This window comes from Mesorhizobium sp. P2_E6 (assembly GCF_056403835.1).
This window is the reverse complement of sequence record NZ_JBFUEQ010000005.1, coordinates 169091-224677: the sequence shown is the minus strand read 5'-3', so window position 1 is coordinate 224677 and position 55587 is coordinate 169091. Positions and strand designations below refer to the sequence as shown.

Genomic DNA, 55587 nt, shown 5'->3' with positions numbered 1-55587 from the left:
CATGGATGGCCGCGAAGCGGTGAAGATCCTGCGCAAGGGCGGCTACAAGGCGCCCATCATAATGCTGACCGGCCACGACACCGATTCCGATACGATCCTTGGTCTCGAGGCCGGCGCCAACGACTATGTGACGAAGCCGTTCCGCTTCGCCGTGCTGCTGGCGCGCATCCGTGCGCAATTGCGCCAGCATGAGCAGAGCGAAGACGCCACCTTCTCGGTCGGGCCCTACACCTTCAAGCCCAGCCAAAAACTGCTGATCGACCCCCGCGGCGGCAAGGTGCGGCTGACGGAGAAGGAGGCCTCGATCATCAAATATCTCTATCGCGCCGACCAGAAGGTAGTGACACGCGACGTGCTGCTCGAGGAGGTGTGGGGCTACAATTCCGGCGTCACCACGCACACGCTGGAAACCCACGTCTACCGGCTGCGCCAGAAGATCGAGCGCGATCCTTCCAATGCGGAAATTCTTGTGACAGAAAGCGGTGGCTACAAGCTGGTTCCTTAAACATTTCATTATCCAATCAGCGGCCGGGCGGGACCGCATTCGGGTACGATCCAGTTGGAGGGGGTTGTGGATCGTATCGCAGGGGAGGGAATGGACTGACCGTTCGGGGACACAGCTAGATGGCGTTGGATGACGACATTCGCATCCTGTCCGCCGTGAGGCTCTTCGAGGGCTTCACGCAGGAACAGTTGCGTCTGCTCGCCTTCGGCGCCGAGAACACAATATTGCTTGCCAATCACAAGCTTTACCGCGAGGACGACGAGGCCGATTCCGCCTATGTCGTGGTCAGCGGGCGCATCCTGCTCTATCGAGAGCAGAACGGCGAACGCATCCCGATACGTTCGGTCGGCCCCGGCGCGATCCTGAGCGAACTCGCATTGATCGCCGACAGCAACCGGCTGACCAGCGCGTCGGCCGAAATCGATTCGGAAGTGATACGGCTCAGCCGCAAGATGTTCCGCCGTATCCTGGAAGAATATCCGGAAATCGCAGTGAATCTCCACCAGCGTATCTCCGAGGAATTTCAGACACTGATCCGCCGTATCGAGGAACTGGCGCCCCGCTTCTCTGACTAGCGGCAGCGATGAGCTGGTCATCCCGCTGCCAGGACCTTAGGGGTAAGGTCTGGCCGCGACGTAGCTCTAATCGAGATCGAAGCGCGCTATGACCGGCACATGGTCCGACGGCCGCTCCCAGCCGCGCGCCAGGCGCAGGATCTCGTAGCCGGCAAAATCAGCCACCAGGTTTGGTGACGACCAGACGTGATCGAGCCGCCGGCCACGGTCAGAGGCCTGCCAGTCCTGCGCGCGATAGCTCCACCAGGTGTAGAGCTTCTGCTCCTGCGGAATATTGAGCCGCATCAGGTCGACCCAGTTGCCGGCCAGCCGCATCGCCTCGAAGCTTTCCGTTTCGACCGGCGTGTGGCTGACCACGTTGAGCAACTGCTTGTGCGACCAGACGTCGTGTTCGAGCGGGGCGATGTTGAGGTCGCCGACAAGGACCGAGCCGGACACCTCGTCATGCTCGGCACGGATGGCATTCATCTCGGCGACGAAATCGAGCTTGTGCTTGAACTTCCTGTTGATGACAGGATCCGGTTCGTCGCCGCCCGCCGGAACGTAGAAATTGTGCAGCAGGATGGCCTTGCCGCCGGCCCGCACTGTCACCGACAGGTGCCGGCTGTCCTCGATCTCGCAGAAGCGGCGCCTTTCGACCACCTCGATCGGCCGCCGCGCCACCGTGGCGACGCCGTGGTAGCCCTTCTGGCCGTGGAAGGCGATGTGCTCGTAGCCGAGCTTGCGGAACGCCTTGTCGGGAAACAATTCGTCCGGAACCTTGGTCTCCTGCAGGCAGAGCACATCCGGCGCATGCTCGACAAGCAGGCGTTCGACGATCGGCATGCGCAGGCGAACGGAGTTGATGTTCCAGGTGGCAATGGAAAAGGGCATTCGGCAATCCAGGACAGCGTATGGCCAGCCAGAACCGACAGGCTATGGCAGGCAAGACGCCTTTTGACGGAGTCAGTCCGGGAAACTGCCAGCCGCAAGCCGCAAAGACAAGCCGGCCCCCGCCCAGCGAGGCGCGACCCAGGGCTTTCCACAGCTATTGACGCGATTGGTCCTGGGGCGGTTCATCGTTTCACGGAAACGCAGAACCGCTCTATCTCCTTGTTTTGACGCGATTCCCCCAGGGAAAGCACTACGCGCTTTTCCCGGGAAGACCGTTTCACACTTTCCTGGAATGCTCTACCGCGCCTTGGTGTTGACTTCGCGATTCGCGCTGTAGTCGATGGCGAAGGTGTCGGCGGCGAAGCTGACGCCTTCCTTGACGTTGAAGATCATCACCGTCGTGTCCTTGCCCTGTGCGTCGGTGATCGTCCACTGACGCAGCTCGTAGGATTTGGCATCGAACATCATCGTGATCTTCGAATTGCCGAACACCGATTTGTCGGCGAGCTGGATGGTGGTGAGGTCGTCTTCCTGCTTGACGCTTTTGACGCGGTCGCCAGAGAGATCGATCTTGTCGTCGAGCAGCAGCTTCAGCGGCGTCTTCGACAGCGGATAGAGATCGGAGGTGTTGAGCCTCTTATTGAGGATGACCACCGACTTGCCGTCTGAAATCACCCGGAAATTTGACGTGCCGTCATAGTTGAAGCGGATCTTGCCCGGCCGTTCGAGGAAGAACTTGCCGCCGGTCTGCTCGCCCTTGGGGCCGAACTGCACGAATTCGCCGCTCATCGATTTGACCGAGGAAAAATGGTCGGCGATCTTCTGTGCGGCCGGCGGCACGGCCGCTTGCGCCGAAGCCAGCAACTGGAAGCCGGGCATCACGTTGAAGGCCGCCGCCCCTGCAAACCCCAGGCCCAGCCCGAGCAACTGGCGCCGGGTGGGAGCAAAACTGCGGAGCGCTGAAGGATCGTTTTTCATATCGGTCACTCTCATCTGATTCCTGAGTTGCTCTAGTGCTTGGACCCCCAGTTGGGCTGAAGTTTGGCGGGTCAGTCGCGCCTCATTCGCTTCAACGCCCTGAACGGTTCAAGGTTGCGAGACAGGAGATGTCATAAGGATCGCGGTCAGAACTTGTCCTCTTCGGTCGGCACCAGGATCTCACGCTTGCCGGCATGGTTGGCCGGGCCGACGATCCCTTCCTTCTCCATTTTCTCGATGATCGAGGCGGCGCGATTGTAGCCGATGCCCAGCCGGCGCTGGATGTAGCTGGTGGAAGCCTTGCCGTCGCGCAGCACCACGGAAACAGCCTGATCGTAAGGATCATCGGAATCCTCGAAATTGCTGTTGCCGCCGCCACCGCCGGAACCGCCCTTGCCCGACGGCTCGTCGTCGTCCTCGCCATCGTCCTCGGTGATGGCATCGAGGTATTCCGGCACACCCTGCAGCTTCAGATGCGCGACGATCTTCTCGACCTCTTCATCAGCGACGAACGGGCCGTGCACGCGCTGGATACGGCCGCCGCCGGCCATGTAGAGCATGTCGCCCATGCCGAGCAGCTGCTCGGCACCCTGCTCGCCCAGGATGGTGCGGCTGTCGATCTTCGATGTCACCTGGAAGGAGATGCGGGTCGGGAAATTGGCCTTGATGGTGCCGGTGATGACGTCGACCGAGGGACGCTGTGTCGCCATGATCACATGGATGCCGGCGGCACGCGCCATCTGCGCCAGGCGTTGCACCGCACCTTCGATGTCCTTGCCGGCGACCATCATCAGGTCGGCCATCTCGTCGATGATGACGACGATATAGGGCATCGGCTCGAGGTCGAGATTCTCGGTCTCGTAGATCGCCTCGCCGGTCTGGCGGTCGAAACCGGTCTGCACGGTGCGCGAGATCTTTTCACCCTTCTTGTCGGCTTGCTGCACGCGGGCGTTGAACCCGTCGATGTTGCGCACGCCGACCTTCGACATCTTGCGGTAACGGTCCTCCATCTCGCGCACGGTCCATTTCAGCGCCACCACCGCCTTCTTCGGATCGGTGACCACCGGCGTGAGCAGATGCGGAATGCCGTCATAGACCGACAGTTCCAGCATTTTCGGATCGATCATGATCAACCGGCAATCCTGGGGCGTCAGCCGATAGAGCAGCGACAGGATCATGGTGTTGATGGCGACCGACTTGCCCGAGCCGGTGGTGCCGGCGACCAGCACGTGGGGCATCTTGGCGATGTCGACGATGACCGCCTCGCCATTGATGGTCTTGCCCAGCGCCAGCGCCAGTTTGGCCTTCGTCGTTTCGAAGTCGCGGCTGGCCAGAATCTCGCGAAGATAAACGGTTTCGCGCTTGGCGTTCGGCAGTTCGATGCCGATGGCGTTGCGGCCGGGCACCACAGCGACGCGGCAGGCGATGGCGCTCATCGAGCGGGCGATGTCGTCGGACAGGCCGATGACGCGCGAGGATTTGATGCCGGGCGCCGGTTCGAGTTCATAGAGCGTGACGACGGGACCGGGGCGAACGGCGATGATCTCGCCCTTGACGCCGAAATCCTCCAGCACGCCCTCGAGCAGGCGGGCATTCTGTTCCAGCGCGTCCTTGGACAGGCTGGCATCGCGCACCACGTTCTTCGGTTCGGACAGGAAATGCAGCGACGGCATCTCGAATTTTTCCGAGCCGATCAGCGATGTCTGCGCCTCGCGCTGGACGCGGGCGCCCGGAGCCGGACGCGGCGCCGGCGCCTCGACGCGGGTGGCGGCGTCGGAGCGGAACTGCTGCACCCTGGCGGTCGGCGCCGAACGGCGTTGCACGACGGGCTCATCGTCGAATTCGGCATCTTCGCCATTGTCGAAGCGATCGCCGAAGACATCGTCATCATCCGGATCGACCGAAATGCTGCGGTCATTGACCATGGCGGCGAAGAATTCGGGCTCGACGCGGGCGCGACCGTCCGGGCTCATCCGCGATTCGGCGAACTCGGCCGACTCGACCCGTTCGGCGGCGCGCCGCCAGCCGCTCGCGCGCGGCTCCATCTCCGGCTCGTACTCCTCCCGCTCCTGCCTGCGGCGCACGGCGCGGCGGTGCATCCAGGCGCGCAGCGACAGCCACCAGTGGGTGATGGCACCAAGCGCCAGAATGCCTTCGTCGCCCTCATCCTCGTCATTGTCGAACAAAAGGTCGTCCTCACGCGGATCGACGGCAGGCTCGTCCTCCATCACGGCGAAGCCGTTCTTGCGTCCGATCAGCGCCGAACCGTGGGCAAAGAGCCACAGCGCGGGTGCGGCCAGCAAGATGGCGATGATGCTGGCGAACAGCCCGGTCGGATAGCCGCCGATCACAATCCCGGGGATCTTAAGCACCATGTCGCCGAACACGCCGCCGAGGCCGGTGGGCAGCGGCCAGGTCTTGGGCGGCACCACGCAGCCGGCCATTGCCGCGGCGAGCAGGGCGAAGCCAAACCATGAAAGCCCGCGCCTGGGCAGCCTGTCGACGCCGCGCGCGGAAAACAGCAGAAAGCCCCAGATCACGGTCGGAACCAGCGCCGCGACGGCGGCAAGGCCGAAGAACTGCATGGCCAGGTCGGAGAACACGGCGCCGGCATAGCCCATGGCGTTGGTGACGGTGTTGTTCGTCGCGTGCGAGAAGCTCGGATCGGCGACATTCCAGGTGGCAAGGCTGGCGACGCCGAATGCGGCCAGCACGAACAGTCCGGCGCCGACCAGCCGCCCGACCTGGCGCCGCGCGAACGCCTGGATGCCGTGCCCCGTATCGGCCAGCGCGAGCGGTGCTGAAGCCCCTGAACGCATGCTCATCCCCGTCTGTCATTGCTTCGTGCGGGTGCGTGGCGCACTCCGGCAGATTCGGGTCTCAGACTATCGGCGGGAAGGTTAAGGGCGCATTAACTATAAGAGGTTGAGATGATCAAACCTCGTTACCGACGGTTGAGCCGCTTGCTGCCCGAGGAAAGCGACCTGAGAAAGGGCCGTGACGTTGCCGCAGGGCCACCAATTTGGGTAGAGGCATGCAATCTGTCATCCTTCGCGTGGCGGTTCTGGGCTGGGCAGGGCTCAGTCTCCTGCTCGCTTTGCACTGGTTTGTCGAACTCGGCATGGTGGGCTTTCCGGATGGCTACGTGACACCCTTTGCCAGGGCGACCAGCCCGCTGCTGCACACCCTCGCCACCGCCTGTCTGATGCAAGGCCTGTATTTTTTGTACAGGGGTCTTTTCGGCAAAGGATTTGGATTGCTGGGGCTCGGCCTGCAGATTTTCATCGCGGCCGTCCTGACGGTGGCGCCTGTGCTGATTGTCAGGAATTGCCCTCATTCCCAGACATGCAGCAGGGCCTATGAGACGCTGACAAACACCATGATGGACGACGGCGCCGGCGGATAGGGCTGCCGCCGGAACGGTTTGTCGGGAGATCCTGCTCAAGCCCTGTCCACGCGCGGCCTCGCAACAGGCACAGGGCACGCCATTGTTTGGTCGGCAAAAAAGATCGAACCTCGGCTCGATCAAGACGCCTGTCGGCATGGTACCAAAAAAGAGGCCCGGAACGTGTCCGGGCCTCAATGCGTGACCTCCTTTCGGAAGCGTCACGACGGGATCTTTCAAGGCAATTCCAGGAAAATGTGCGGTGGTTTTCCGTTCGGAATTGCGTAGGCAGGTAAGGGGGCCGGCGGGAGGAGGGTTCCACCGGCCCCTTGGCTAAGCTGGCCTTACGGCACCACTTCGCCATGCTGGGAGATGTCGAGGCCCTCGACCTCTTCCTGGGTCGTCGGACGCAGGCCGACCAGCGCCTTGACGATGTAGAGGATCACGAAGGTGGCGATAGCCGTCCACACGATGGTGACGGCGACGCCGTAGATCTGCTTGCCGAGCGAAGCACCCGACGACAGGCTGTTGATCGCCGGATCGGCGAGCACGCCGGTGAGCAGGGCGCCGATGATGCCGCCAACGCCGTGCACGCCGAACGCATCGAGCGAGTCGTCATAGCCGAACATGTGCTTGACCTTGACCGCCGAGAGGTAGCAGACGACGCCGGCAACGATGCCGACGATGAAGGCGCCGGTCGGGTTGACGAAGCCGGAAGCCGGCGTCACCGCGACCAGGCCGGCGACGGCACCCGAGATGATGCCGAGCACGGACGGCTTCTTGGCGACGATCCATTCGGCGAACATCCAGGCCAGCGCCGCTGCTGCGGTGGCAACCTGGGTGTTGAGCATGGCGGCACCGGCGAGGCCGTCGGCAGCCAGTTCCGAACCGGCGTTGAAGCCGAACCAGCCGACCCACAGCAGGGAAGCACCGATCACCGAGTAGACCAGGTTGTGCGGCGCCATGTTGGTGGTGCCGTAGCCTTCGCGCTTGCCGAGAACCAGCGCGCAGACCAGACCGGCGACACCGGCGTTGATGTGGACGACCGTACCGCCGGCGAAGTCGAGCACGCCAGCCGTGCCGAGGAAGCCGCCACCCCAGACCCAATGCGCGATCGGCACGTAGACGACCAGCAGCCAGAGCGCCATGAAGATCAGCAGCGCCGAGAATTTGAAGCGTTCGGCGAAGGCGCCGGCAATCAGTGCCGGGGTGATGATGGCGAAGGTCATCTGGAACATCGAGAAGACGAATTCAGGAATGTTCGCGACGCCCGGCAGCCACAGCGAGGCTGTGGTGATGCCGTGATGGAAGAATTTCGAGGTGCCGCCGAGATAGGCATTCATGCCGCCACCGTCGGAGAAGGCCAGCGAATAGCCGAACATGAACCACAGCACCGTCACCAGGCAGGTGATGGCAAAGCTCTGCATGATCGTGGCGAGCACGTTCTTCTTGCGCACCATGCCGCCGTAAAACAGCGCCAGGCCCGGAATGGTCATCATCAGCACCAGCGCCGTCGAGGTCAGCATCCAGGCGGTGTTGCCGGTGTCGAGCACCGGGGTGGGGGCAGCAGCCGGTGCAGCCGCGGCCGCGGCGGGAGCCGCTTCCTGAGCGAAGGCGGCGACCGTGCCCAATGCTGCGAGAGCGAGCGACCCTAAAAGGGCGGCGCGTCCCGTCGTCTTCAAGGTGGAAGGAATATTCATTGAACTCTCCATTGGAATACGTGTTCGCCGCTCAGAGCGCGTCGGTGTCTGTTTCGCCGGTGCGGATGCGCACCGCCTGATCGATGCCGAAAACGAAGATCTTGCCGTCGCCGATCTGGCCGGTCTTGGCGGCCGCGGTGATAGCCTCGACGGCCTTGTCGACCACGTCGGCACTGACCGCGACTTCGATCTTGATCTTCGGCAGGAAACTGACCGCGTATTCCGCTCCGCGATAGATTTCCGTATGTCCCTTCTGACGCCCGTAGCCTTTGACTTCGGTGACGGTCAGGCCCTGGATGCCGACGGCGGTAAGCGCTTCACGCACCTCGTCGAGCTTGAACGGCTTGATGATTGCCATCACGATTTTCATAAGGTTTCACCCTTTGCTGTTGCGGTCCCCCGCGTTTGCACGACTTCACCGAACCCAAAGAGCCGGAGAGTGCCCGACAGGATTCAAGCTCCGTGCCAATTGCCGAAGCAGGGTGTTAACCCATTGTAAACAAAAGAATTGAGGTCGCCAAAGCGACGAGGTGCCCGCAACGGCGGCAAAACGTCTGCTTAAAAATTAGGCAATTTTCTCAAAATGCCTACTCTGCAGGCGATCGCTTGAGCCGGATCAGCCCTTCCTGCGCAACCGAGGCGATCAGCGTGCCATCGCGGGCAAACAGCGAGCCGCGCGTAAAGCCGCGCGACCCCTGTGTCGACGGGCTGTCTTGCGTGTAGAGCATCCAGTCGTCGAGCGCATGGCTGCGATGGAACCACATGGCGTGATCGAGGCTCGCCGCCTGGATATCGCGATCGAAAATGGCGCGGCCATGCGCGAAGGTCGATGTGTCGAGCAGCGTCATGTCGGAGAGATAGGCCAGCACCGCTGCCTGGATGGCGCGATCCGCCGGCACCGGACCAGTGGTGCGGATCCAGATGTTCTGCTTCGGCTCCAGCTTTTCGCGACTGGTGTAGTGCTTCAGCATGACCGGCTTCATTTCGATCGGCCGGTCGCGCTCCCAGTAGCGCTTGATGCCTTCGGGCACCGCCTCGCCGAACTTGCCGAGCAATTCGCGCTGCGACAGCAATGTATCTGGCGCCGGGACGTCCTGCGGCATCGGCACCTGGTGTTCGAGGCCGACCTCGTCCTGCTGGAACGAGGCTTCCAGCGAAAAGATCGCCTGGCCATGCTGGATCGCCACCACGCGGCGCGTGGTGAAGGAGCCGCCGTCGCGGATCCGGTCGACCTCGTAGACGATCGGCACCTTGGTGTCGCCGGGCCGCATGAAATAGCCGTGCAGCGAATGCACGTGGCGATCGGGGTCGACTGTCCGCTGTGCCGCCACCAGCGCCTGGGCGATGGTCTGCCCGCCGAACACGCGCTGCCAGTCGAGCAAGGGGCTGCGACCACGATACAGATTGTGTTCCAGCTTCTCGAGGTCGAGAATGCCGAGAAGCTCGTCCATGGCAGCCGTCATATTTTCGCACCCTTGCCGCAGAAGTGTTATGGCGGTTTCCGACAGGACGGACAGGCAGTCAAGGGCGCAAGCCCGGTCGGCGTGGAAGGAGCGAAGAAGATGGAACGCAAGACCGACGCAAAAAACAGATCCGGGCTCGATGTTCTGGTCGCCGGTGCCGGCTATGTCGGCTTGGCGAGCGCCGTCTCGCTGAAGCAGGCGCGTCCGGGCCTTGCCGTCGCTCTGGTCGATGCCGCGCCCGCCGGCGCCTGGCAAAGGGATGGCCGCGCATCGGCCATCGCCGCCGCCGCCTGCCGCATGCTCGACCAGCTCGGCGTGTGGGCCGAGATCGCGCCGCAGGCCCAGGCGATCACCGAGATGATCATCACCGATTCGCGCACCTCCGACCCGGTGCGCCCGGTTTTCCTGACCTTCGACGGCGAGGTCGCACCGGGCGAACCCTTTGCCCATATGGTCGCCAACCGGGCGCTGAACGGCGCCTTGCGGGCCAGCGCCGAGAAACTCGGCATCGACATCATCGAAGGCGTCGCCGTGCAGGGTTTTGAGACCAACGGCGCCGGCATCACCGTGCATCTTGCCGACGGTGCGACGCTGAAGACCCGGCTGCTGGTTGCCGCCGACGGCGTCAACTCGAAGCTGCGCGACATGGCCGGCATCAAGACGGTGAAGTGGGAATATGGCCAGTCCGGCATCGTCTGTACGGTGGCGCATGAACGCCCGCACAATGGCCGCGCGGAAGAACATTTCCTGCCGGCCGGCCCGTTTGCCACGCTGCCGCTCAAGCCCGGCGAGGACGGCACCAACCGTTCGTCGATCGTCTGGGTCGAGCGCACGCCCGATGCCGAGAAGCTGGTTGCCGGTGACGATCTCGTCTTCGAGCACGAACTCGAACAGCGTTTCAGCCTGAAGCTTGGCGAGATCCGGGTCGCGGACAAGCCGCGCGCCTGGCCGCTCGGCCTGACCATCGCGCGCGCTTTCGTCGCGCCGCGCATAGCGCTGGCCGGCGACGCCGCCCACGGCATCCACCCGATCGCCGGCCAGGGCCTCAATCTCGGCTTCAAGGATGTCGCCGCTCTGGCCGAAGTGATCGTCGAGGCCGACCGCCTCGGCCAGGACATCGGTGCGCTCGACGTGCTCGAACGCTACCAGCAGTGGCGGCGCTTCGACACCGTGCAGATGGGCATCACCACGGACGTGCTGAACCGGCTGTTTTCCAACGACATCGGCCCGCTGCGCGCCGTCCGTGACATCGGGCTCGGCCTGGTCGAGCGCATGCCGCGACTGAAGGATTTTTTTATCCGCCAGGCATCGGGATTGTCCGCCGGGACGCCGCGCCTGCTGAAGGGCGAGGCGATCTGACACCGACTTGCCAGGGTGTGTTGAGATTCAGGTCAGGTGGCCTCAGCCGAACATCAGTTGACTTCGAAGCCCAGCTTCTGCCGCAGCCGCAATATGCGCTGGTCGGCGATCTCAAGGCGTTTCTCGCCACCTTGCGCGGCGCGGTTGACCATCTGCAGCAGATCGTTTCGCTCGGCCACATCAAGCCGTTCGCGCAGGAACGGCGCCAGCTTGTCGATGACGATCGTCGTGTCGTCGATCTGTGACGCGGCCCATTTGGCGTAGATCACCGCCTCGTCGGTCTTCTTCTTGTCGGCGATCTCGGAAATCACCGCGCGAATGACCGCCTCGCGCTGCGGCAGCACAGGCCCATCTTCGGAAACGATGGCGGTGATCAACGTCGCGGCCGCCACCACTGGATCGTCGATCGCCGTCAGCGGCGACAGGGCCGCCTGCTTGCGCAGCTTCTTGCGGCGCACGGAGCCCTGGACCCGACCGATGACATCGGCAACGTCACGCGCCGCCTCGTTCATCGCCTTCATCCGGTACCACCAGAACGCCGCCGCGCCCAACACGCCAAGGATAGCAATCAGGAAAGGCATGAAGAATCCCCCAAAATCCAGGTGACGATAGGAGAACTCTTGCCTTGCATCAACGCGCAAAAGTTGCGATCGACCGAGACGTTCGGTTGACCGAACGCCCTGGTTTCGAAGTGACCGCAACGCATGGCACGGATCTATGATCCGGGTATGTCGTAGATGGCGCGGACCTCGATGGTGCCGAGTTCGGCCAGCGGAATACCGGCGGCAATGTCCAGTGCCTCTTCGAGATCCCTTGCCTCGACCATGACGAAGCCGAGCAACTGCTCCTTGGTCTCGGTGAAGGGCCCGTCGGTGACTAGCCGCTTGCCCTGGCGCCGGCGCACGGTTTTGGCTGACGTCACCGATTGCAGCGCCTCGGCCACGATCAGCAGGCCTTTGTCCTCGAGCGATCGGTCATAGGCCAGCGAATCGGCGTTGAGCTTGTCCGACCCCGCCGGGGTCAGCGCGTGAAGATCCTTTTCCTCACCATAGACCAGGCAAACATATTTCATTTCGAGCTCCCTTGCTGTGTCGAGGCGACGAGCGTGTCGGCCCGGCCCTTGCCCGCCGCAGCGTGGTCGAGAATGCACACCGCAACCCCGATGATGGCAACCGCCGCCAGAAACCGGCCGAACGCCGGCGCGGGCTGGTGCATCCAGTCGGCTTCCTGTCCACCGCCTCCGCGGCCGGCCTTTTTCTTCCAATGCGCACAAAACAGCATATCCATGTGATCCTCCATCCGGCTATCAACTTGCGTGGCCGCCCGCAGGACGGGCGAGGCGGATCAAAGTCGACATTTCTGCACGCGCATTTTTTCAAAAAGAATCGAAGCGACCGCCGTCGACACCCGTGCAGTGGTCCAAAGAGCGCAGTGGCCTTCGCGTCTGCGCGCGCTATAGTTGACCGGACGCCGGCCCCAATCCCGATCACAAGCCCGGCAACCAGCCACGACAACCCACCACGACAACCAAGGAGGAATTCATGGACCGCACCGCAAACGCCGTCTGGAAAGGCAATCTGAAAGAGGGCAACGGCACGCTCGATACGCAGAGCGGGGCCCTGAAGGGCACGCCCTATTCGTTCAAGGCGCGCTTCGAGGACGAGAGCGGCAAATCCGGCACCAATCCGGAAGAGCTGATCGCCGCGGCGCATGCCGGCTGCTACGCTATGCAATTCTCGCACTTCCTGGCTGAAAACGGCACGCCCGCCACCGAGCTCGACGCCAAGGCCGTGGTGACGCTGGTTCCCGGCACCGGCATCACCGGCAGCGCCCTCACTGTGGTCGGCAAGGTGCCGGGCATCGAGGCGGCGAAATTCAAGGAATTGGCCGAGAAGGCCAAGGCCGAATGCCCGGTCTCCAAGGCACTCGGCGCCATAAAAGTGTCGCTCGACGCCAGGCTTGGGTAAACAATATCGCAGAGCCTGCTGACGTTTGCGCCGCCCCTCACCTGCCTGCTGGCATCCTCTCCCCGTATAGGGACGGGGAGAGGGGCGCTCACATCGACGGTTTCGCCAATCACCAGCGCTGCAAAAAGAACGCCGGCGTCGCGGCCGTCCTCTTTCTCCCCGTCCCTATACGGGGAGAAATGCCCGGCAGGGCAATGAGGGGCGGCGCCCAACGTCGACAATGATCATCTGAAACGGACTCTCGGGTCAGCGGCCGCCGGTCAGCGCCTCGATGAGGGTGCGCAGCCTCGCAACTTCTTCCTCGAGGGTACTGATGCGCTCTTCGAGGCCGGGGACCGATGAGGCGACCGGCGGGGCCTGATGCATGGCGACGGGCGTGATCTGCACCGCGCCACTCAGCAGATGCATAAAACGCTCCTCGCGCTGGCCGGGGCCGCGCTCGATCAGCACCACCAGCGGCGGCCGGCGGCCGATCAGCAGGTCGAGGTCGGTGCGCAGCGCCTCGATCGACGAAAACCGCGCCATGCGCTCGGCTCGCGCCAGCAATTCGTGCGCCGTCTGCGCGCCGCGCAACAGCATCAGGCCGATCAGCGCGATCTGCGCCGAGGTGAGCGAAAAGCGCTGCGCCACCTGGTGCTCGTAGCGCTCGACGCGCGAGGCGAAGACCTGCCGGACCAGGCCCTTCTGCTCCAACTGGCTCAGCGCCCGCCTGACCTCGACAAGTTCGACCGCCATCACCGGCTCGCGCGCCGTCTTCTGGTTGGCCGCGGCATGCGCGCCGTTGAGCGTCAGCGGATAGACATCCGGCGTCAGCTCCTTCTTCTCGATCAGGCAGCCGAGCACGCGCGCCTCGACAGGGGAGAGAATGGGAAGGTCGGTATCTGTCATGGCGTCGCTATCCTTCTGAGGCCGGCRGGACAGCACCCCCCTCTGTCCTGCCGGACATCTCCCCCGCAAGGGGGGAGATCGGCAGCTTTAGCGCGGTCAGACCATTCTCGCAAAGTTGGAAATTAGCGAAAGCCGGGATGACGGCCAATCTCCCCCCTTGCGGGGGAGATGTCCGGCAGGACAGAGGGGGGTGGGAAGGATCGCAACGGCTGAGGTGATTTCCCCACTAAAACTACACCCTTCTCTCCACCATCATCTTCTTGATCTCGGCGATCGCCTTGGCCGGGTTGAGGCCCTTGGGACAGGTCTGCGCGCAGTTCATGATGGTGTGGCAGCGATAGAGCCGGAACGGGTCTTCGAGGTTGTCGAGCCGCTCGCCCTTGGCCTCGTCGCGGGAATCGATCAGCCAGCGATAGGCCTGCAGCAGCGTTGCCGGGCCGAGATAGCGGTCGCCGTTCCACCAGTAGCTCGGGCACGAGGTCGAGCAGCAGGCGCACAGGATGCACTCGTAGAGGCCATCCAGCTTCTCGCGCTCCTCATGGCTCTGCAGCCATTCCTTGGCCGGCTCCGGCGACACCGTCTTCAGCCACGGCTGGATCGAGGCGTGCTGGGCATAGAAATTGGTGAGGTCGGGCACCAGGTCCTTGACCACCTGCATATGCGGCAGCGGGTAGACCTTGACGGCGCCGGAAATATCGTCGCAGCCCTTCGTGCAGGCGAGCGTGTTGGAGCCGTCGATGTTCATGGCGCAGGAGCCGCAGATGCCCTCGCGGCAGGAGCGGCGCAAGGTCAGCGTCGGGTCGATCTTGTTCTTGATCCATAGCAGCGCGTCGAGCACCATCGGCCCGCAATCGTCCATGTCGACGAAATAGCTGTCGATGCGCGGGTTCTCGTCATCGTCCGGCGACCAGCGGTAGATGCGGTATTCCCTGAGATTGGTCGCGCCTTCCGGCTTCGGCCAGGTCTTGCCCTGCTGGACCTTCGAGTTCTTGGGGAGCGTAAGTTCGACCATTGGCGTGCCTCTGAACGTGACCTTTTAATCGGCTTCTGGGTGCCAAATCAAGGCGCTATCTGGCATCGAACACTTGCCGCCGGTGTGCACCCTGGCATTAATGCGGCTCAGCCTCGGACGCCGCGGCCGTCCGTGCCGGTTTCAGCTGCCAGAATGATCTGACGAGCACATCCTCGGCATGGATCGCGTCATCGAACTGGCCCTGTCCAAGTGCCTGGACCAGCGTCGGTCGATCCCCAAGCAGCGAAACGCCAAGGGCAGCCTGGTCATTTGGGAGCGGCACGCCTAGCGCCTCCAGAATGGAGGGAAATACGTCAATCGTGCCCGAAAGCCTGGTATACGCCTTGGAGGGAATGCCATCGCCCGACAGGGAGAAAAAATTGCGCCGTTCAAACGTGTTCAGCCGATCCGTCACCGTGCTCGGCGCGCTGAGGTGGTCACTTTGCAACGCCAGAACGGTGTTCCTCATCAGACCTTCGGCCTCGGCTTTGTGGATGAAGTCTGCGACCAGCATGTTGGTGCATTTCACGGCATGGAGAATATTGGGGGCTTGTGGGGAAAGTCCTGTCTTGCCGATACATTTGTCAGTCAGGTAGCCATCCGGCGCATGCCCACCACTGACGGCGATCGTCAGCGAGACCGGTTTGCCGTCTCGGTTCGCGCGCCGCAAAACGTCGAAGCTCATGTCCAGAACCTGGGCGTCATCGGCGCCAAAAGAGCTGCCACGCCCACCGACGGCGGCCACCACTTCGGATCCCCCAAACAGCGATGAATAGCCATGGGTGGAATAGAATTCTCCCTGACCGGTGAAGCCGAGCGGCCAACCGGAAATGAAGTTCTGCTGATAGCCTCGCGCCTTCAGAACATCGCCCAGGCAGGTCAGGCCTGGCAGGAATTGCGAATTCTCCTCCATGTACTGGCGCGTTGTGAAATACGTTATTAGCAGCGGCGTTCCACAGTTGGCGGCGACCATCCCGGAGATGGAGTTGTTGGTGTAGGCAAGTTGCACCATGTTGGTCGCCGAAACGCCACGCCTGTCGAATTCGCGCAGCGGGCCCATGACGTCGCCGAACTCCGCCTCGTTCATGTAGGTGCGCTCGGCACTCTCGATGAAAATATGAATGAGGTTCCTTGGCGCGACGGTCTCCGACGCTGTTCCGGCCGGTTTTGTCAAAGAGGTGATATCGACGAACCGCTTGGACAGGAAATCATGCAGCGGGTTGAGATGGATCGCAGCCGCGATCGGGCGCGTCAGCATCGGGTTTGCCGCCAGGAAGAACGCCATCAAGGCAACGTCCAATCTTCGTGTCAGCGTGCCGCGCGCCTTCAGTGCGCCAAGGCCGAAAAGAACGACCAAAATGACCAGTATCGTGCTTCCCGTATTCACCAGACATTCGAGAACGACACCGGGCGTGAGAACTCCGGCGTCGACATGCATGAACATCGCGCCCCAATCGAAATAGCCGAAAACACTTTCGACGTAGACATAGAAAAGGAAGAGAAAACAAGGAATAAGCGACAAGTAGGCGCTGAACCACCTGCTTGTTGGCTGATCCGTCCTGACCCCTTGGAGGCGATCCAGCAAGAGAAGCGAGCACAGAGCGCCCAGGCCAAGGACCGCCAGCAGCCTTTTCTCCTGAAGATAAACCAGCGACACGAGCCAGGTGAGCGACCCCACTGTCGCGACGCTGACCAATGATCCAATTGGCCAGCAACGAATAGCATGAAATCCGCGCATACTTCGCACTCGATCGACGATTTCGGAAGTGGATATCGAGAATCACTTAAAGCTATACTAAGGCAATGCTGATGAGCGCAAATATCAAACGGCCAATTACTTTCGAGATCGCTAATATACGTCGCTCAAAAGTGACCTCGGTTTTGGGCGAACGGCGTGCATGAGCGGTTCGACGTTTCCGTGAAACGGTGAACCGCTCTAAGCGCATTGTTGTGTGATAGATGGACGGCCTCGTATTTCAGGCGAGCGCCGAAATTCTCGATCAGACGGGCCAGCCGGTCGATCTGTGCAAAGTCGACAGCGCCAGCCATATCGCAGAGGTCATCGAAAAGCGCGATAGAGACCGTGCGCCATCCGGCTTCGGTCAGGTTTTGCCTTGCTGGATCTTCGAATTCTTGGGGAGCGTCAGTTCAACCGTTACCTGCGGTCTTTTCGGATGACGAGCTTCAGCCCGGACCAGATTTCATTGACGGCGGCGACTTTCACATCGACCAGGTCGCGCTTCAGCGCCTCGGCGCGAACGACGCTCTCGGTGACGTCGGTCGGCACCTTCGATGCCTTCTTCGGCCAGGACACCCAGACCATGCCGTCGCGCTTGATCGCCGCTTCGACATCGCCGAGGCGATCCTCGATCTCGGCGCGCTGCCGGGTGAAGGCATGGACGGCATCGTATTTTTGGGTCGTTCCCGAAATGTCAGACCAATCGGCCAGCCGGTCGACATTGGCAAAGGCAACAGCATCGGCCAGCTCATCGAGTTCCGATGGCAGCGCGATGAAGGCGGCGGTCATCCCGTCCTTCAGGCCGAGCTTGGCCGGAAGGGGCGTAGCGGAATATCCCGAGGCCGCCAGCGCCATGGTCAATACACCCTGGCCTTCGGCGCGATCTTGGCGAGGCTGATGCCGCCGTCCTTTTCCGCCAGCAGCGGCTCGGTATGCACCGGCCGGTAGGACAGCGTCACCTTGCCGCCTTCGCTGAGCCGGGCCAGCGTATGCTTGCGCCAGGCCGTGTCGTCGCGTGCCGAAAAGTCTTCCCGCGCATGCGCCCCGCGGCTCTCCTTGCGCGCCTCGGCGCTGTAGACCGTGGTGATGGCGTTGGCCATCAGGTTTTCCAGTTCCAGCGTTTCGACCAGGTCGGAGTTCCAGATCATCGAGCGGTCGAACACTTTGATGTCCTTGAGCTCGGTCCAGATTTCCGAAATACGCTTGCAGCCATTCTCCAGCGATTCCTGCGTGCGGAACACCGCCGCGTCTTCCTGCATTGCCCGCTGCATTTTTTCGCGCAAGCTTGCCGTCGGCGTCGAGCCGTTGGCGTGGCGCAGGCGGTCGAAGCGGCCCATGATCTTTTCGACAGAGGCTTCGTTGGGCGCCGGGATCGCCGACTTGCGGTCGATGACCTGGCCGGCCCGGATCGCGGCCGCGCGGCCGAACACCACCAGGTCGATCAGCGAGTTCGAACCCAGCCGGTTGGCGCCATGCACCGAGGCGCAGCCCGCCTCGCCGACCGCCATCAGCCCGGGCGACACCTTGTCCGGGCTCCTCGGCGTCGGGTTGAGCACCTCGCCCCAGTAATTGGTCGGCACGCCGCCCATATTGTAGTGCACCGTCGGCAGGACCGGGATCGGCTCCTTGGTCAGGTCGACGCCGGCAAAGATCTTTGCCGATTCCGAAATGCCCGGCAGCCGCTCGTGCAGCACGGCCGGATCGAGATGGTCGAGGTGCAGGAAGATGTGGTCCTTCTTCGGGCCGACGCCGCGTCCTTCGCGGATCTCCAGCGTCATGCAGCGCGAGACGACGTCGCGCGAGGCAAGGTCCTTGGCCGACGGCGCGTAACGCTCCATGAAGCGCTCGCCCTCGGAGTTGACGAGATAGCCGCCCTCGCCGCGCGCGCCTTCGGTGATCAGGCAGCCGGCGCCATAGATGCCGGTCGGGTGGAACTGCACGAACTCCATGTCCTGCAGCGGAAAGCCGGCGCGTGCGGCCATGCCGCCGCCGTCGCCGGTGCAGGTATGCGCCGAAGTCGCCGAGAAATAGGAGCGGCCATAGCCGCCGGTCGCCAGCACCACCATCTTGGCCGAGAAGCGGTGGATGGTGCCGTCGTCGAGGTTCCATGCGACGACGCCGGTGCAGGTGCCGTCCGGCTCCATGATCAGGTCGAGCGCGAAATACTCGATGAAGAACTGCGCGTTGTTCTTCAGCGACTGGCCGTAGAGCGTGTGCAGGATGGCGTGGCCGGTGCGGTCTGCGGCCGCGCAGGTACGCTGCACCGGCGGGCCTTCGCCGTAATTCATCATGTGGCCACCGAACGGCCGCTGGTAGATCTTGCCTTCTTCGGTGCGCGAGAACGGCACGCCGTAATGTTCGAGCTCGTAGACCGCCGCCGGCGCTTCGCGCACCAGATATTCCATGGCGTCGACATCGCCCAGCCAGTCCGAACCCTTGACGGTGTCGTACATATGCCACTGCCAGGAATCGGGCCCCATGTTGGACAGCGAAGCGGCGATGCCGCCTTGCGCCGCCACCGTGTGCGAGCGGGTCGGGAAAACCTTGGTGATGCAGGCGGTGCGCAGGCCCTGTTCGGCCATGCCGAGCGTGGCGCGCAGGCCGGCGCCACCGGCGCCGACGACCACCACGTCGAATTTGTGATCGACATAGGTGTAAGCGGAACCGGTGTTGGCTCCTTTTGCGTCCTTGGCCAACTCAGCCTCCGAATGCCAGCTTGAGCAGGGCGAAGATCGAGGCGACGCCGACCGCTATGGTGAAAAACGTATTGAGCGCGATAAGCGCCAGCTTCATGCCTTCGCCATGCACGTAGTCCTCGATGATCACCTGCATGCCGAGCCGCATGTGGATGAGGCCGGAGATGAGCACCAGGGCCAGCACCAGCGCCACGAACGGATTGGCGAGCGATGCCCGCACCTCAACGTAGCCGCCGCCGTTGAGCGCGGTCAGGAAACCGACGAAGAACAGCGTCAGCGGGATGTTGGCGATGGCAGTGAGGCGCTGGCGCCAGAAATGCCCGGTGCCCTCGCGGGCGGAACCCAGGCCGCGGACTTTCGCCAGCGGCGTGCGCATGTCGGTCTTGCCAGTGCTCATGATCAGGCTCCCCGCGCCATATAGCCGGCGATCCAGATCAGCAGCGTGAGCAGGACCGAGCCGGCCAGCGTCGCCCAGGCGATCTTCGAGGCCGTGTGCTTCTCGAGGCCGGCGCCGGTGTCCCAGACCAGATGGCGCACACCACCCAGCATGTGGTGCATCAGCGCCCAGGTGTAGCCGAACAGGATCAGCCGGCCGAGCCAGGTGCCGAAGGCCCAATTGACCCAGTCGAATGTCGGCTGCGAGCTTGCCGCCGCCATCAGCCATATGGCGACCAGCAGCGTGCCGAAATAGAGCGCGCCGCCGGTGATGCGATGGATGATCGACATCGTCATGGTGATCGGCGGCCGGTACACGGTCAGGTGCGGCGAAAGCGGTCTTGCGCGGGTGGCTGGTGATTTGCTCATGGCTCCCCCAGTTCGGCGTCCCTGGAGCCTCAGGTGGAAATGCGGCATTGCCGCTTCCGGATGCGACTTCGGACAGCCGGTTTCTAATGCTCTTTTTGCACCGCGTCAAAGCCAGAAAACCGTTTCGAAAACGTAATTTAGTCTGACTAAAAGGCAGGCGCAGGCTTCAATCGATTAGCGGTGATTGGGCCGAAGCCGGCTCGCTATCGCTGCAGTGCAACATACAGGTCCGACATGGCCCCCAAGTCAGCGCTTACAGGTCACCGGCGTCGACCCAGCCTTCATGACCAGCGCTTCGCGGCCATCGATCACAATCGCGTCATGCGCCTGCTGGTAACGGCTGTTCTGGTTGGCCGGCGAGGCCTGCAGATCTTCGCTGGTACCGTCGGACCCGAGAACATGCACCGAGGTGCCGAGATTCTCGATGGTCATCCTGCCGCCATCGGCGCAACTGTAGGTCGCGGTGCGCGGCTGCGGCGAGGTCATGTCGGTGCCGGCACCGCCCGCCGAGGCGGCAGGCGCCAGCGAGAACGACGTAGCGGCCCTGTTGCCGGCTCTCGGAGGATCATTCTGCGGCACGCAGGCCATGGCGACCAGAAGCGGCGACAGGACAAGCGTCACCCGAAACGTCCGGCCTGGCGCCATATGCTGTCCCTCCCGCGCGGCAAACTGGCCACGATGCGTTGCCAAGATCAAGGTCATCCTATGCCGAACTGGACGCCGGCCGCGATGGTGCGGCCAAGCATGGCCGAAAGATGGCCACCGGATTTTCCACCCAGTCGGATATTAACCATGTTTACCGAGACATCGCTGCGAAACGCGCCGGCCTCTTAACAAAGGTTAAGAAAAGGTTAATTTCTGATTCGAGGAGGCTTTCCTCTAAACAAGGAGGACGCCATGCGTTCGAACTCGGAAAGAATGCGCCTTGCGGCGCTCATCGTGGCGGCTTCCGTCGTTGGCCTGGCGGCGCCAGCGCTCGCCGGCGCACGCCACCACGACCGCGTCTACGCCGATTCGCTCGGCAATCTCGTCATCGACAGCGCCGCCGGCTACAAGCGCATCCTGGTCGGCGAAGGCAAATTGGCCAAGCAGCTGTCCGACTACACCAGCGCCGGCCAGCCCAAGGTGATCTACGAGAATGAATCGGACGAAATCACCGGCTCCGGCGATTGTTACCGGCCGCCGGTGTTCGTGAAAGGGCGCAGCTATATGTACGGGCTTGCTGATGGCGAGATGCCCGAGCTCAGCCCCTGCCAGTGATCCGGATCTAACCAGCGCCGGCTGTAATCTCTCTTCCGCCGGCCGGCCCGGCGGAGACACGCACACAATCGCGCCCGGCATTCTTCGCCTGGTAAAGTGCCTGGTCGGCGCGCCGCATCAGACCGGCAAAATCCTCGCTCGGATGAAGCTCGGCGACGCCGAAGCTTGCCGTGCAGCGATTGTCCACCGGCAGTCCATCGATGGGCAGCGCGCTGAAAGCGCTGCGCGCGCCCTCGGCGAACAGCCGGGCGGCGGCAAGGTTGGTTCCCGGCAGGATGATGGCGAACTCCTCGCCGCCGATGCGGCCGGCGACATGGTGGCCGGCGGCGGCCTCGCGCAGGAAACCGGCAAAGGTCTCGATCACCCGGTCGCCGGACGCATGGCCGAAGCTGTCGTTGACGGTCTTGAAATGATCGAGGTCGGCGATGACCAGCGCGACCGGCACGCTTTGACGCACGGCGCCCAGCACTGCCTGCTCAGCGTGGCGGGCGAAGCCGCCGCGGTTGAGCAGGCGCGAAAGCGTGTCCGTCTCCGACCTCGACGTCACCTCGGCGAGCACGTCGCGAACCAGGATGGCCAGAATCAGCAGCGCCAGCGCCGAGCCAAAGACGGTGCCGAGCGACTGAGACACCAGCGCGTAGTTGCTTTGCAGATAGGCCTGCGGGTTGGCGCCCCAGCCGCCGAGCACATGCGCGATGAGCGGCTTTGAGGCAAACTGTAACCCGCTGGCCGCCAGCACCGCCATCAGGATGTGGTCGAGACGGGCGTGCCTTTGCCGCGACGACCACACGATCACGAGACCGATGAACTGCATGACCGCATAGGGAAGCTGGTAGGCCATCATGCGGGCCAGCGACTGGCGCGGCAGGTCCTGCACGAAATACACCGCGACAGAGGTGGCGACGAGGAAGAACAGCATCTGCTTCCACGGCGGCGACACGCCGTATTTGTGCGCCAGGCCGCCATTGAAGGCGATGGTGGCGCCCAGGAACACCGCGAAGGCGGCAACGACCACCGGCCGCGCATTGTCGAAGGCGGGGATGCTGAATTCGATGGCGAAATACACCATGCCCAGCAGATAGCCGAACGCCAGCCAGCGCGGCGCGGCGCGGCCGGCCTCATGCAACGCGACCGCGATGAAGGACGCCGCCAACAGGCCGGCGACCGACACATTGATCAACAGGATGAAATTGGCGCCGCTCATAGTCTTCCCGAACCCGCGCCGACAGCTAAAGCATCGAGCGGCGAAGAAGCCGTTAACGCTGGCCCAGCCGGGCGGGATCAGCCCACCTTGAGTGGCTCCGGCACGAACACCGTTTCCGGGCGCTCATAGGACAGGCGCACGCTGTCGCGGCCATTCTTCTTGGCCTTGTAGAGCGCATCGTCGGCACGGCGCATCAGCGGCTCTAGCGCCTCGTCGCCACTGCGGGCAGCCACGCCGAAACTCGCTGTCACCTTGGTGCCGGCAGGAAGCCCGTCGACCTGGCCGGCCGAATATACCGTGCGCACGGCTTCGGCGAACAGCCGCGCGGCAGCGAGATCGCTCAACGGCAGCAGCACGGCAAACTCTTCGCCGCCGATACGCCCGGCAACGCCGCGCGTCCCGGCGGCCAACCGAAGCTTGGAAGCGAAGTCGGCGATCACGCGATCGCCCGCCGCATGCCCATGTACGTCGTTGAGCGCCTTGAAATGATCGAGGTCGGCCAGCACCAGCGCGACCGGGAAGCGGGCCGTGGCGCAGTGGCGCAACAGCTGCATGCCTCGTTCCTCGAAGCCGCGGCGATTGAGAAGGCCCGAAAGTGGGTCGGTGTAGGTCTCGGTCTTCAGCGCCTTCATCACGTCAAGTGCCGCGGCGGAGAACAGGCAGAGCGCAATCAGCAGCGACAGCAGTGCATGCGACAGCAGCGCCGTCGTCCAGTAGGACGAGGCATAGAAGCCGTCATAGCTGGTGAAGGGCCCGTGCGCTATGACGACGACAAGGGTACGCACGAAGAAGTTCAGGCCCGACAACAGCGACAGCGCGAAAAGGATGTTTTCGGTCGGACCGTTGCGGCGCACCGGTCGCAGTTCGGCGGCGACCAGAAGGCTGAGGCCGCCAAAAGCGAAATTCATCGCCAGGATGCGCCAGGTGAGATCCGGCGCGACGAACAGGAACCAGCAAAACGACGCCAGGCCACCGCCGACCAGTACGCCGATCCCCACATAAGGCACCTTGCGGCCATAGCGGTGGATGATGGCGCTGGACAGGCAGCAACCGGCAACGGTGAAGCAGATATTCGACGTCAGCTTGGTCAGCTGCATGCCGAAGGGCAAGGTGAAATACTGCAGCAGGAAGCCGGCCGCCGAGAGACCGTAGCTGATCGCCAGAACGGCGAGATATGGGCGGTGGCGTTGATAGGACCATAGCACGAGGAAGGCCGCGCCGAGTGCCAGCGCGATCGTCGGATTGAGCAGCGCTATGAACAGACCGGTGTCCAAAGGACTGTGACTTCCCCTCGCTTACGTCAGGGAAGACCTTAGGGCGCAAGCCCAAACAAGCAGTTAAGCGAAAGCTGAATATGCAACGGAGCGGATGAAAAAGACCCCGGAGCCGCAAGGCGGTCCGGGGTCTGGCATGCGTTCGAGCCGCAGGTTCCGGCGCTATTTCCACTCGCGGATGTCGACGAAGTGGCCGGCGATCGCCGCCGCCGCCGCCATCGCCGGCGACACCAGGTGGGTGCGGCCCTTGAAGCCCTGCCGGCCTTCGAAATTGCGGTTCGAGGTCGAGGCGCAGCGTTCATGCGGCTTCAGCCGGTCGTCGTTCATGGCAAGGCACATCGAGCAGCCCGGCTCGCGCCAGTCGAAGCCGGCGGCGACGAAGATCTTGTCGAGGCCTTCGGCTTCCGCTTGTTCCTTGACCAGGCCGGAGCCGGGCACGATCATCGCATCGACATGCGGGCTGACGGTCTTGCCTTCGACCACCTTGGCGACGGCGCGCAGATCCTCGATGCGGCCATTGGTGCACGAACCGATGAAGACGCGATCGAGCGTGATGTCGGTGATCCTGGTGCCCGGCGTCAGCCCCATATAGTCGAGCGCGCGCTGCTTGGAGGTGCGCTTGTTTTCATCCGAGATATCGTCCGGGTTCGGCACGATGCCTTGCACCGACACGACATCCTCGGGCGAGGAGCCCCAGGAAACGATCGGCGGCAACTTGGCCGCGTCGAGCACGATCACCTTGTCGAAATGCGCGCCTTCGTCGGACTGCAGCGTCTTCCAGTATTCCATTGCCGCATCCCACGCCGCGCCCTTCGGTGCGCGCGGCTTGTCCTTGACATAGGCGAAGGTCGTCTCGTCTGCCGCGATCAGGCCGGCGCGCGCGCCGCCCTCGATCGACATGTTGCAGATCGTCATGCGGCCTTCCATCGACAGCGCACGGATCGCCTCGCCGGCATATTCGATGACATAGCCGGTGCCGCCGGCGGTGCCGATCTCGCCGATGATGGCGAGGATGATGTCCTTGGCGGTGACGCCATCCGGCAACTGGCCGTCGACACGCACCAGCATGTTCTTGGCCTTGCGCTGGATCAGCGTCTGCGTCGCCAGCACATGCTCGACCTCGGACGTACCGATGCCGTGCGCCAGCGCGCCGAAGGCACCGTGGGTCGAGGTGTGGCTGTCACCGCAGACGATGGTCATGCCGGGCAGCGTAAAGCCCTGCTCCGGGCCGATGATGTGGACGATGCCCTGGCGGATATCGTTTTCCGAATAATACTCGACGCCGAAATCCTTGGCATTCTTGGCCAGCGCCTCGACCTGGATGCGGCTTTCCTCGTTCTTGATGCCGAACTTGCGCTCGGGCGAGGTCGAGACATTGTGGTCGACCACGGCCAGCGTCTTTTCCGGATGCCGGACCTTGCGGCCGCTCAGGCGCAAGCCTTCGAAGGCCTGCGGGCTGGTCACTTCATGGACGAGGTGGCGGTCGATGTAGAGCAGACAGGTGCCGTCGTCCTGGCGGTCGACGACATGGTCGTCGAAAATCTTGTCGTAGAGGGTGCGCGGTGCGCTCATGTGCGTAAATCCGTCGATATGAGAATGGGAAGGAGCAGATGCCGGATCACCGGTCCGGCGAAACGACCTGAACAGGTCGGCCTAGGGTAGTCGGCTGGTCAGCGCGCCGGAGACGCGCGCGGAGAAACGCGACGGCAGGCGTTTTCTATCCTGCAGCACGAACCCCTTATAGGCCGGATCGCCAAAAAGCTCTTCCATGGCGTGGCTCATACCAATGTTTTGGCTTTTCGGCAATTGGAAGCTGCCGTCGCAGGACGTAGGTTCCTCGCCGCTCACATCACCTCAAAAACGAAGGTCTTCACCAGCGCGTCGGGCTCGGCGATCGCGTAGCAGCGGAACCATGGGCTTTGCTCGACCGGCCGCCATGTCTTCGCCTGCTCCAGTTCGTCGAACACGGCCTGGAAGCCGCCGCTGTCGAACACTTGGTCGCGCACGGTGAAGACGGCGTGGCCGCCCTTCCGGGTGATGCGCACCAGCTCATGCAGGCTCAAGGCCGGCGCATGGCTGATGGTGAAAACGCCGGTTGAGAAGAAAGCGCGGAAATGGCCATCCGGCCATGGCAGCGGCCCGCCAAGCATCGCTTGTTTCAGCTCGCTGTAGGCATTTCGGCTGCCGGCGATTTTCAGCATGTCGTCGGAGAGGTCGAGCCCGGCAATGTCACGGTAGCCCAGCGCCTGCAGCGACGGGCCCGACAGTCCGGTGCCGCAGCCGGCATCGAGCAGCGGTCCGTCGCCCGCCGGCACGTGGCGGGCCACCCAGGCGGTGATCAGGAAGGGCAGGAGATAACCGAGCGAAGCCGTCTCGCTGTCATAGGTCGCGGCCCACGCGGCATAGGCCTCGGCCAGCGCTTCCGGCGTGTCGGCGGTGTAGACGGAATCAAGCGCCGCATTGGCTTTGTCGACGATCATGTGACGTCCTCATTCGAGATATGGAGACAAGGATCGTAGCGCCGTCTTCGCTCAAAAACTATTCTTCGTGCTGGCGACGCAACCGCCGTTCCAGCGCCCGCAAGGCCAACGACAGGCCAACGGTCAGGATGAGATAGATGTAGGCGACGATCGAATAGGTCTCGAAGAAGCGGAACGAGCCGGCGGCATAGACCTTACCCATCTGCGTGATGTCGGCGACGCCGAGCACCGAGACCAGCGAAGAATCCTTGACCAGGGCGACGAAATCATTGCCGAGCGGCGGCAGGATGGTGCGGATCGCCTGCGGAAACACGATCAGCCGGAAACGTTGAGCGCGCGTCAGGCCGAGCGCCTTCGCCGCCTCGATCTGGCCCTTCTCGACGGCCTGGATGCCGGCGCGAAAGACCTCCGAGATGAACGCCGAATAGCCGATGGTCAGCGCCATGATGGCGCGCCACAAGAGCGACACGTCGCGCACCAGCAATTCGCCCACAAGGCCGGCATTCTGCAGCGGTGCGGTCAGGGCATTCCAACCCGCGACGAAGGCCGGCGCGCCGACGAAGGCGATCCAGAACAACAGCACCAGGATCGGCACGCCGCGGATGATCTCGACATAGAAGCGGGCGACCTGGCGTAGCGGGCGCGAGCCCGACAGGCCCATCAGCGCGACGCCGAGGCCAATGCCAGACGCCAAAACGAAGGCAATCACGGTGACGAAAACGGTAATGCCTATGCCCTTGGCGACGGTGGCGAAGACCTGGGCGTAGAGGTTGCTGGTGGCAACGAAGACGGCCACCGCAATCGCGATGGCCACGGCCACGACCAGCCACCAGGGGAAGTCGGATTTTGAGGTAGAAGCGGCCTGCATCAGGCGATGCCGGCGAAGCGCAGAGTCAGCGCGAGGATTACCGCGCCATCAGTATGCAATGCGCTCAACAAGGGGGGGTTACTGCCCCATCTTGTAATCAAGGAACCATTTCTTGTTGAGCGTGTCGAACGTGCCGTCGGCCTTGAGCGCCGCGATTGCCGCGTTGACTGGCTTCACCAGATCGGAGCCCTTCGGAAAGATAAACCCGAAATCCTCGGTGCCCAGCGGCCCGCCGATCAGCTTCAGCTTGCCGTCGGAGGCATCGACATAGCCCTTGCCCGCGGTACCGTCGGTCAGGACGACATCGACGTCGCCGGACTTCAAGGCCTGCACCGTCGCGCCAAAAGTCTCGAACAGTTTGATGCGCGGATTCTGCTCATTACCGTCGAGCACGCTGTAGACGGCGGTGTAGAAGGGCGTCGTGCCGGCCTGGGCGCCAATCAGCCCGTCCTTGAAAGCGCCGAAGGTCTTGGCGTCCGTGAAGCGGCTTTCGTCGCCGCGCACCAGCATGAACTGTTCCGACCGCATATAGGGGTCGGAGAAGTCGACCTTCTGCTTGCGGTCGTCCTTGATGGTGATGCCGGTCATGCCGATATTGTACTGGTTGTCGGAAACCGCCTGGATCATCGCGTCCCAGGAGGTATTCTGGTACTCAACGGTGAAGTTCAGCCGCTTGGCGATCTCGTTCATCGCATCATATTCCCAGCCGATCTGTTTTCCCGTCTTGGCATCGATGAACTGCAGCGGCGGATAGGCGTTTTCGGTCACCACCACCACCTTCTTGCCGCCGAGATCGGGCAGCGCCTGCGCCAAGGCGGCAACGGGCGTCAGCATGAGGGCAAGTAGGCCGGCCAGCAGCAGTTTCGATTTGGTCATGACACACTCCCCGGAAGTGAAAGCGCCCGGACATCGGCCGGGCTTGCAGGAAAATCCGGCGCCGACTTTAGCTTTCCACAAGCGTCATGCAAGACGGTCCACTGCGTCGGCGCACGTGAAAACGGATTCCATTGCCTTCTATCCGGGGATTCCTGGACGATCGTCGTGGTGTCCCGTCAATCGGCGCTCGCTTCCCGCAAACCGTCGATCAGCCGGGTCAGGGAGCGATGCAGGGATTTCAGCTCGTCGCCGTCGAGCGGCGAATGGCACCGCATCGCGGCCGACACCGCCTTGGCGCCCTCGCGCAGTGCCTGGCCCTGAGGTGTCGGTTCGACCAGCACCCGGCGTTCGTCGGCGGCATCGCGCCGGCGCGTGACCAGGCCGTTCGCTTCCAGGCGCTTGAGCAGCGGCGTCAGCGTTGCCGAATCGAGCCCCAGCGCGTCGCCGAGTTCGCCGACCGTGCGCGGTGCATGCTCCCACAGTGCCAGCATGGTCAGATATTGCGGGTAGGTCAGGCCGAGCGGCTCGAGCAGCGGCCGGTAGAGCCGTGTCATCAGCCCGCTCGCCGAATAGAGCGCGAAGCACAGATGCTGGTCGAGCTTCGGTATCCCGGCGAAATCCGCCGGGACGTCCAAGGGCGAAGGGATCGTTCTGGTGGTCATGCTGCCTTTGCCGGAAGCGCCTTTGCCGAAAGGGCCACCTCGATGTTGCCCTTGATGGCGTTGGAATAGGGACAAACCTCATGCGCTGCCGATACAAGCGCTTCCGCCGCCGCCTGATCAAGACCTTTCGTCTCGGCCGCCAGCGAAACGCCGAGCAGGAAACCGCCCTGACCATTGGGATGCAGGCTGACATTGGCTGTCACCGAGGCATCCTGCAGCGGCAGTTTCTGCTTGCCGGCGATGAAGCGCATGGCGCTTTCGAAGCAGGCGGCATAGCCGGCGGCGAAAAGCTGCTCGGGATTGGTGGCGCCGCCCTTGCCGCCAAGTTCCTTCGGCATGGCAAGGTCGAGGCTGAGCAGGCCATCGCTGCTCTGGACGTGGCCGGCGCGGCCGCCGACGGCGCGGGCCTGGGTGGAATACAATGCGGTCATCTAGTGTCTCCAGTTATATTGTGTGCGATCGTTTAGTGCACGATCTAAATCGAGTCAATGGCGGATTTCCTGCCAAGTAAGATTCCCATCAAACGAAAAAAGGCGGCCGAAGCCGCCTTTTCTACAAACATGATTGGCGAAAAACTTATTCGGCGGTCGCGGCTTCCGCGGCCTTGGCTGCCTCAGCCTCGGCGGCTGCCTTCTTCTCGGCTGCTTCCTTGGCGGCCGTCTCGGCGGCCAGAGCCTCGGCGGCTGCCACCTTCTCGGCCTCGATACGGGCCTTCTCGGCGTTCAGCGCATCGCGCTCGTCATCGTTCAGCTTGCGGGCGCGCACGCCGGTGTTTTCCGAAATACGGGCCGACTTGCCGCGACGATCGCGCAGATAGTAGAGCTTGGCGCGACGCACCTTGCCGCGGCGAACGATCTCGACGCCCTCCACCATCGGCGAATAGACCGGGAACACGCGCTCGACGCCTTCGCCGTAGGAGATCTTGCGGACGGTGAAATTTTCCTGGAAGCCGGATCCGGCGCGGGCGATGACGACGCCCTCATAGGCCTGGACGCGGGTGCGGGTGCCTTCGGTCACGCGGACCTGGACGCGCACGGTGTCGCCGGGCTGGAATTCGGGAAGCTTGCGCTTGGCTTCGATCTTGGCGGCCTGCTCGGCCTCGAGTTGACGGAGAAGATCCATCTCAAAAATCCACTTCTTGTTCTTCCGACAGCCAGAGCGTCCGACACTCGCCTTGCAGTTCCAATGACCGCTCGGCTATGCCCTTTATCGAAGACATCGGTGTCCAAGACATCGGGCAGGGGCGACTACACCGTCATTGTTGACGGATCCGGCAGAGTTTTTCTTGCCGGTACGGGCGGGCACATACAGCTATTTCAGCGCTTTGTCACGCCTGACCCCGAGTCTTTTTTGCCTGCATGGCACCATCATAACCTTCCGGTGCCGGGTTGCGTCCGTATGCCAGGCTTCCTAAGCCGGGCGCAGCACAGTTTTTCGCGGCGGCCTTACATGTCTATCTTCGACGCCATCCTGCTTTTCCTGGCGGGCTTTCTGTCAGGCGCCGCCAATGCGGTCGCCGGTGGCGGCACCTTCATCACCTTCGGCGCCATGACCTTGGTCGGCCTGCCGCCGATCGTCGCCAATGCCACCTCCTCGGTGACGCAGTTTCCCGGCTACATCACCTCGACGCTCGCCTACTGGGATGACATCCACCATTTCTGGCGTGGCGCATTGCTGCTCTGCCTGATCTCGGCGGTCGGCGCGCTGGCTGGCGCGCTGATCCTGCTGGCGCTCGACAATCCGTCCTTCCGCGTCCTAGTGCCGTGGCTGCTGTTGGGCGCAACGGCCCTGTTTGCCGCCGGGCCGTGGCTGAAACCCGCGCCGAAGCCGGGGCACGAAGCAGCCGTGGGCACGCTAACCGGTTCATTGGCGCAGTTCATCACCGCTATCTATGGCGGCTTCTTCGGCGCCGGCATGGGCGTCATGATGCTGGCGACGCTCGGCCTCACGCAAGCCGGCGACTATCACCGGCTGAACGCGCTGAAGAACATGCTGGCCATTGTCATCGCCGCGGTGGCGATCGTCGTCTTCGTCTCGGGCGGCGTTGTCGCCTGGCCGCAGGCGATCATCATGATCCCGGGCGGCGCGCTGGGCGGCTATGCCGGCGTCTGGATCGCCAAGCGCGTACCGCAGAACGCAGTGCGCGGCTTCGTCGTCGCCGTCGGCCTGTTCCTCGCCTTCTACTACTTTAGCAAAGGCTGAGCGCCGGGCAGGTCGGGCCGCCGCTCTTTCGTCAGCGCCTCGGACTCCGCCCGCCGCCAGGCAGCGATCTTCTTGTGATTGCCTGATATCAGCACCTCGGGAATCTCGCGCCCCTCGAATTCCTGCGGCCGTGTGTAATGAGGGTGTTCGAGCAGGCCGTTCTCGAAACTCTCCTCTTCGCCCGACACGGCGTTGCCCATGACGCCGGGCAACAGCCGCACCACCGCGTCGAGCAGCACAAGGGCCGCCGGCTCACCGCCAGAGAGGATGAAATCGCCGATCGAAACCTCTTCCAATCCGCGCGCCTCGATCAGCCGCTGGTCGACGCCCTCGAAGCGGCCGCACAGGATCACAGCGCCCGGCCCGGCGGCGAGTTCGCGCACGCGCGCCTGCGTCAACGGCTTGCCGCGCGGGCTCATCAGCAGCCGTGGCCGCGCGTCGCCTTCCGGCGAAGCATGGTCGATAGCCCTGGCCAAAACATCGGCACGCATCACCATGCCGGCACCGCCGCCGGCCGGCGTGTCGTCGACGGTGCGATGGCGGTCGGTGGCAAAGTCGCGGATCTGGATCGCTTCCAGCGACCATGTGCCACCTTCCAGCGCCCGGCCGGCCAGCGACAGGCCGAGCGCGCCCGGAAACATCTCGGGATAGAGCGTCAGCACCGATGCTTTGAACGTCACCGGTTGCCCCCGGCGTCGCGCGGTCCGCGCGGTCTGCCCTTCGGATCGAAGTCTTCCTCGCGCGGCGCATCGCCATCCTCGTCCTCGAGCAGCCCGGCCGCCGCCGGGTCGACGCGGACAAAGCCCTCGACGATCGACACATCAGGCACCGCCGCCTGCGTGAACGGGATCAGCACGCCCTTGCGCCCGCCCAATGTCACATCGAGAATGTCGCCACCGCCGAAATTGTGCACGGCCACGACCTTGCCGATCGCAGCACCGGCATCGTCCCGGACCTCCAGACCGACCAGGTCGGCATGGTAGAATTCGTCCTCCTCGCCATCGTCGGGCAGCATCGAGCGGTCGACAAACAGTTCGGTGCCGGCGAGCGCCTCAGCTGCGTTGCGGTCGGCAACACCCTTGAAGCGGACAACGACGACGGTGTTGGCGGGCCTGATGTCGATGATCTGGAAGGCGCGGCCGTCCCTGGCATAGAGCGGCCCATAATCGGCCAGCGCCAGCGGCTCACCGGTGAAGGTCTTGACCCGCAATTCGCCCTTGATGCCGTGGGCGGCGCCGATCACGGCCATCTGGACGGGGTTTTGGGGCTTGCTCATGGCGCGATATCCTTTGGCTTTGCTCTAACGCTCCCCGATTGTCATTTCAATGACATGGCTCTTCACCGGTTCCTAACCCGGCTGCCGGAAAATGGCGGCTGATGCATGTCGCCCAAAAGTGGAGCCCGGTTTTGGGAAGACGACATGCATAAAGACAAATACATGTCGCCCAAAAGTGGCTCCTGGTTTGGGACAACGGCACGCATGAAGCAAGATTGGAAGCACACCGTGCAGGAATTCCTCATCCCGGCAAAACCCGACCTCCAGGCGGCGCGTGAAAGCTGGCTGAAGATGCTGGCGCGCGAACGCCGGCTGTCGCCGGAGACCGTCGAGGCCTACGAGCGCGACACGCGGCAGTTCCTGCATTTCCTCACCGGCCATTGTGGCGGCTCGCCCGGCATTTCGGACATCGCCAATCTGCGCCCAGCCGATCTGCGCGGCTTCCTCGCCGCGCGCCGCAACGCCGGCGCCGGCGCCCGCACGCTTGGCCGCGGACTGGCGGGCATCCGTTCGCTGCTGCGGTTCCTCGAACGGCGCGGCCTCGTCAATGCGGCCGGTGCGGCAGCCTTGCGCGCGCCGCGCCAGCCCAAATCGCTGCCCAAGCCGCTGACGGCAAGCGACGCCAAGCATGTCGTTTCCGTCGAAGGCCAACTGGCGGAAGAGCCGTGGATCGCCGCCCGCAACGCAGCCGTGCTGACGCTGCTCTACGGCTCCGGCCTGCGCATTTCCGAGGCGCTTGGCCTCGCAGCTGCCGATCTGGCCTTGGCGACCGACACCGTGCTGCGCGTCACCGGCAAGGGCGGCAAGACGCGGCTGGTGCCGGTGCTGCCAGTGGCGCTGCGGGCGATCGCCGAATACCGCCGGCTCTGCCCCTATCATCTCGACCCGAAGGGCCTTTTGTTTCGGGGCGCGCGCGGCGGCCCGCTCAATCCGGCCATAGTCCAGCGCGACATGGCCAAGCTGCGCTCGGCGCTCAACCTGCCCGATACCGCGACGCCGCACGCGCTGCGCCATTCCTTCGCCACGCATCTGCTCGGCCGCGGTGGCGATTTGCGCACCATCCAGGAGCTCCTAGGCCACGCCAGCCTGTCGACGACGCAGATCTACACCGGCGTCGACACTGCCAGGCTGCTCGAAATTTATGAGTCTGCTCACCCAAGGGCATGATCATTTCGTCATCCCTGGGCGAAGCAGCCGCGCAGCGGCGTCGCGAAGACCCTGGTATCCATGCCGCGATCTCAGCCGAAGAATGCCGCGGACCAGAATTCTGAACCGTGGCAGCGCTTTGAAGTCGCGGCATGGATCCCGAAGTCTGCGCCGCGTCGCTGCGCTCCTTGCTCCGCCCCAGGATGACGAAGCGATGGGCGTTTTCGCCAATTCACCAAGGCATGCGGTTTGGTCAACGCAAATAGACCCGTCAAAACGCCTGCGCCGAGTAGCTAGGACCGGTCAAAGACAATTTTGCAGCGCCGATTAACCGTTTTGCCGCTTTTTGCGCCTAGACCTGACCATGATCCCGAAAAGTGGGACCCGGTTTTCGGAAAGGTCATGGTCAAACATGAAGACAGCGTCATGAAACGCGTCATCGCCATCGCCGACCGTGCAGCTTCCGTGTCGCTGAAGCTGCTTGTCGCGCTCAATGTCCTGTTTTTCCTGTCGTTCCTTGCCGTCTTGCTGCTCGCGGCCGGCAGGGCGCATGCCGAGATCCCCACCTGCACCGGCGCCGACATGCTGTCTGCCTTGCAGAAGAGCGATCCGTCGGCCTATCAGAAGATCGAGACTGAAGCCGCCGCCACGCCGAACGGCAAGGGCCTGCTGTGGAAGCTGGAGAAGCCGGGCGAAAAGCCGTCCTTCCTGTTCGGCACCATGCACATGACCGACCCGCGCGTCACCGCGCTGCCGCCGGCCGCGCAGAAGGCCTATGACGCCGCCGCCACCATCGTCATCGAAACCACCGACGTGCTCGACAAGCAGCAGATGATGGCGGCGATGCTCAAGGAGCCGGACCTGATGATGTTCACCGACTCCACGACGCTGTCGTCATTGCTGTCGCCCGACGATGCGGCGGCCATGAATGCCGCACTCGACGCACGCGGCATCCCGCCGGCAACCGTCGCCAAGATGAAGCCGTGGATGCTCTCGGCCATGATGGCGCTTCCGGCTTGCGAACTCGCCCGACAGTCCGGCGGCGCCCCGGTGCTCGACGTCAAGCTGGCGGAAGGTGCCAAGGCCGCCGGCAAGCCGGTTGAGGGACTGGAAACGGCTGCCAGCCAATTGCGCGCCATGGCCTCTTTGCCACTGGCCTTTCACATGAAGGGGCTGGTCGACACGCTGAAGCTGGGCGACAAGGTCAACGACATCAATGAAACCATGATCGTTCTCTACCAGCGCGGCGACACCGGTATGTTCTGGCCACTGTTCCGTGCGGCCATGCCCGATGAGCAGGACGACCCCGCAGGCTATGCCGCGTTCGAGGAAACCATGATCACCAGCCGCAACAAGGTGATGGTAGATCATGCCCAGCCGATCCTTGCCAGGGGCAATGCCTTCATGGCGGTCGGCGCCCTCCACCTTCCGGGTCCCGAAGGCCTGGTCGAGGATTTCCGCAAAGCCGGCTATACTGTCACCGCTGTCAACTGAGTCGCCGCATGGTGGTGGAGGATCCGGGCGTCGCGTTTTCGGCGTTTTCCTCGACTAGTGTGAAACCCATTCGACGGTAACGCGTTGATGGCTGTTGTTTGATGTTTTTCATCCACGGAGGACACTTTTATGGCGAACACACCGAATCCAAACGACCCGTTCAATTCGTCCACCAACGCTCCTCGCCCAAGCGGCGGTGGCAGCACCTGGCTGATTGTTCTGGTCGTCGTTATTCTGGCGGTTGTCGCGTATTATGTTTTCGGAAGAAGCGGCGGTGAGCATCCGGCACCTGCCGAGGCGCCGGCGGCCAGCACACCGGCACCTGCGCCGGCTCCTGCAGAACCTATGAAGCCAGCCGAACCGGCTCCGGCCGCGCCCGCTCCCGCGGCGCCTGCCCCAGCGCCCGCACCGGCTCCAGCGCCTGCGCCGGCTCCTGCCGCACCGGCCAACTGATCAGGCTCGATATCAAATACGAACGGCCCGCCAAAAGGCGGGCCGTTTTGTTTGGGGAGCTTCTTCTGGCAGCAAAATGGTATGCCAAGCGTCGAACCGAGGGCTGCGTTTCCTAGATGTGGATCGGCTTGAAGAAGGTCGCCAGCGCCGCCTCCTTGACCGCTTCCGACATCGTCGGGTGTGCATGGCAGGTGCGGGCAAGATCCTCGGACGAGCCGCCGAATTCCATCAGCACCGCCGCCTCGTGGATCATCTCGCCGGCGCCGAAGCCGACAATATGGACGCCGAGCACGCGGTCGCTTGCCTTGTCGGCGAGGATCTTGACGAAACCGTCGGTGTGCAGCATGGCGCGCGCCCGGCCATTGGCGCTGAACGGAAACTTTCCCGCCTTGTACTCGATGCCGGCCTTCTTCAATTCCTCCTCGGTCTTGCCGACCGAGGCGATTTCCGGGCTGGTGTAGACGACGCTCGGAATGACGTCATAGTTCACATGGCCGGCCTGGCCGGCGATGGTTTCCGCCACCGCCACGCCCTCGTCCTCGGCCTTGTGTGCCAGCATCGGTCCGGCGATGACATCGCCGATGGCGTAGATGCCGGGCACGTTGGTTCTGAGATGGCCATCGGTCGTGACCCGGCCACGCTCGTCGACCTCGACGCCGGCTTCCTTGAGCCCGAGAGTGTCGGAATAGGCGCGGCGCCCGGTGGCGATCAGCACCGCGTCGGCCTCGATGGTCTCGGCAGCGCCACCCTTGACCGGCTCGAAGGTGACGGTCGCGCCCTTCTTGGCCTTGGCGACACCGGTGACCTTGGCGCCGAGCTTGAACTCGAAACCCTGCTTCGACAGCATTCGCTGGAACTGCTTGGAGACCTCGCCGTCCATCCCGCCCAGTATGGTGTCGAGAAATTCGACGACAGTGACCTTGGCGCCAAGCCGCGCCCACACCGAGCCGAGCTCGAGGCCGATGACACCGCCGCCGACCACCACCAGATGACCGGGCACTTTCTCCAGCGACAGCGCGCCGGTCGACGACACGATCACCTTCTCGTCGAAGTCGACCTTGACGCCGGGAATGCCGGCGACATCCGAACCGGTGGCGATGACGATGTTCTTGGTCTCGATCTCCTCGACCTTGCCGTCCTCGCCGGTCACCGAGACTTTTCCCGCGGCGATCACCTTGCCGGTGCCGCGGAAGCTGTCGATCTTGTTCTTCTTGAACAGGAAGGCGACGCCGTTGACGTTCGACGCCACTGTCGCGTCCTTGTGCGCCATCATCTTCTTCAGGTTCAATTTCGGCGCGGCGATCTCAACACCGAGCGTGTCGAAGGAATGGCCCGCCTCGGCGAACATCTCGGAGGCATAAAGCAGCGCCTTGGACGGAATGCAGCCGATGTTGAGGCAGGTGCCGCCGAAGGTCGCGTTCTTCTCGACCACCGCCGTCTTCAGCCCGAGCTGCGCCGCCTTGATGGCGCAGACATAGCCGCCCGGTCCCGATCCGATGATAACGACGTCATAAGCCATGATACTGTCCTTCTTGATTGGGGCTCAGCGGCCGCCGCTTACATTCAGGATCGCGCCCGTCGTATAGGACGCGGCGTCGGATAAAAGATAGAGAACCGCACCAGCGACTTCATCAGCAGTTCCGGCTCTTTTCATCGGAAGCGTATCCTGGATCAATGCCACCCGGTCCGGCTGCCCGCCCGAGGCATGGATGTCCGTATCGATGATGCCCGGGCGCACCGCATTGACGCGGATGCCTTCCAGCGCCACCTCGCGGGCGAGCCCGATGGTGAACGTGTCGATGGCGCCCTTGGAGGCGGCATAGTCGACATAGTTGTCCGCGGCGCCAAGCACCGCCGCAGCCGACGAGATGTTGACGATAGCGCCACCCTTGCCGCCGTGACGGGTCGACATGCGCTTCACCGCCTCGCGGGCGCAGAGGAACGAACCGACGACATTGATGCGCATCATGCGCTCCAGCCGCGAAAAATCCATCTCGTCGACGCGAGCCTTGGCGTCGACGATGCCGGCATTGTTGACGAAGGCATCGAGCCGGCCATAGGCGCGGTCGACGGCACCGAACATAGCAACGATATCGGCCTCGACGCCGACATCGCCCTTGACGGCAAGAGCGTCGCCGCCGGCGGCCTGGATCTCTGCGACCAGCGCATCGGCGGCGTCCTTATTCGCAGCGTAGTTGACCGCGACGCGGTAGCCGGTCTTCGAGCCGAGCCGGCAGATCGCGGCGCCGATGCCGCGGCTGCCGCCGGTGACCAGCAGCACCTTTTGCGTATCGGTCATTCCTGGCATCCCTTCAAGGCAAACACATCCCACGGCACTTTCGAAAATCCATTGCCGCCATAGGCCGAGGATTGACGCAACGACTGCCCAAGATCCGGCAGGATCAGCGTCTTCGGCGCCTCGACGCCTTCGGCCGGCAGCAGGCCGATGCTGCCCTTGTCATCCGACGTGTAGATGACGCCGTGCCAAGCCGTACAGGCGGCGAGCTCCTCGCCGGTGACGTCGCCCTCGGGGCATTTGTACATCAGCACGCCGTTCGGCCGCGACACGCCCTCGTTCCACATGACGATGCCGTTCAGCACCACATTGTTGTCGAGGATCACCCGGAAGCTGTTGGTGACGGTCGCTGAGGTGCCGGTCGGGCTAAAATCGATCTCACTGCCGCTTTGGGCCTCGCCATAGACGGCGAGTTCGATCGGGCAGGCTGCGATTGTGGCGGAGCCGGTGAACAAAACAGCCAGAGATCCCGCTAGGCATGCGATGGCGGACGACAAGGGGCTTTGCATCGCGGCGACCTACTGGCTCTCGCGGCCATCGGCGTTTTCAAGCACTTCAAAGTCGGTCATCAGCAGCAGCGGCTCGCCAGCCGCGCTGAGGCCCCAGAACGATGGATAGATTCCGTCACCCCAGCCGCTCCAGAACATCGCAATGTTGAGGGGATTGCCGACAACGGGGTGATGCATCGCGAACCGATCCTGGTTGGGCGCAAACTCGGCCGCCAGGACGTCGTCATAGTAATTCTGCTTGGCTTCAAGCTTGTCCTGCTGCTCAGACATCAACGCCATTGCCATCTTGTCCATGAACGAACCAAGACCGGCATCGACGGGATATCCAAATACCTCGTTGCCCTTCAGGGTCGATGCATCCTGATCGGGCAAGGTTGCCAGCTCCCAGCGAAACGGCCTGCCGGGCCGGAAGCGCAGGACTGCTGCAGCAACACGGCCTTGTGCCTCAAGCAACGATACCGGGTAGCGCCCTGGTCTGACCTTGCGGCTTAACGCTGGCCAGTCGGTTCCGGTAGTCAGGGGATCGCAGGCGACAATTTCGCCTGTCGGCAAATCCAGCTCGCCGATCACCGTGACGGTTATCTCGCGCTCCGCCATTTGCGCATCGCTCAGGTCGAAGAGGCCGAGATTGCTGCTCGCCTGCGCCGGCTCCCATTCGGGCGACACCACCGCCGGCGTGGACATGGAGGTCCACGGCTCACGCCGTAAGATCCGTAGCCCACGGCCCAGCTTGAACCCCAACTGCTCCAGCCAGCCGCTCATTGCGGATCAGCTCCGCTCACAGATCCAGAACCAGCCGTTCCGGATCCTCCAGGCTTTCCTTGACGCGGACCAGGAAGGTCACCGCTTCCTTGCCGTCGACGATGCGGTGATCGTAGCTGAGCGCCAGATACATCATCGGCCGGATCACGATCTGGCCACCGACCACCACCGGCCGGTCCTGGATCTTGTGCATGCCCAAAATCCCCGACTGCGGCGCGTTGAGGATCGGCGTCGACATCAGTGACCCGTAGACGCCACCGTTGGAAATCGTAAACGTGCCGCCCTGCATGTCGGCGACCGACAGCTTGCCGTCGCGCGCGGCGATGCCCAGGCGGCCAATCTCCTTCTCGATCTCGGCGATCGACATCTGGTCGGCATCGCGCACGACCGGCACGACCAGGCCCTTTTCGGTGCCGACGGCGACGCCGATATGGGCATAGTTCTTGAAGATGATGTCGGTGCTGTCGATCTCGGCATTGACCGAGGGGATTTCCTTCAAGGCGTGGGTGACGGCCTTGGTGAAGAAGCCCATGAAGCCAAGCTTCACGCCGTGCTTCTTCTCGAACACGTCCTTGTACTTTGTCCTGAGCGCCATCACCGCGCTCATGTCGACCTCGTTGAAGGTGGTCAGCATGGCGGCGGTCGACTGCGCTTCCTTGAGCCGGCGCGCGATGGTCTGGCGCAGCTTGGTCATGCGCACGCGCTCTTCGCGCGACGCATCGTCGCCCGAGGACGGCGCCCGCACCGCAACCGGCGCCGGCGCTGCCCTGGGGGTCTCGGCCGGCTGTGACGGCGCGCCCTTCGAGATCGCGTCGAGCACGTCGCCCTTCAGCACCTGGCCGCGCCTGCCCGAGCCGGAGAGCTGGTCGACGGCGAGATTTTTCTCGGCGATCAGTTTTGCCGCGGCTGGGGCCGGCGGCATGTTGCGCGGCTCGACCGCGCCGGCGTCGCCGGCGATCTTGGCGGTTTCGGCAGCGGCCTGCCTACCGGTCGATGCCGCGTCCGGCGACGAGGCCTGCGACACCGCCTGTGGCTTGGTTGCTGGTGCGGCGGCATCGCCACCCGCCGAAATCGAACCCAGCAGGGCGCCGACGCCGACCGTCTCACCTTCCTTGACGGTGATCTCGCCCAGCGTACCGGCGGCGGCGGCAGGCACCTCCACCGTCACCTTGTCGGTCTCGAGCTCGACCAGCGGTTCATCGGCGGCGATCGTGTCGCCGACCTTCTTGAACCATTTGCCGACGGTCGCTTCGGTGACGGATTCGCCGAGAGTGGGAACGCGGATTTCGGTAGCCATTGTGCCTGTCCGTTTCTTCCTGAGTTATTCGCCCAGATCTGTTCTATTCACCCGAGTCTCTTCTATTCACCGAGCGCGTCTTCGAGCAAGGCGGCGAGCTGGGCAAGGTGCTTCGACATCAGTCCGGTCGCCGGTGAGGCGGCCGCCGGGCGGCCGGTGTAGCGCACCCGCTGATGCTTGGCATCGATATGCGCCAGCACCCATTCCAGATACGGGTCGATGAACGACCAGGCGCCCATGTTCTTGGGCTCTTCCTGGCACCACACCATCTCCGCATTGCGGAAACGCGACAGTTCCGTAATCAGCGCCTTGGCCGGGAACGGATAGAGCTGTTCGACGCGCAGCAGGTAGATGTCGTTGATGCCGCGCTTCTCGCGCTCCTCGTAGAGGTCGTAATAGACCTTGCCCGAGCACAGCACGACGCGGCGGATCTTCGAATCCTTGGTGAGCTTGATCGCCTGGTTGGGAAGCAGCTGGGCATCGTCCCACAACAGCCGGTGGAACGAGCTTTCTCCCGAGATTTCCGGCAGCGTCGACACCGCCCGCTTGTGGCGCAGCAGCGACTTCGGCGTCATCAGGATCAGCGGCTTGCGGAAGTCGCGCTTCAACTGCCGGCGCAGGATGTGGAAATAGTTAGCCGGCGTCGTGCAGTTCGCCACTTGCATGTTGTCTTCGGCGCAAAGCTGCAGGAAGCGCTCGAGCCGGGCCGAGGAATGCTCCGGTCCCTGGCCTTCGTAGCCATGCGGCAAGAGGCAGACGAGGCCCGACATTCGGAGCCACTTGCGCTCGCCCGACGAGATGAACTGGTCGAACACCACCTGGGCGCCGTTGGCGAAATCGCCGAACTGCGCCTCCCACAAGGTCAGCGCCTTCGGTTCGGCCAGGCTGTAGCCATATTCGAAGCCCAGCACCGCCTCTTCCGACAACATCGAGTTGATGACTTCGTAGCCGGCCTGCGCCGCCGACAGATTGTTGAGCGGGATGTAGCGGGTCTCGTCGCGCTGGTCGTAGAGCACGGAATGCCGCTGCGAGAAGGTGCCGCGTTCGGAATCCTGACCCGAGAGGCGGATCGGATTGCCGTCGAGCAGGATGGCGCCGAAGGCCAGCGCCTCGGCCGTCGACCAGTCGATGCCTTCGCCGGAGTCGATCGCCTGGCGGCGGTTCTCGAGGAAGCGGATGATCGTCTTGTGCGCCTCGAAATCCTTCGGCACCTCGGTCAGCTTCTTGCCGATTTCCTTCAGCGTCTTGACCGGCACAGCGGTCTTGCCGCGCCGCTGTTCGTCCTGGTTGTCGGCCGTGCGCAGGCCCGACCAGGCGCCGTCCAGCCAGTCGGCCTTGTTGGGCTTGTAGCTCTGGCCGACTTCCCACTCGGATTCCAGATGCGCCCGCCAGTCGGCCTTCAGCTGGTCGAGTTCGGCCTGGGTGATGTGGCCCTCGGCGATCAGCCGGTCGCCATAGATCTGCACCGTCGTCTTGTGGGTGCGGATGTTGCGGTACATGATCGGCTGGGTGAAGGCCGGTTCGTCGCCCTCATTGTGGCCGAAGCGGCGGTAGCAGAACATGTCGACCACGACCGGCTTGTGGAACTTCATGCGGAATTCGATCGCCACCTTGGTGGCATGCACCACGGCTTCCGGATCATCGCCATTGACGTGGAAGATCGGCGCTTCGATCATCTTGGCCACATCAGATGGATAGGGCGACGAGCGCGAGAAACGCGGATTGGTAGTGAAGCCGATCTGGTTGTTGATGATGAAATGCAGCGTGCCGGCAACGCGATGGCCGCGCAGGCCCGACAGGCCGAGGATTTCGGCGATCACGCCCTGGCCGGCGAAGGCGGCATCGCCATGCAGCAGCAGCGGCAGCACCTTGGCGCGCTCTTCCAGCGGCACGATTTCCTCGCGGCTGCGGCCGAACAGATAGTCCTGCTTGGCGCGCGCCTTGCCCATCACCACCGGATCGACGATTTCCAGGTGCGAGGGATTGGCGGTCAAGGACAGATGCACCTTGTTGCCGTCGAACTCGCGGTCCGACGAGGCGCCGAGATGGTACTTGACGTCGCCCGAGCCCTCGACCTCGTCGGGGGCGGCCGAACCGCCCTTGAACTCGTGGAAGATGGCGCGATGCGGCTTGGCCATCACCTGGGAGAGCACGTTCAGCCGGCCGCGATGCGCCATGCCGAGCACGATCTCCTTCATGCCGAGCTGGCCGCCGCGCTTGACGATCTGCTCCAGCGCCGGGATCAGCGATTCACTGCCATCGAGGCCGAAGCGCTTGGTGCCCTTGTACTTGACGTCGATGAACTGCTCGAAGCCTTCGGCCTCGACCAGCTTCTGCAGGATCGCCTTCTTGCCGGTGGCGGTGAAGGAAATCTCCTTGTCGGCGCCCTCGATGCGCGCCTGGATCCAGGCCTTTTCCTCCGGATCGGAAATATGCATGAACTCGACGCCCAGCGTCGAGCAATAGGTGCGCGTCAGGATCTCCAGCATCTGCCGGATGGTGCCGAATTCGAGCCCGAGCACATTGTCGAGGAAGATCGGCCGGTCGTAGTCGGCGGCGGTGAAGCCGTAATTCTCTGGCGACAATTCGTTGTAGTCCTCGAGCGGCTTGGCGATGCCGAGCGGGTCGAGATTGGCGTGCAGATGGCCGCGCATGCGGTAGGCGCGGATCATCATGATGGCGCGCACCGAATCGCGCGTCGCCTGGTGCACATCGGCGTCGGAAAGGATGATGCCGTTGGTGACCGCCTTGTCCTTGACCTTCTTTTCCAGGTGCTTCTCGACGATGCCCCAGTTGCCGTCGAGCGCCGACACCAGTTCGCCATTGGCCTGCAGCGGCCAGGAGGGCTTGGCCCAGGAGGCGCCCTTGGCGTTCTTGCGCACATCGCCCGCGTCGTCCTTCAGCCCGGCGAAGAACTCCTGCCATTCGGGATTGACCGAAGCTGGATCGTCCTCATAGGCGGCGTAGAGCGCGTCGATATAGTCGGCGTTGCCGCCATAGAGGAAAGAGGTGAGCGAAAATTGGTCGTTGGCCTGATCTTGTCTTGCCATGTCTCTATCGAAGCCTTGGCTTCGTCTCCTTGTCAGAGCGAATAGTGAGTAGCGAATAGCGAGTAGGGATTTTCCCCAGGTCGCGCCGTTACTCCGTTTCCTATTCGCTATTCACTACTCGCTACTCACTTAACCCTTGATCGCCTCGACCAGCGTCGTGCCCAGCCGCGCCGGCGAGGGCGAAACTCTTATCCCGGCCGATTCCATCGCCGCGATCTTGTCCTCGGCGCCGCCCTTGCCGCCGGAGATCACCGCGCCCGCATGACCCATGGTGCGGCCGGCCGGCGCCGTGCGCCCGGCGATGAAGCCGGCCATCGGCTTCTTGCGGCCACGCTTGGCTTCGTCCTTGAGGAACTGCGCGGCGTCTTCCTCGGCCGAACCGCCGATCTCGCCGATCATGATGATCGACTTGGTCTCGTCATCGGCGAGGAACATCTCGAGCACGTCGATGAATTCGGTGCCCTTGACAGGGTCGCCGCCAATGCCGACGGCGGTGGTCTGGCCGAGGCCGACATTGGTGGTCTGGAACACAGCCTCATAGGTAAGTGTTCCCGAGCGCGAAACAACGCCAACCGAGCCCTTGCGGAAGATGTTTCCCGGCATGATGCCGATCTTGCATTCGTTGGGGGTGAGCACGCCCGGGCAGTTCGGGCCGATCAGCCGCGAGGTCGAACGGTCGAGCCGCGCCTTGACCTTGATCATGTCCATCACTGGGATGCCTTCGGTGATGCAGATGATCAGCGGGATCTCGGCCTCGATCGCTTCCAGGATCGCTTCGGCGGCGCCCGCCGGCGGCACATAGACGACCGAAGCGTTGGCGCCGGTCTTTTCCTTGCCCTCGGCGACGGTGGCGAAGATCGGCAGGCTCTCGCCCTTCGAGCCGGTCCAGGTCTCGCCACCCTTCTTGGGATGGATACCGCCGACCATCTTGGTGCCGTGATAGGCCAGCGCCTGTTCTGTGTGGAACGTACCGGTCTTGCCGGTCAGGCCTTGCACCAGCACCCTGGTGTTCTTGTCGACGAGAATGGACATGGTGGCCCTTTTTCTTAGAAATCGTTGATCGAGGAAGGTGAGACACGGCTGTAGACGCCGCTCACCATGTCTTGCCAGACATCGCTGCCGGCCGGTTGGAACTGCAGTCGCATGCGGTAACTGTCATTGCTGTCGAAATCGTAGGTCACCCGGGCTGACCCGCGCGGCGACGAGCGTAGCAGCGTCAGCGTATTGCCATCCCAGGTGCCTGTTGCCGGTGCGGTCGGCACAAAGCCCATCGAGTCGAATTGATGCATGGTTACGACGCTGCTTTGCTGGTCGAAGCCGAACACGCTGTGCGCGCCGAACGACACCGTGCCGTCGCGGCGCTGGCGATAGCGCTGCACCACGAACAGGCCGCCAAATTCAGCCACGGCAACTGCTTCGGCCGTCGCTGTGGCGGCATCTGTCCATTGCGTGGCCGCCACATCTTCCTCGCCACGCCAAGTGCCGACCAGCGCTTGCAGGCGCTGGTGGTCGGACGAGAGCGAAGAGAAGGAGGCCGCGTTCATGGTCAGAGCCGCTTCAGGTCGGCGACGGTGAGGTCGCTCTTGGCGTTGCCCGTGTTGAGCGTCGTCGCCGGCTCGAACATCAGCACCACCGGTTCCTTGCTGAGCGAACGCGGCCGGTGCTCGACGCCGCGCGGCACGACCATGAAGTCGCCCTCGCCGAGCTCGACCGGACCGTCGCGGAAATCGATGGCAATGCGGCCGCGTAGCACGAGGAAGGCTTCATCCTCATTGTCATGCGCGTGCCAGTCGAAGACCTCGCCGAACTTGGCGACTTTCGCCTGGCTGTCGTTGACGTCGCCGGCAATATGCGGATCGAAGACCTTGTTGATCTTTTGATCCGCCGCCTCGACCAGGTTTATCTTGCGCGGAGGCACCGGATCAGCCCTTCACCGCCGCCACGATCTTCTTGGCCGCGTCGTCGAGATCATCTGCCGACACCACGTTGAGGCCGCTGTCGTTGATGATCTTCTTGCCGAGCTCGGCATTGGTGCCTTCCAGGCGCACCACCAGCGGCACTTCCAGGCCGACTTCCTTGACCGCGGCAATCACGCCCTCGGCGATGATGTCGCACTTCATGATGCCGCCAAAGATGTTGATCAGGATGCCCTTGACCGCCGGATCCTTGGTGATGATCTTGAACGCCGCCGTCACCTTCTCCTTCGACGCACCGCCGCCGACATCGAGGAAGTTGGCCGGTTCGGCGCCATAGAGCTTGATGATGTCCATCGTCGCCATGGCGAGGCCGGCGCCGTTGACCATGCAGCCGATATTGCCGTCGAGCGCGACATAGGCGAGGTCGTATTTCGACGCCTCGATCTCCTTCTCGTCCTCTTCGGTGGTGTCGCGCAGTTCGAGCACGTCGGGATGGCGGAACAGCGCGTTGTTGTCGAACGACACTTTTGCGTCGAGCACGCGCAGCCGGCCATTCTTCATGACGATCAGCGGGTTGACCTCGAGCAGGCTCATGTCCTTCTCGACAAAGGCCTCGTAGAGGATCGGGAACAGCGTATCGCCATCCCGGCCGGCGTCGCCGTCGAGCTTCAGCGCGCCGTTGAGCGCCTTTAGATCGGCCGCTGTGACGCCCTTTTCCGGGTCGATGGCGACGGTGATGATCTTTTCCGGCGTGTCGTGCGCGACCGCCTCGATGTCCATGCCGCCTTCGGTCGAGACGACGAAGGCAACGCGGCCGACCGAGCGGTCGACCAGGATCGACAGATAGAGTTCGCGATCGATGTCGGCGCCGTCTTCGATATAGAGGCGGTTGACCTGCTTGCCGGCCGGACCGGTCTGCTTGGTCACCAGCGTATGCCCGAGCATTTCGTTGGCGTTGGCGACCACGTCGGCCACCGACTTCGCCAGCCTGACGCCACCCTTGGCATCAGGGCCGAGTTCCTTGAACTTGCCCTTGCCGCGGCCGCCGGCATGGATCTGGCTCTTCACCACATAGAGCGGGCCGGGCAGCGCCTTGGCGGCGGCTTCCGCTTCGCTCGCCTTGAACACCGGCACGCCTTCGGCCACCGGCGCGCCAAAGCTCTTCAGCAGCGCCTTGCCCTGATACTCATGGATGTTCATCTTCGATGTCTCCGGGTCGACTGCTGGGGGTTACTTCGAGGCGAGCTGCGGCGCGATCTTGACGCAGGCCTCGGTCAGGCCCTGCACCGTCGCCACCGAAGCGTCGAACATCTTCTGCTCGCTCTTGTTGAGGTCGATCTCGATAATGCGTTCGACGCCGCCGGCGCCGATCACCACGGGCACGCCGACATAGGTGTTCTTGACGCCATACTGGCCGGAAAGATACGCCGCGCACGGCAGCACGCGCTTCTTGTCCTTGAGATAGGCTCCCGCCATCGAGATCGCCGAGGCGGCCGGCGCGTAATAGGCCGAGCCGGTCTTGAGCAGGCCGACGATCTCGGCGCCGCCGTCGCGGGTGCGCTGGACGATCTGGTCGAGCTTTTCCTTCGACGTCCAGCCCATCTTGATCAGGTCGGGCAGCGGGATGCCGGAAACCGTCGAATAGCGGATCATCGGCACCATGGAATCGCCATGGCCGCCGAGCACGAAGGCGGTGACGTCCTCGACCGAGACCTTGAATTCCTCGGCCAGGAAATAGCGGAAGCGCGAACTGTCGAGCACGCCGGCCATGCCGACCACATGGCTCTTGGGCAGGCCCGAGAACTTCTGCAGCGCCCAGACCATGGCGTCGAGCGGGTTGGTGATGCAGATGACGAAGGCCTTCGGCGCATACTTCTTCAGGCCGGCGCCGACCTGTTCCATGACTTTGAGATTGATGCCAAGCAGGTCGTCGCGGCTCATGCCCGGCTTGCGCGGCACGCCGGCGGTGACGATGCAGACGTCGGCACCCTCGATGCCGGCATAGTCGTTGACGCCGGTGAGACGGCTGTCGAAGCCATCGACCGGCGACGACTGCGCGATATCCAGCCCCTTGCCTTGCGGGATACCCTCGGCAATATCGAACAGCACCACGTCGCCGAGATCCTTGAGGCCGATCATGTGGGCGAGCGTGCCGCCGATCATGCCAGAGCCGATAAGCGCTATCTTGTTGCGTGCCATGTCAGGATGTTTTCCCTTTGTCAGTGACGGCGCCCAAGTCCTTGGCGACTTGGTTGGCGGCGTCGAGGAAGAGGCCGGAATGCTGCGAGGAACCCGCGGATTTTCGCCGCACCAAATAGCCTTGGTGCAAGATAAATTCAATCGATTATTTCGGAGCTAGCATTTTCAATCGGTTAGATAGATTGGGATTTACGTAAACGTCAAAGTTTGTAAGCCGACTTGAGGGAATTTACACAATGAAGATGGAAACCCGAAGGCTATTTCCGGGCGATGACGCCCTTGTGATGCAGGTCGCCGAGGACGTCTTCGACGAGCCGGTCATGCCGGATCGGCTGGCAGCCTATCTCCACGAACCTGGCCATTTCATGATCGTGGCGCTCGCCGGCGACGTGGTCGTCGGGCAATGCGCCGCAATCATCCACCGCCACCCCGACAAGGTCAGCGAGCTCTACATAGACGAGGTCGGCGTTTCGCCGGCCTTCCAGCGCCAGGGCATCGCGCGAGACATGCTCGACGCGATGTTTGCGATTGGCCGTGACCATGGCTGCGAGGAGGCCTGGGTCGGCACCGAGCCGGGCAATGTGCCTGCCCGGGCGCTCTATGAGTCGCGCAAAGAGCCGCATGGGCCGGCGGAAGATTTCGTGATGTATCTGTATGCGCTTTAGATCTTTGGCGCCGGCGAGACAGAGGAGGGGCAGGGATCGCGACCTTCCGAAGAACTATCTCAGGCCCGTGCCTGCTCTGCCTCTGGCGCTGCCCTCGCCTTGCGCCGTTCCGCCCAATCCTCCAGCCAGTCGCGGCTTTGCATCTCGATCAGGCGTGATGCCGTGCGTTCGAACTCGAAGACCTCGACCCCGCGTTTGGCTTGATAGAGCTGCGGCGGCGGGGCCGCGGCGCTGACCACCAGCCGCGCATGATGATCGTAGAGCGTGTCGATCAACAGGATGAAGCGCTTGGCCTCGTTGCGCTTGCCTTCGCCGAGCACCGGGACGCGATCGATGAAGATGGTCGAGAAGCGGCCGGCGATTGCCAGGAAATCGCGGGCGCCAAGCGGCTTTTCGCAGAGATCGGCGAAGGAAAACCGCGCCGCGTCGCCGGCGGCAGCGGGCACCACCACCTGCCGTCCCTTGAGGGTCAGCGAGGTCTCGGCCGTCGGCACGCCGCGCGTCATGGTTTGCCAGGCCTCGTCGAGCATCTCGTCGGCCGTCGCATCGGCCGGCGTGACATAGACCGGCGTGCGGACGAGCTTTTCCAGCCGGTAGTCCTTGTCGGCGTCGAGCGACAGCACCCGCGCATGCCGCTCCAGGATACCGATGAAAGGCAGGAAAAGCTGGCGGTTCAGGCCGTCACCATAGAGATTCTCCGGCGCCACGTTCGAGGTGGCGACCAGCACCACGCCGCTGGCAAACAGCGCCGAAAACAGCCGCGACAGGATCATCGCGTCGGCAATGTCGGTGACCGAGAACTCGTCGAAGCACAGCACCCAGGCCTGCTCGGCAAGCGCCTTGGCCACCGGCGGAATCGGGTCGTCCTCCTTGACCGAGCCATCCTTGCGCGCCTGCCGGTGCTTCTGGATGCGGTCCTGCACATCGGCCATGAAGTCGTTGAAATGGACGCGGCGCTTGCGCCGCACCGGCAGCAATTCGAAGAACATGTCCATCAGCATGGTCTTGCCGCGGCCGACCCCGCCATGGATGTAGAGGCCTTTGACGGCCTCATGTGTCTCGCGCTTGCGGGCAAAAAGCCAGCCAAGCGCGCTGGACTTGTGCGCCAGCCGCTTGGCCGAAATCTCGTCGGTCAGCCGGTCCAGCGCGGCGGCGATCCGTTCCTGCGCCGGATCGCGTTCGATCGCACCGGTTTCCACCAGATGGTCGTAGCGCTGCCTGACGGTCGCATGGGTCTGGAGGCCGTCACGCAGATGCATCGGTCACGTCGTTGTCGAGCAATTCCAGGAAGGGTGTGTAGCGTTTTCCGTCCGGAATTGCGTAAGAACAAATAAGGGGCGGTCGCCTACCTTGTAAGCGAAATCGCCTGGCCGTTGGAAGTCTGGCCGTCGAATTTCGATCCGCCCGACGAATAGAGCCGTGCCAGCGCGCCGCCATTTTCGTCATAGAGCGTCAGCTGCTTGCCGGCGACATTCCACGACTTGATGCCGTCGATCGGTGCCGGGCAGTGCAACGGCCCGGCGCGGAAGCCGGCGCCGAACTTGGTCTGCGGGGTCGCTACCTTGCAGCTCTGGCCCGAAACGCTGGCATTCCAGACACCGGCGACGCTGGCCGCGGTCAGGTCCGCGGCACCGGCGGGCGCCGAGCCGTCCGGCGGCAAGGACGCAACCTGCGTATTCCCAGGCGCGGTCGGGAATTTCGACGGGTCGGTGGCGCCCGGTGCTGCCGGCGGCGGCAGCTGATTGGCGGTCACCTGGCCGGCCGGTGCCGGCTGCAGCGGTGCCGGCTGCTGGTCGTCCATCGACGAGAACCGTGAGGTCGAACAGCCGCTCGCAACGAGCGCCGCCAGCGATACAGCCACCAGGCCGCTTTTCGAAAAAATCATTCCAACCTCCGTCGGATTCGGCTGGGGGGCGCCGTCCGTACAATCTCACCCCCACCAAGATGGAGAAGGTGGCGAAATTTCAACCCGATATGGTTAAAATACGGTTTGCGGCAAAATTTGTTGCAAATTTATCGCAATCCCGGCGTCACCGGTCGGCTGTCGGTCCCGCCATCGGGATCTGGCCACACCGTACCCAGCCCAAGCGCCCGGCAAGCCAAATGCTTGCGCCGGCCGGCATTGGTCCTATCTCTTGGAAACCGAAACCTGCTGGAGCTGCAAAATTGGCCGCGAGAAAGAGGGCCGCCAACCGCTACTACAGCGGCCCGCCCAGCGATCATTTCGACGGCACCTTGTTCTTCAATCCCGACGGCCAGCCACCCGGCCGTTTCGCCGACCTGCTGAAATGGCAGTTCAGCGGCAAGCGCTCGAAATGGCCGACGCCCACACCGAACCCCTTTCTGCAGATAAAACCGGCGACACGGATCGAAGGCGCAGCACTGCAAGTGACCATGGTCGGTCATTCCACCTTGCTGATCCAGACCGCGGGCCTGAACATCCTCACCGATCCGGTCTGGTCGCCGCGTGTATCGCCACTCTCCTTTGCCGGACCGAAACGGATCAACCCGCCAGGCATCGCCTTCGCCGACCTGCCGCCGATCGACCTCGTACTGGTCAGTCACAACCATTACGACCATCTCGACCTCGCCACGCTGAAGCGGCTGAAGGCCAGTCACGACCCGCTGGTGATCACCCCGCTCGGCAACGATGCGCTGATTGGCGATGCAGTTCCCGGTATGCGGCTGTCGGCGCATGACTGGGGCGACAGGGTCGAGGTAGGCGACCGCGTCGCCGTCCATGTCGAACCGGTGCACCACTGGTCGGCGCGTGGCGCCCGCGACCGGCGCATGGCGCTGTGGGCCGGCTTCGTCATCGAGACGCCGGATGGCAACGTCTATTTCGCCGGCGACACCGGCTTCCACGATGGCATCAACTACCGGCTGATGGCTGAAAAGCATGGCGGTTTCCGTTTCGCCATCCTGCCGATCGGCGCCTATGAGCCGCGCTGGTTCATGGCGCCGCAGCATCAGAATCCGGAAGAGGCCGTGCACGGCATGCAACTGTGCAACGCCGCTTATGCCGCGGGCTGCCACTGGGGCACCTTCCAACTCACTGACGAACCGATCGACGAGCCGGCCCGGAAATTGACCGAGGCGCTCGACGATCAAGGCATCCCGCGGCAGCACTTTCGCGCCTTGCGGCCCGGCGAGGTCTGGGACGTGCCAGCCATCTAGCCGAGCAGCCCGCCAAGGAACCCAAATTGCTAGAACGCGTTGCTTCCCCAACGCAATTTGGCTGGGAGCCTCTCCATGATCAAATGGATCATCATTCTGCTGATCGTCGCCGCGGCGGCGAGCCTGCTCGGCATGCCGGCCCTGGCAGGAGCCGCTGCCACCGGCGCGCGCATCCTCATCGGCATTGTTCTGGTCATCTTCCTGCTGGTGGTGCTCGGCATCTTCGCGGTGACGTAGCCCTGCTGCGCACTGGTAATTCCTGCTCGTTTCCGCCATATAGCGCCAAACGGACACGGAATTCGCGGAGCAATGGCCAGCACTGCCCCTTTCGCCAAGATGAACGGCATCGGCAACGAGATCATCGTTGCCGATATGCGTAGCCGTGCCGATCGGGTGACAGCGGCCGCGGCAATCGCGCTGAACGCCGATACCGCGACCAGGTTCGACCAGATCATGGCGATCCACGACGCCAGGACGCCAGGCACCGCCTTTTTCATCGACATCTTGAATTCCGACGGCTCCAAGGCGCAGGCCTGCGGCAACGGCATGCGCTGCGTCGTCCAGGCGCTGGCCGCCGAGACCGGCCAGAAGAATTTCACCTTCGAGACCATCGCCGGCATCCTCAACGCGCGCGAACATGCCGATGGGTCGATCTCGGTCGACATGGGCACACCGCGTTTCGGCTGGCAGGATATTCCGCTGGCCGAGGAATTCCACGACACCCGCATGATCGAGCTGCAGATCGGCCCGATCGACGCGCCGGTTCTGCATTCGCCCTCGGTCGTCTCGATGGGCAACCCGCACGCCATCTTCTGGGTCGACCGCGACGTCTGGTCCTATGAGCTCGACCGCTTCGGGCCGCTGCTCGAGAACCATCCGATGTTTCCCGAACGCGCCAACATCACCATCGCCGAGGTCACCTCGCACGACACCATGGTCATCCGCACCTGGGAGCGCGGCGCCGGCCTGACCAAGGCCTGCGGCTCCGCCGCATGCGCATCGGTGGTCGCGGCGGCCCGCACCAACCGGACCGGCCGCAGCGTCAGCCTGATGACTCCAGGCGGCGGCTCGCTCCATGTCGAATGGCTTGAAAATGACCACGTCATCCTCACGGGTGCCGCCGAATGGGAGTTTTCCGGCAGCTTCGATCCGTCGACCGGCGCCTGGGCCCGCGACACCGAAAGCGCGGCCTGATGGCCTCCCAGGGTATCGATGTCGTCACCTTCGGCTGCCGGCTGAACACCTATGAGTCCGAGGTTATGCGGCGCGAGGCGGAAAGCGCCGGCCTTGGCGCACTGGAAGGCGGCGCCGTGATCTTCAACACCTGCGCCGTAACCGGCGAGGCGGTGCGTCAGGCCAAGCAGGCGATCCGGAAGGCGCGCCGCGACAATCCCGCAGCGCGCATCATCGTCACCGGCTGCGCCGCGCAGACCGAACCGCAGAATTTCACCGCCATGGACGAGGTCGACCTCGTGCTTGGCAATGAGGAGAAGCTGAAGGCGAACTCCTATCGCGCACTGCCGGATTTCGGTGTCAACGACACCGAGAAGGCACGCGTCAACGACATCTTTTCAGTGCGCGAGACTGCCGGCCACATGGTCGACGCCATCGAGGGCAGGGCGCGCGCCTTCGTCCAGGTTCAGAATGGCTGCGACCACCGCTGCACCTTCTGCATCATCCCTTACGGCCGCGGCAATTCCCGTTCGGTGCCAATGGGCGCCGTGGTCGAGCAGGTCAAGCGCCTCGCCGGCAATGGCTATGCCGAGATCGTGCTGACCGGCGTCGACATGACCAGTTTTGGCGCCGACCTTCCGGGCGCCCCGAAGCTCGGCAAGCTTGTGAAGACCATCCTCAAGCAGGTGCCCGATGTGAAGCGCCTAAGGCTGTCGTCGATCGATTCGATCGAGGCCGACGACGATTTGCTCGACGCCATCGCCACCGAGCCGCGGCTGATGCCGCATTTGCATCTGTCGCTGCAGTCCGGCGACGACATGATCCTGAAGCGCATGAAGCGCCGGCATCTGCGCGATCAGTCGATCCGCTTCTGCGAGGATGTGCGCAAGCTGCGCCCCGGCATCGTCTTCGGCGCCGACATCATCGCCGGTTTCCCGACCGAAACGGATGACATGTTCGAAAATTCGGAAAAGATCGTCGAGGAATGCGGACTGACCCATCTCCATGTCTTCCCGTTCAGCCCCCGCGAAGGCACGCCCGCCGCGCGCATGCCGCAGGTGCGGCGCGAATTGGTCAAGCAGCGCGCCGCCCGGCTGCGCGCCGCCGGTGAAGCTGCGCATCGGCGCCATCTGTCGTCGCTTTCCGGAACCCGCCAGTCGATCCTGATCGAGCGCAACGGTCTTGGCCGCACCGAAGGCTTTACGCTTGCCGCGCTCGGCGCGGGTGTGCCGGGCGAGATCATCGAGGCTGACATCACCGGCCACGATGGTACCAGGCTGATCGCCGTGCCCCTTGCCGCCCGCGCCGCCTGAGAAACGCAAAGCATGGCTGGTTTTTTCAAGAAGATATTTTCGTTCGGCAAGAAAGAAGTGGTCGAGGAGCGCGTCGACGAGACCGCGCCGCTGCCGCCGATCAAATGGGAAGCACTCGATGCGCTGAAGCCGGCCTCCGAACAGGTCGTTCCGGAGTTTCTGAAGCGCGATGAGCCGCAGCCCGAGGCGGAAACTGCGCCGACGCCGACGGTCGAGCCGGAGGTAGTTCCAGCGCCGGAACCGGCGCCTGTCGAGGAACCGGCGCCCGAGCCGGCACCGATCATTCCGCCCGAGCCGGAAATCCAGCCTGAGCCTGCCCCGGTCGAAGAGCCTATGCCGGTTGAACCGGAAACGCCCGTCGAGGAGCCTGCGCCCGAGGAAATCCCGGCCGCGCCTGTGGCGCCCGAGCCGATTCCCGAACCAGAGCGGCCGGAAATCGTCCCGCCGCAACCGCAGATACAGCCGGAGCCTGTGCCTGTTGAAGTGCCGGCGCCACCGGTCGAGGCTCCGGCCGAAACGCCGGCACCCGAAATCCCTCCGGCCGAGATTTCGCCGCCCATTCGCCAGCCGGCTCCGATCGAGCAGCAACCGGTGCGCGCCGAGATCGCGCCGGAGATCCAAGCCGCGCCAGCGCCCCACCCTCCCCTCGATGGGGAGGGTCGCCGCGAAGCGGCGGGGCGGGATGGCAGCGCCGGCGCTGGTCACCCCCACCCCCGAGCTGCGCTCGGGACCTCCCCCATCGAGGGGGAGGTAAAACCAGCTCCCGGCAAGGTGACTGTCACCAAGAAGGTCGAGCAGAAAGCCGAGCCGCAGAAGGCACCGGAACCGGCACCGAGGCGCTCGTGGTTCCAGCGTATGAGGGACGGGCTTGCGCGTTCGTCGCGCGAACTCACCGGCAACATCGCTGGCGTCTTCACCAAGCGCAAGCTGGACGAAGAGACCTTGCAGGACCTGGAGGACGTGCTGATCCGCGCCGACCTCGGCATGGAGACCGCCCTGCGCGTCACCGACGCGCTGGCTTCCAGCCGCTACGGCAAGGATGTCTCGGACACCGAGGTTCGCGCCATCATGGCGGCCGAGGTGGAAAAGGTGCTGGCCCACGTCGCCATGCCGCTGGAGCTCGATCTCTCGCACAAGCCGCATGTCATCCTGGTGGTCGGCGTCAACGGCACCGGCAAGACCACCACCATCGGCAAGCTGGCGGCCAAGCTGACCGATGGCGGCCTGTCGGTGATGTTGGCTGCCGGCGACACGTTCCGCGCCGCCGCGATCGAGCAATTGAAGATATGGGGCGAGCGGACGAAATCGCCGGTCATCGCCTCCAAGCTCGGCGCCGACGCCGCGGGGCTGGCCTATGACGCCTTCGAGAAGGCCAGGGAAGCCGGCTCCGACGTGCTGATCATCGACACCGCCGGCCGCCTGCAGAACAAGACCGAACTGATGGCCGAGCTCGAAAAGATCGTCCGCGTGCTGGGCAAGCTAGACCCGGAAGCCCCGCACACCGTGTTGCAGACGGTCGACGCCACCACCGGCCAGAACGCGCTCAACCAGGTCGAGATCTTCCGCAATATCGCCGGCGTCAACGGCCTGGTGATGACCAAGCTGGACGGCACGGCGCGTGGCGGTATTCTGGTGGCGATCGCGGCAAAGCACAAATTGCCGGTCTATTTCATCGGCGTCGGCGAACAAGTCGACGACCTCGAACCTTTTTCGGCAAGCGAATTCGCCAGGGCGATCGCTGGAGTTGCCTGACAAGCATGTCCCAAAAAGTTGCAGGCTTTTTGGATCAGATTGTGCGTAAGAAAGAAAACCTATGAACCCACCCATTCTCGAACGCGATCCGTCCGATCCGCAAAAGCAGAAGAAGGAAGGCGTCAATCCGCTGCTCAAGCTGGTGCTGGAGCTGGGGCCGTTGATGGTGTTCTTCTTCGCCAATGCGCGCGGCGAGTGGCTGGTGGGGAAATTCCCTGTCCTGGCCGAATTCGGCGGCCCGATCTTCGTCGCCACCGGCCTGTTCATGGCCGCCACGGCAATCGCGCTGATCGCCTCATGGCTGCTGATGCACACCTTGCCGATCATGCCGATGGTGTCC

Annotated in this window: 58 protein-coding genes (2 of these 58 only partly in view); 17 read left to right on the top strand and 41 right to left on the bottom strand. The window is 63.5% G+C overall.

What is annotated here, in order from left to right:
* Nucleotides 1–505: the 3' portion of a response regulator transcription factor gene (locus AC1D08_RS14535; protein WP_023760937.1), read on the top strand. It extends 179 nt beyond the left edge of the window; only the last 505 of its 684 coding nucleotides appear in the window; the start codon falls outside the window, past its left edge; its stop codon occupies nt 503–505.
* A gap of 119 nt (nt 506–624) precedes the next feature.
* Nucleotides 625–1080 (top strand): Crp/Fnr family transcriptional regulator, encoded by a 456-nt coding sequence (locus AC1D08_RS14530; RefSeq protein WP_095084055.1) that lies wholly within the window; start codon nt 625–627, stop codon nt 1078–1080.
* A 66-nt stretch (nt 1081–1146) separates the two neighbouring features.
* Here the strand turns inward: AC1D08_RS14530 and AC1D08_RS14525 are convergent, their stop codons facing one another.
* The 3 genes from AC1D08_RS14525 to AC1D08_RS14515 form a co-directional block, all read right to left on the bottom strand.
* On the bottom strand, nt 1147–1953 hold the full coding sequence (locus tag AC1D08_RS14525; RefSeq protein ID WP_457150181.1) for an exodeoxyribonuclease III: 807 nt from the start codon (nt 1951–1953) through the stop codon (nt 1147–1149).
* A gap of 297 nt (nt 1954–2250) precedes the next feature.
* Complete coding sequence (locus AC1D08_RS14520; RefSeq protein ID WP_457155263.1) at nt 2251–2931, bottom strand: outer membrane lipoprotein carrier protein LolA; 681 nt, start codon at nt 2929–2931, stop codon at nt 2251–2253.
* 146 nt (nt 2932–3077) lie between these two features.
* Nucleotides 3078–5750 carry a DNA translocase FtsK gene (locus tag AC1D08_RS14515; protein ID WP_477423535.1) on the bottom strand — a complete coding sequence of 891 codons (2673 nt, stop codon included), beginning with the start codon at nt 5748–5750 and terminating at the stop codon, nt 3078–3080.
* 215 nt (nt 5751–5965) lie between these two features.
* Here AC1D08_RS14515 and AC1D08_RS14510 point away from each other — a divergent pair, with 215 nt between their 5' ends.
* Entirely contained in the window at nt 5966–6337 is a 372-nt protein-coding gene (locus AC1D08_RS14510; RefSeq protein ID WP_457152439.1) for a hypothetical protein, read from the top strand.
* 323 nt (nt 6338–6660) lie between these two features.
* Here AC1D08_RS14510 and AC1D08_RS14505 read toward each other — a convergent pair whose 3' ends face one another.
* The 3 genes from AC1D08_RS14505 to tesB all read right to left on the bottom strand — a co-directional run bounded on the left by AC1D08_RS14505 (nt 6661) and on the right by tesB (nt 9479).
* On the bottom strand, nt 6661–8016 hold the full coding sequence (locus tag AC1D08_RS14505; protein ID WP_095084052.1) for an ammonium transporter: 1356 nt from the start codon (nt 8014–8016) through the stop codon (nt 6661–6663).
* A gap of 31 nt (nt 8017–8047) precedes the next feature.
* Complete coding sequence (locus AC1D08_RS14500) at nt 8048–8386, bottom strand: P-II family nitrogen regulator (RefSeq protein ID WP_095084051.1); 339 nt, start codon at nt 8384–8386, stop codon at nt 8048–8050.
* Nucleotides 8387–8603: 217 nt separating this feature from the next.
* A complete protein-coding gene (tesB, locus tag AC1D08_RS14495) occupies nt 8604–9479 on the bottom strand; it encodes an acyl-CoA thioesterase II (protein WP_095084050.1) in 876 nt (291 codons plus the stop codon).
* A gap of 99 nt (nt 9480–9578) precedes the next feature.
* Here tesB and AC1D08_RS14490 point away from each other — a divergent pair, with 99 nt between their 5' ends.
* Nucleotides 9579–10838: a ubiquinone biosynthesis hydroxylase gene (locus tag AC1D08_RS14490; RefSeq protein ID WP_457152445.1), complete on the top strand. Its 1260-nt coding sequence runs from the start codon at nt 9579–9581 to the stop codon at nt 10836–10838.
* A 53-nt stretch (nt 10839–10891) separates the two neighbouring features.
* On the opposite strand, the gene AC1D08_RS14485 is transcribed toward AC1D08_RS14490, so the two are convergent.
* From AC1D08_RS14485 to AC1D08_RS14475, 3 genes are all read right to left on the bottom strand, one after another.
* On the bottom strand, nt 10892–11419 hold the full coding sequence (locus tag AC1D08_RS14485) for a hypothetical protein (protein ID WP_095084049.1): 528 nt from the start codon (nt 11417–11419) through the stop codon (nt 10892–10894).
* Between the two features lie 134 nt (nt 11420–11553).
* The gene (locus tag AC1D08_RS14480) at nt 11554–11910 is read right to left on the bottom strand and encodes a YciI family protein (protein WP_457152440.1); all 357 of its coding nucleotides are present in this window, start codon (nt 11908–11910) and stop codon (nt 11554–11556) included.
* On the bottom strand, nt 11907–12125 hold the full coding sequence (locus AC1D08_RS14475) for a hypothetical protein (protein ID WP_095084396.1): 219 nt from the start codon (nt 12123–12125) through the stop codon (nt 11907–11909). Before AC1D08_RS14475 ends, AC1D08_RS14480 begins: the two co-directional genes overlap by 4 nt.
* Nucleotides 12126–12379: 254 nt before the next feature.
* Between AC1D08_RS14475 and AC1D08_RS14470 the strand changes: the two genes are divergently transcribed.
* The gene (locus tag AC1D08_RS14470; protein ID WP_457152441.1) at nt 12380–12805 is read left to right on the top strand and encodes an OsmC family protein; all 426 of its coding nucleotides are present in this window, start codon (nt 12380–12382) and stop codon (nt 12803–12805) included.
* 246 nt (nt 12806–13051) lie between these two features.
* On the opposite strand, the gene AC1D08_RS14465 is transcribed toward AC1D08_RS14470, so the two are convergent.
* The 3 genes from AC1D08_RS14465 to AC1D08_RS14455 form a co-directional block, all read right to left on the bottom strand.
* Entirely contained in the window at nt 13052–13693 is a 642-nt protein-coding gene (locus tag AC1D08_RS14465) for a YceH family protein (RefSeq protein WP_457152442.1), read from the bottom strand.
* A gap of 232 nt (nt 13694–13925) precedes the next feature.
* Complete coding sequence (locus AC1D08_RS14460) at nt 13926–14705, bottom strand: succinate dehydrogenase iron-sulfur subunit (RefSeq protein ID WP_379023766.1); 780 nt, start codon at nt 14703–14705, stop codon at nt 13926–13928.
* Nucleotides 14706–14802: 97 nt separating this feature from the next.
* A complete protein-coding gene (locus AC1D08_RS14455; protein WP_477423424.1) occupies nt 14803–16401 on the bottom strand; it encodes a sulfatase-like hydrolase/transferase in 1599 nt (532 codons plus the stop codon).
* Nucleotides 16402–16664: 263 nt separating this feature from the next.
* Here AC1D08_RS14455 and AC1D08_RS14450 point away from each other — a divergent pair, with 263 nt between their 5' ends.
* Entirely contained in the window at nt 16665–16883 is a 219-nt protein-coding gene (locus AC1D08_RS14450) for a hypothetical protein (RefSeq protein WP_184872579.1), read from the top strand.
* On the opposite strand, the gene AC1D08_RS14445 is transcribed toward AC1D08_RS14450, so the two are convergent.
* From AC1D08_RS14445 to AC1D08_RS14425, 5 genes are all read right to left on the bottom strand, one after another.
* Nucleotides 16861–17298 carry a DUF3052 family protein gene (locus AC1D08_RS14445; protein WP_457150754.1) on the bottom strand — a complete coding sequence of 146 codons (438 nt, stop codon included), beginning with the start codon at nt 17296–17298 and terminating at the stop codon, nt 16861–16863. The genes AC1D08_RS14450 and AC1D08_RS14445 overlap by 23 nt on opposite strands.
* Before the next feature lie 2 nt (nt 17299–17300).
* Nucleotides 17301–19139 (bottom strand): succinate dehydrogenase flavoprotein subunit, encoded by a 1839-nt coding sequence (gene sdhA / locus AC1D08_RS14440; protein ID WP_457150753.1) that lies wholly within the window; start codon nt 19137–19139, stop codon nt 17301–17303.
* A gap of 1 nt (nt 19140) precedes the next feature.
* A complete protein-coding gene (gene sdhD / locus AC1D08_RS14435; protein ID WP_457150752.1) occupies nt 19141–19536 on the bottom strand; it encodes a succinate dehydrogenase, hydrophobic membrane anchor protein in 396 nt (131 codons plus the stop codon).
* 2 nt (nt 19537–19538) lie between these two features.
* Nucleotides 19539–19943: a succinate dehydrogenase, cytochrome b556 subunit gene (gene sdhC / locus AC1D08_RS14430; protein ID WP_457150751.1), complete on the bottom strand. Its 405-nt coding sequence runs from the start codon at nt 19941–19943 to the stop codon at nt 19539–19541.
* Nucleotides 19944–20189: 246 nt separating this feature from the next.
* Complete coding sequence (locus AC1D08_RS14425; protein WP_457150750.1) at nt 20190–20633, bottom strand: hypothetical protein; 444 nt, start codon at nt 20631–20633, stop codon at nt 20190–20192.
* Between the two features lie 207 nt (nt 20634–20840).
* Here AC1D08_RS14425 and AC1D08_RS14420 point away from each other — a divergent pair, with 207 nt between their 5' ends.
* Nucleotides 20841–21203: a hypothetical protein gene (locus AC1D08_RS14420; protein WP_457150749.1), complete on the top strand. Its 363-nt coding sequence runs from the start codon at nt 20841–20843 to the stop codon at nt 21201–21203.
* Between the two features lie 7 nt (nt 21204–21210).
* Here the strand turns inward: AC1D08_RS14420 and AC1D08_RS14415 are convergent, their stop codons facing one another.
* The 9 genes from AC1D08_RS14415 to rplS all read right to left on the bottom strand — a co-directional run bounded on the left by AC1D08_RS14415 (nt 21211) and on the right by rplS (nt 29689).
* Nucleotides 21211–22407, bottom strand: a complete 1197-nt coding sequence (locus tag AC1D08_RS14415) for a GGDEF domain-containing protein (protein ID WP_457150748.1) — start codon at nt 22405–22407, stop codon at nt 21211–21213.
* 77 nt (nt 22408–22484) lie between these two features.
* A complete protein-coding gene (locus tag AC1D08_RS14410; protein ID WP_457150747.1) occupies nt 22485–23681 on the bottom strand; it encodes a GGDEF domain-containing protein in 1197 nt (398 codons plus the stop codon).
* 162 nt (nt 23682–23843) lie between these two features.
* The gene (leuC, locus tag AC1D08_RS14405; protein WP_457150746.1) at nt 23844–25253 is read right to left on the bottom strand and encodes a 3-isopropylmalate dehydratase large subunit; all 1410 of its coding nucleotides are present in this window, start codon (nt 25251–25253) and stop codon (nt 23844–23846) included.
* A gap of 272 nt (nt 25254–25525) precedes the next feature.
* On the bottom strand, nt 25526–26161 hold the full coding sequence (locus AC1D08_RS14400) for a class I SAM-dependent DNA methyltransferase (RefSeq protein ID WP_457150745.1): 636 nt from the start codon (nt 26159–26161) through the stop codon (nt 25526–25528).
* Nucleotides 26162–26219: 58 nt separating this feature from the next.
* Nucleotides 26220–27029 carry an amino acid ABC transporter permease gene (locus AC1D08_RS14395; RefSeq protein ID WP_457150744.1) on the bottom strand — a complete coding sequence of 270 codons (810 nt, stop codon included), beginning with the start codon at nt 27027–27029 and terminating at the stop codon, nt 26220–26222.
* 78 nt (nt 27030–27107) lie between these two features.
* Nucleotides 27108–27905, bottom strand: coding sequence for a transporter substrate-binding domain-containing protein (locus tag AC1D08_RS14390; RefSeq protein ID WP_095084031.1), 798 nt, complete (start codon nt 27903–27905; stop codon nt 27108–27110).
* A gap of 176 nt (nt 27906–28081) precedes the next feature.
* Nucleotides 28082–28567, bottom strand: coding sequence for a MarR family winged helix-turn-helix transcriptional regulator (locus AC1D08_RS14385; RefSeq protein ID WP_457150743.1), 486 nt, complete (start codon nt 28565–28567; stop codon nt 28082–28084).
* The gene (locus AC1D08_RS14380; RefSeq protein ID WP_457150742.1) at nt 28564–28998 is read right to left on the bottom strand and encodes an organic hydroperoxide resistance protein; all 435 of its coding nucleotides are present in this window, start codon (nt 28996–28998) and stop codon (nt 28564–28566) included. Before AC1D08_RS14380 ends, AC1D08_RS14385 begins: the two co-directional genes overlap by 4 nt.
* A gap of 145 nt (nt 28999–29143) precedes the next feature.
* Entirely contained in the window at nt 29144–29689 is a 546-nt protein-coding gene (gene rplS, locus AC1D08_RS14375) for a 50S ribosomal protein L19 (protein ID WP_095084028.1), read from the bottom strand.
* Between the two features lie 327 nt (nt 29690–30016).
* Here rplS and AC1D08_RS14370 point away from each other — a divergent pair, with 327 nt between their 5' ends.
* Complete coding sequence (locus AC1D08_RS14370) at nt 30017–30769, top strand: sulfite exporter TauE/SafE family protein (protein WP_457150741.1); 753 nt, start codon at nt 30017–30019, stop codon at nt 30767–30769.
* Here the strand turns inward: AC1D08_RS14370 and trmD are convergent.
* Both trmD and rimM read right to left on the bottom strand, forming a co-directional pair.
* Complete coding sequence (trmD, locus tag AC1D08_RS14365) at nt 30751–31449, bottom strand: tRNA (guanosine(37)-N1)-methyltransferase TrmD (RefSeq protein ID WP_457150740.1); 699 nt, start codon at nt 31447–31449, stop codon at nt 30751–30753. The two genes, AC1D08_RS14370 and trmD, sit on opposite strands and share 19 nt — an antisense overlap.
* The gene (gene rimM, locus AC1D08_RS14360) at nt 31446–32045 is read right to left on the bottom strand and encodes a ribosome maturation factor RimM (protein WP_457150739.1); all 600 of its coding nucleotides are present in this window, start codon (nt 32043–32045) and stop codon (nt 31446–31448) included. Before rimM ends, trmD begins: the two co-directional genes overlap by 4 nt.
* Nucleotides 32046–32249: 204 nt before the next feature.
* Here rimM and AC1D08_RS14355 point away from each other — a divergent pair, with 204 nt between their 5' ends.
* Together AC1D08_RS14355 and AC1D08_RS14350 are read left to right on the top strand one after the other, a co-directional pair.
* A complete protein-coding gene (locus AC1D08_RS14355) occupies nt 32250–33212 on the top strand; it encodes a tyrosine recombinase XerC (protein WP_457150738.1) in 963 nt (320 codons plus the stop codon).
* A 405-nt stretch (nt 33213–33617) separates the two neighbouring features.
* Nucleotides 33618–34685: a TraB/GumN family protein gene (locus AC1D08_RS14350; RefSeq protein WP_457150756.1), complete on the top strand. Its 1068-nt coding sequence runs from the start codon at nt 33618–33620 to the stop codon at nt 34683–34685.
* A gap of 565 nt (nt 34686–35250) precedes the next feature.
* On the opposite strand, the gene lpdA is transcribed toward AC1D08_RS14350, so the two are convergent.
* The 11 genes from lpdA to mdh form a co-directional block, all read right to left on the bottom strand.
* On the bottom strand, nt 35251–36657 hold the full coding sequence (lpdA, locus tag AC1D08_RS14345) for a dihydrolipoyl dehydrogenase (protein ID WP_457150737.1): 1407 nt from the start codon (nt 36655–36657) through the stop codon (nt 35251–35253).
* 24 nt (nt 36658–36681) lie between these two features.
* Nucleotides 36682–37437, bottom strand: a complete 756-nt coding sequence (locus AC1D08_RS14340; RefSeq protein WP_457150736.1) for an SDR family oxidoreductase — start codon at nt 37435–37437, stop codon at nt 36682–36684.
* The gene (locus AC1D08_RS14335; RefSeq protein WP_477224714.1) at nt 37434–37943 is read right to left on the bottom strand and encodes a hypothetical protein; all 510 of its coding nucleotides are present in this window, start codon (nt 37941–37943) and stop codon (nt 37434–37436) included. Before AC1D08_RS14335 ends, AC1D08_RS14340 begins: the two co-directional genes overlap by 4 nt.
* A gap of 9 nt (nt 37944–37952) precedes the next feature.
* Nucleotides 37953–38705: a DUF4241 domain-containing protein gene (locus tag AC1D08_RS14330; RefSeq protein ID WP_457150734.1), complete on the bottom strand. Its 753-nt coding sequence runs from the start codon at nt 38703–38705 to the stop codon at nt 37953–37955.
* 16 nt (nt 38706–38721) lie between these two features.
* A complete protein-coding gene (gene odhB, locus AC1D08_RS14325; RefSeq protein ID WP_457150733.1) occupies nt 38722–40002 on the bottom strand; it encodes a 2-oxoglutarate dehydrogenase complex dihydrolipoyllysine-residue succinyltransferase in 1281 nt (426 codons plus the stop codon).
* Between the two features lie 62 nt (nt 40003–40064).
* Nucleotides 40065–43052, bottom strand: coding sequence for a 2-oxoglutarate dehydrogenase E1 component (locus tag AC1D08_RS14320; RefSeq protein WP_477224715.1), 2988 nt, complete (start codon nt 43050–43052; stop codon nt 40065–40067).
* 129 nt (nt 43053–43181) lie between these two features.
* Nucleotides 43182–44084, bottom strand: a complete 903-nt coding sequence (gene sucD, locus AC1D08_RS14315) for a succinate--CoA ligase subunit alpha (protein WP_457151651.1) — start codon at nt 44082–44084, stop codon at nt 43182–43184.
* A gap of 14 nt (nt 44085–44098) precedes the next feature.
* On the bottom strand, nt 44099–44596 hold the full coding sequence (locus tag AC1D08_RS14310; protein WP_457151652.1) for a DUF1579 family protein: 498 nt from the start codon (nt 44594–44596) through the stop codon (nt 44099–44101).
* A gap of 2 nt (nt 44597–44598) precedes the next feature.
* On the bottom strand, nt 44599–44970 hold the full coding sequence (locus AC1D08_RS14305) for a cupin domain-containing protein (RefSeq protein ID WP_457151653.1): 372 nt from the start codon (nt 44968–44970) through the stop codon (nt 44599–44601).
* Nucleotides 44971–44974: 4 nt separating this feature from the next.
* Entirely contained in the window at nt 44975–46168 is a 1194-nt protein-coding gene (gene sucC / locus AC1D08_RS14300; RefSeq protein WP_457151654.1) for an ADP-forming succinate--CoA ligase subunit beta, read from the bottom strand.
* 30 nt (nt 46169–46198) lie between these two features.
* A complete protein-coding gene (gene mdh, locus AC1D08_RS14295; RefSeq protein ID WP_457151655.1) occupies nt 46199–47167 on the bottom strand; it encodes a malate dehydrogenase in 969 nt (322 codons plus the stop codon).
* Nucleotides 47168–47403: 236 nt separating this feature from the next.
* Here mdh and AC1D08_RS14290 point away from each other — a divergent pair, with 236 nt between their 5' ends.
* Nucleotides 47404–47832 carry a GNAT family N-acetyltransferase gene (locus AC1D08_RS14290; protein ID WP_457151656.1) on the top strand — a complete coding sequence of 143 codons (429 nt, stop codon included), beginning with the start codon at nt 47404–47406 and terminating at the stop codon, nt 47830–47832.
* Nucleotides 47833–47891: 59 nt separating this feature from the next.
* Here AC1D08_RS14290 and zapE read toward each other — a convergent pair whose 3' ends face one another.
* The gene (gene zapE / locus AC1D08_RS14285) at nt 47892–49091 is read right to left on the bottom strand and encodes a cell division protein ZapE (protein WP_457151657.1); all 1200 of its coding nucleotides are present in this window, start codon (nt 49089–49091) and stop codon (nt 47892–47894) included.
* Nucleotides 49092–49177: 86 nt separating this feature from the next.
* Entirely contained in the window at nt 49178–49717 is a 540-nt protein-coding gene (locus AC1D08_RS14280; protein ID WP_184872609.1) for a protease inhibitor Inh/omp19 family protein, read from the bottom strand.
* 281 nt (nt 49718–49998) lie between these two features.
* On the opposite strand from AC1D08_RS14280, the gene AC1D08_RS14275 reads away from it, so the two are divergent.
* The 6 genes from AC1D08_RS14275 to AC1D08_RS14250 all read left to right on the top strand — a co-directional run.
* Nucleotides 49999–51009: an MBL fold metallo-hydrolase gene (locus tag AC1D08_RS14275; RefSeq protein WP_457151658.1), complete on the top strand. Its 1011-nt coding sequence runs from the start codon at nt 49999–50001 to the stop codon at nt 51007–51009.
* A 75-nt stretch (nt 51010–51084) separates the two neighbouring features.
* Nucleotides 51085–51246, top strand: coding sequence for a DUF1328 family protein (locus AC1D08_RS14270; RefSeq protein ID WP_010912345.1), 162 nt, complete (start codon nt 51085–51087; stop codon nt 51244–51246).
* Between the two features lie 72 nt (nt 51247–51318).
* On the top strand, nt 51319–52203 hold the full coding sequence (dapF, locus tag AC1D08_RS14265) for a diaminopimelate epimerase (RefSeq protein WP_457151659.1): 885 nt from the start codon (nt 51319–51321) through the stop codon (nt 52201–52203).
* Entirely contained in the window at nt 52203–53495 is a 1293-nt protein-coding gene (mtaB, locus tag AC1D08_RS14260; protein WP_457151660.1) for a tRNA (N(6)-L-threonylcarbamoyladenosine(37)-C(2))-methylthiotransferase MtaB, read from the top strand. Before dapF ends, mtaB begins: the two co-directional genes overlap by 1 nt.
* Before the next feature lie 12 nt (nt 53496–53507).
* Entirely contained in the window at nt 53508–55247 is a 1740-nt protein-coding gene (gene ftsY / locus AC1D08_RS14255) for a signal recognition particle-docking protein FtsY (protein WP_457151661.1), read from the top strand.
* 61 nt (nt 55248–55308) lie between these two features.
* Nucleotides 55309–55587 carry the 5' portion of a septation protein A gene (locus AC1D08_RS14250; protein WP_095084002.1) on the top strand. 396 nt of this gene lie beyond the right edge of the window, so 279 of the gene's 675 nt are visible here — the first part of the coding sequence; its start codon is at nt 55309–55311; the stop codon falls past the right edge of the window.

Bases quoted from the DNA above. Each gene is read 5' to 3' on its own strand.
- AC1D08_RS14530 (WP_095084055.1), top strand. From the start codon at position 625: ATGGCGTTGGATGACGACATTCGCATCCTGTCCGCCGTGAGGCTCTTC.
- AC1D08_RS14525 (WP_457150181.1), bottom strand. From the start codon at position 1,953: ATGCCCTTTTCCATTGCCACCTGGAACATCAACTCCGTTCGCCTGCGC.
- AC1D08_RS14520 (WP_457155263.1), bottom strand. From the start codon at position 2,931: ATGAAAAACGATCCTTCAGCGCTCCGCAGTTTTGCTCCCACCCGGCGC.
- AC1D08_RS14515 (WP_477423535.1), bottom strand. From the start codon at position 5,750: ATGCGTTCAGGGGCTTCAGCACCGCTCGCGCTGGCCGATACGGGGCAC.
- AC1D08_RS14510 (WP_457152439.1), top strand. From the start codon at position 5,966: ATGCAATCTGTCATCCTTCGCGTGGCGGTTCTGGGCTGGGCAGGGCTC.
- AC1D08_RS14505 (WP_095084052.1), bottom strand. From the start codon at position 8,016: ATGAATATTCCTTCCACCTTGAAGACGACGGGACGCGCCGCCCTTTTA.
- AC1D08_RS14500 (WP_095084051.1), bottom strand. From the start codon at position 8,386: ATGAAAATCGTGATGGCAATCATCAAGCCGTTCAAGCTCGACGAGGTG.
- tesB (WP_095084050.1), bottom strand. From the start codon at position 9,479: ATGACGGCTGCCATGGACGAGCTTCTCGGCATTCTCGACCTCGAGAAG.
- AC1D08_RS14490 (WP_457152445.1), top strand. From the start codon at position 9,579: ATGGAACGCAAGACCGACGCAAAAAACAGATCCGGGCTCGATGTTCTG.
- AC1D08_RS14485 (WP_095084049.1), bottom strand. From the start codon at position 11,419: ATGCCTTTCCTGATTGCTATCCTTGGCGTGTTGGGCGCGGCGGCGTTC.
- AC1D08_RS14480 (WP_457152440.1), bottom strand. From the start codon at position 11,910: ATGAAATATGTTTGCCTGGTCTATGGTGAGGAAAAGGATCTTCACGCG.
- AC1D08_RS14475 (WP_095084396.1), bottom strand. From the start codon at position 12,125: ATGGATATGCTGTTTTGTGCGCATTGGAAGAAAAAGGCCGGCCGCGGA.
- AC1D08_RS14470 (WP_457152441.1), top strand. From the start codon at position 12,380: ATGGACCGCACCGCAAACGCCGTCTGGAAAGGCAATCTGAAAGAGGGC.
- AC1D08_RS14465 (WP_457152442.1), bottom strand. From the start codon at position 13,693: ATGACAGATACCGACCTTCCCATTCTCTCCCCTGTCGAGGCGCGCGTG.
- AC1D08_RS14460 (WP_379023766.1), bottom strand. From the start codon at position 14,705: ATGGTCGAACTTACGCTCCCCAAGAACTCGAAGGTCCAGCAGGGCAAG.
- AC1D08_RS14450 (WP_184872579.1), top strand. From the start codon at position 16,665: ATGGACGGCCTCGTATTTCAGGCGAGCGCCGAAATTCTCGATCAGACG.
- AC1D08_RS14445 (WP_457150754.1), bottom strand. From the start codon at position 17,298: ATGGCGCTGGCGGCCTCGGGATATTCCGCTACGCCCCTTCCGGCCAAG.
- sdhD (WP_457150752.1), bottom strand. From the start codon at position 19,536: ATGAGCACTGGCAAGACCGACATGCGCACGCCGCTGGCGAAAGTCCGC.
- sdhC (WP_457150751.1), bottom strand. From the start codon at position 19,943: ATGAGCAAATCACCAGCCACCCGCGCAAGACCGCTTTCGCCGCACCTG.
- AC1D08_RS14420 (WP_457150749.1), top strand. From the start codon at position 20,841: ATGCGTTCGAACTCGGAAAGAATGCGCCTTGCGGCGCTCATCGTGGCG.
- AC1D08_RS14415 (WP_457150748.1), bottom strand. From the start codon at position 22,407: ATGAGCGGCGCCAATTTCATCCTGTTGATCAATGTGTCGGTCGCCGGC.
- leuC (WP_457150746.1), bottom strand. From the start codon at position 25,253: ATGAGCGCACCGCGCACCCTCTACGACAAGATTTTCGACGACCATGTC.
- AC1D08_RS14400 (WP_457150745.1), bottom strand. From the start codon at position 26,161: ATGATCGTCGACAAAGCCAATGCGGCGCTTGATTCCGTCTACACCGCC.
- AC1D08_RS14395 (WP_457150744.1), bottom strand. From the start codon at position 27,029: ATGCAGGCCGCTTCTACCTCAAAATCCGACTTCCCCTGGTGGCTGGTC.
- AC1D08_RS14390 (WP_095084031.1), bottom strand. From the start codon at position 27,905: ATGACCAAATCGAAACTGCTGCTGGCCGGCCTACTTGCCCTCATGCTG.
- AC1D08_RS14385 (WP_457150743.1), bottom strand. From the start codon at position 28,567: ATGACCACCAGAACGATCCCTTCGCCCTTGGACGTCCCGGCGGATTTC.
- AC1D08_RS14380 (WP_457150742.1), bottom strand. From the start codon at position 28,998: ATGACCGCATTGTATTCCACCCAGGCCCGCGCCGTCGGCGGCCGCGCC.
- rplS (WP_095084028.1), bottom strand. From the start codon at position 29,689: ATGGATCTTCTCCGTCAACTCGAGGCCGAGCAGGCCGCCAAGATCGAA.
- AC1D08_RS14370 (WP_457150741.1), top strand. From the start codon at position 30,017: ATGTCTATCTTCGACGCCATCCTGCTTTTCCTGGCGGGCTTTCTGTCA.
- rimM (WP_457150739.1), bottom strand. From the start codon at position 32,045: ATGAGCAAGCCCCAAAACCCCGTCCAGATGGCCGTGATCGGCGCCGCC.
- AC1D08_RS14355 (WP_457150738.1), top strand. From the start codon at position 32,250: ATGAAGCAAGATTGGAAGCACACCGTGCAGGAATTCCTCATCCCGGCA.
- AC1D08_RS14350 (WP_457150756.1), top strand. From the start codon at position 33,618: ATGAAACGCGTCATCGCCATCGCCGACCGTGCAGCTTCCGTGTCGCTG.
- lpdA (WP_457150737.1), bottom strand. From the start codon at position 36,657: ATGGCTTATGACGTCGTTATCATCGGATCGGGACCGGGCGGCTATGTC.
- AC1D08_RS14340 (WP_457150736.1), bottom strand. From the start codon at position 37,437: ATGACCGATACGCAAAAGGTGCTGCTGGTCACCGGCGGCAGCCGCGGC.
- AC1D08_RS14335 (WP_477224714.1), bottom strand. From the start codon at position 37,943: ATGCAAAGCCCCTTGTCGTCCGCCATCGCATGCCTAGCGGGATCTCTG.
- AC1D08_RS14330 (WP_457150734.1), bottom strand. From the start codon at position 38,705: ATGAGCGGCTGGCTGGAGCAGTTGGGGTTCAAGCTGGGCCGTGGGCTA.
- odhB (WP_457150733.1), bottom strand. From the start codon at position 40,002: ATGGCTACCGAAATCCGCGTTCCCACTCTCGGCGAATCCGTCACCGAA.
- AC1D08_RS14320 (WP_477224715.1), bottom strand. From the start codon at position 43,052: ATGGCAAGACAAGATCAGGCCAACGACCAATTTTCGCTCACCTCTTTC.
- sucD (WP_457151651.1), bottom strand. From the start codon at position 44,084: ATGTCCATTCTCGTCGACAAGAACACCAGGGTGCTGGTGCAAGGCCTG.
- AC1D08_RS14310 (WP_457151652.1), bottom strand. From the start codon at position 44,596: ATGAACGCGGCCTCCTTCTCTTCGCTCTCGTCCGACCACCAGCGCCTG.
- sucC (WP_457151654.1), bottom strand. From the start codon at position 46,168: ATGAACATCCATGAGTATCAGGGCAAGGCGCTGCTGAAGAGCTTTGGC.
- mdh (WP_457151655.1), bottom strand. From the start codon at position 47,167: ATGGCACGCAACAAGATAGCGCTTATCGGCTCTGGCATGATCGGCGGC.
- AC1D08_RS14290 (WP_457151656.1), top strand. From the start codon at position 47,404: ATGAAGATGGAAACCCGAAGGCTATTTCCGGGCGATGACGCCCTTGTG.
- zapE (WP_457151657.1), bottom strand. From the start codon at position 49,091: ATGCATCTGCGTGACGGCCTCCAGACCCATGCGACCGTCAGGCAGCGC.
- AC1D08_RS14280 (WP_184872609.1), bottom strand. From the start codon at position 49,717: ATGATTTTTTCGAAAAGCGGCCTGGTGGCTGTATCGCTGGCGGCGCTC.
- AC1D08_RS14270 (WP_010912345.1), top strand. From the start codon at position 51,085: ATGATCAAATGGATCATCATTCTGCTGATCGTCGCCGCGGCGGCGAGC.
- dapF (WP_457151659.1), top strand. From the start codon at position 51,319: ATGGCCAGCACTGCCCCTTTCGCCAAGATGAACGGCATCGGCAACGAG.
- mtaB (WP_457151660.1), top strand. From the start codon at position 52,203: ATGGCCTCCCAGGGTATCGATGTCGTCACCTTCGGCTGCCGGCTGAAC.
- ftsY (WP_457151661.1), top strand. From the start codon at position 53,508: ATGGCTGGTTTTTTCAAGAAGATATTTTCGTTCGGCAAGAAAGAAGTG.